General features: G+C 31.6%; 60 protein-coding genes (2 of these 60 only partly in view). 38 read left to right on the plus strand and 22 right to left on the minus strand.

Translation table 11 applies throughout. The annotated features are described in order from the left end of the window. From ACEWL1_RS08655 to ACEWL1_RS08665, 3 genes are all read left to right on the plus strand, one after another. Positions 1-472: the 3' end of a Gfo/Idh/MocA family protein gene (locus ACEWL1_RS08655; protein WP_409232899.1), read on the plus strand. It extends 488 nt beyond the left edge of the window; 472 of the gene's 960 nt are visible here — the last part of the coding sequence; its start codon lies off the left edge, out of view; its stop codon occupies positions 470-472. Between the two features lie 300 nt (positions 473-772). Further along, positions 773-1660, plus strand: coding sequence for a 3-hydroxyacyl-CoA dehydrogenase family protein (locus ACEWL1_RS08660; protein WP_409232900.1), 888 nt, complete (start codon positions 773-775; stop codon positions 1658-1660). Positions 1661-1725: 65 nt separating this feature from the next. Continuing rightward, positions 1726-2478 carry an acyloxyacyl hydrolase gene (locus tag ACEWL1_RS08665; RefSeq protein ID WP_409232901.1) on the plus strand — a complete coding sequence of 251 codons (753 nt, stop codon included), beginning with the start codon at positions 1726-1728 and terminating at the stop codon, positions 2476-2478. 54 nt (positions 2479-2532) lie between these two features. On the opposite strand, the gene ACEWL1_RS08670 is transcribed toward ACEWL1_RS08665, so the two are convergent. From ACEWL1_RS08670 to ACEWL1_RS08685, 4 genes are read right to left on the minus strand one after another with little or no spacing between them, the layout of a single operon-like run. Next, entirely contained in the window at positions 2533-3645 is a 1113-nt protein-coding gene (locus ACEWL1_RS08670; RefSeq protein ID WP_409232902.1) for an efflux RND transporter periplasmic adaptor subunit, read from the minus strand. 13 nt (positions 3646-3658) lie between these two features. Next, the gene (locus tag ACEWL1_RS08675; RefSeq protein WP_409232903.1) at positions 3659-4903 is read right to left on the minus strand and encodes an ABC transporter permease; all 1245 of its coding nucleotides are present in this window, start codon (positions 4901-4903) and stop codon (positions 3659-3661) included. A 1-nt stretch (position 4904) separates the two neighbouring features. Further along, complete coding sequence (locus ACEWL1_RS08680; protein ID WP_409232904.1) at positions 4905-6137, minus strand: ABC transporter permease; 1233 nt, start codon at positions 6135-6137, stop codon at positions 4905-4907. A gap of 1 nt (position 6138) precedes the next feature. Then, positions 6139-6831 carry an ABC transporter ATP-binding protein gene (locus ACEWL1_RS08685; RefSeq protein ID WP_409232905.1) on the minus strand — a complete coding sequence of 231 codons (693 nt, stop codon included), beginning with the start codon at positions 6829-6831 and terminating at the stop codon, positions 6139-6141. Between the two features lie 204 nt (positions 6832-7035). Between ACEWL1_RS08685 and ACEWL1_RS08690 the strand changes: the two genes are divergently transcribed. The 6 genes from ACEWL1_RS08690 to arsB all read left to right on the plus strand — a co-directional run bounded on the left by ACEWL1_RS08690 (position 7036) and on the right by arsB (position 10697). Further along, on the plus strand, positions 7036-7464 hold the full coding sequence (locus ACEWL1_RS08690; RefSeq protein WP_409232906.1) for a thiol-disulfide oxidoreductase DCC family protein: 429 nt from the start codon (positions 7036-7038) through the stop codon (positions 7462-7464). Then, the gene (locus ACEWL1_RS08695) at positions 7461-8108 is read left to right on the plus strand and encodes an HAD family hydrolase (RefSeq protein ID WP_409232907.1); all 648 of its coding nucleotides are present in this window, start codon (positions 7461-7463) and stop codon (positions 8106-8108) included. The genes ACEWL1_RS08690 and ACEWL1_RS08695 overlap by 4 nt, the downstream gene beginning before the upstream one ends. Positions 8109-8185: 77 nt before the next feature. Continuing rightward, a complete protein-coding gene (locus ACEWL1_RS08700) occupies positions 8186-8518 on the plus strand; it encodes an ArsR/SmtB family transcription factor (RefSeq protein WP_409232908.1) in 333 nt (110 codons plus the stop codon). Positions 8519-8556: 38 nt separating this feature from the next. Beyond that, positions 8557-9024, plus strand: a complete 468-nt coding sequence (locus ACEWL1_RS08705; RefSeq protein ID WP_409232909.1) for a DUF6428 family protein — start codon at positions 8557-8559, stop codon at positions 9022-9024. A 16-nt stretch (positions 9025-9040) separates the two neighbouring features. Then, positions 9041-9658 (plus strand): low molecular weight phosphatase family protein, encoded by a 618-nt coding sequence (locus ACEWL1_RS08710; RefSeq protein ID WP_409232910.1) that lies wholly within the window; start codon positions 9041-9043, stop codon positions 9656-9658. A 4-nt stretch (positions 9659-9662) separates the two neighbouring features. Then, positions 9663-10697: an ACR3 family arsenite efflux transporter gene (gene arsB, locus ACEWL1_RS08715; protein WP_409232911.1), complete on the plus strand. Its 1035-nt coding sequence runs from the start codon at positions 9663-9665 to the stop codon at positions 10695-10697. On the opposite strand, the gene ACEWL1_RS08720 is transcribed toward arsB, so the two are convergent. The 5 genes from ACEWL1_RS08720 to ACEWL1_RS08740 are packed head-to-tail and all read right to left on the minus strand — an operon-like array spanning position 10698 to position 15955. Continuing rightward, positions 10698-11858, minus strand: a complete 1161-nt coding sequence (locus ACEWL1_RS08720) for a flavohemoglobin expression-modulating QEGLA motif protein (RefSeq protein ID WP_409232912.1) — start codon at positions 11856-11858, stop codon at positions 10698-10700. It abuts the gene before it with no gap. Positions 11859-11887: 29 nt separating this feature from the next. Continuing rightward, positions 11888-12718 (minus strand): N-formylglutamate amidohydrolase, encoded by an 831-nt coding sequence (locus ACEWL1_RS08725; protein WP_409232913.1) that lies wholly within the window; start codon positions 12716-12718, stop codon positions 11888-11890. Positions 12719-12722: 4 nt separating this feature from the next. Next, positions 12723-13574 carry a sulfurtransferase gene (locus ACEWL1_RS08730; protein WP_409232914.1) on the minus strand — a complete coding sequence of 284 codons (852 nt, stop codon included), beginning with the start codon at positions 13572-13574 and terminating at the stop codon, positions 12723-12725. A gap of 12 nt (positions 13575-13586) precedes the next feature. After that, complete coding sequence (gene gshB, locus ACEWL1_RS08735) at positions 13587-14621, minus strand: glutathione synthase (protein WP_409232915.1); 1035 nt, start codon at positions 14619-14621, stop codon at positions 13587-13589. 26 nt (positions 14622-14647) lie between these two features. Beyond that, the gene (locus ACEWL1_RS08740) at positions 14648-15955 is read right to left on the minus strand and encodes a dicarboxylate/amino acid:cation symporter (RefSeq protein WP_409232916.1); all 1308 of its coding nucleotides are present in this window, start codon (positions 15953-15955) and stop codon (positions 14648-14650) included. A 142-nt stretch (positions 15956-16097) separates the two neighbouring features. On the opposite strand from ACEWL1_RS08740, the gene ACEWL1_RS08745 reads away from it, so the two are divergent. The 3 genes from ACEWL1_RS08745 to ACEWL1_RS08755 all read left to right on the plus strand — a co-directional run bounded on the left by ACEWL1_RS08745 (position 16098) and on the right by ACEWL1_RS08755 (position 17909). Then, a complete protein-coding gene (locus tag ACEWL1_RS08745; protein ID WP_409232917.1) occupies positions 16098-16403 on the plus strand; it encodes a DUF6787 family protein in 306 nt (101 codons plus the stop codon). Between the two features lie 8 nt (positions 16404-16411). Next, positions 16412-17038: an NUDIX hydrolase gene (locus ACEWL1_RS08750; protein ID WP_409232918.1), complete on the plus strand. Its 627-nt coding sequence runs from the start codon at positions 16412-16414 to the stop codon at positions 17036-17038. Between the two features lie 64 nt (positions 17039-17102). Then, positions 17103-17909, plus strand: coding sequence for a lysophospholipid acyltransferase family protein (locus ACEWL1_RS08755; RefSeq protein WP_409232919.1), 807 nt, complete (start codon positions 17103-17105; stop codon positions 17907-17909). 71 nt (positions 17910-17980) lie between these two features. On the opposite strand, the gene ACEWL1_RS08760 is transcribed toward ACEWL1_RS08755, so the two are convergent. Further along, a complete protein-coding gene (locus ACEWL1_RS08760; protein WP_409232920.1) occupies positions 17981-18454 on the minus strand; it encodes a Dps family protein in 474 nt (157 codons plus the stop codon). 105 nt (positions 18455-18559) lie between these two features. On the opposite strand from ACEWL1_RS08760, the gene ACEWL1_RS08765 reads away from it, so the two are divergent. Then, positions 18560-19501 (plus strand): hydrogen peroxide-inducible genes activator, encoded by a 942-nt coding sequence (locus ACEWL1_RS08765; protein WP_409232921.1) that lies wholly within the window; start codon positions 18560-18562, stop codon positions 19499-19501. A 118-nt stretch (positions 19502-19619) separates the two neighbouring features. Here ACEWL1_RS08765 and ACEWL1_RS08770 read toward each other — a convergent pair whose 3' ends face one another. Then, the gene (locus tag ACEWL1_RS08770) at positions 19620-21239 is read right to left on the minus strand and encodes an ABC-F family ATP-binding cassette domain-containing protein (protein WP_409232922.1); all 1620 of its coding nucleotides are present in this window, start codon (positions 21237-21239) and stop codon (positions 19620-19622) included. Between the two features lie 216 nt (positions 21240-21455). On the opposite strand from ACEWL1_RS08770, the gene ACEWL1_RS08775 reads away from it, so the two are divergent. The 4 genes from ACEWL1_RS08775 to ACEWL1_RS08790 all read left to right on the plus strand — a co-directional run bounded on the left by ACEWL1_RS08775 (position 21456) and on the right by ACEWL1_RS08790 (position 26725). Next, complete coding sequence (locus tag ACEWL1_RS08775; protein ID WP_409232923.1) at positions 21456-22844, plus strand: TlpA family protein disulfide reductase; 1389 nt, start codon at positions 21456-21458, stop codon at positions 22842-22844. 169 nt (positions 22845-23013) lie between these two features. Continuing rightward, on the plus strand, positions 23014-24858 hold the full coding sequence (locus ACEWL1_RS08780; protein WP_409232924.1) for a DEAD/DEAH box helicase: 1845 nt from the start codon (positions 23014-23016) through the stop codon (positions 24856-24858). A gap of 186 nt (positions 24859-25044) precedes the next feature. Next, on the plus strand, positions 25045-26001 hold the full coding sequence (locus ACEWL1_RS08785) for a hypothetical protein (RefSeq protein WP_409232925.1): 957 nt from the start codon (positions 25045-25047) through the stop codon (positions 25999-26001). A gap of 142 nt (positions 26002-26143) precedes the next feature. Then, entirely contained in the window at positions 26144-26725 is a 582-nt protein-coding gene (locus ACEWL1_RS08790; protein WP_409232926.1) for an SEC-C metal-binding domain-containing protein, read from the plus strand. Between the two features lie 131 nt (positions 26726-26856). On the opposite strand, the gene ACEWL1_RS08795 is transcribed toward ACEWL1_RS08790, so the two are convergent. The 5 genes from ACEWL1_RS08795 to ACEWL1_RS08815 all read right to left on the minus strand — a co-directional run bounded on the left by ACEWL1_RS08795 (position 26857) and on the right by ACEWL1_RS08815 (position 33455). Beyond that, positions 26857-27831: a hypothetical protein gene (locus ACEWL1_RS08795; RefSeq protein ID WP_409232927.1), complete on the minus strand. Its 975-nt coding sequence runs from the start codon at positions 27829-27831 to the stop codon at positions 26857-26859. 32 nt (positions 27832-27863) lie between these two features. Continuing rightward, the gene (locus tag ACEWL1_RS08800) at positions 27864-28874 is read right to left on the minus strand and encodes a lipoate--protein ligase (RefSeq protein WP_409232928.1); all 1011 of its coding nucleotides are present in this window, start codon (positions 28872-28874) and stop codon (positions 27864-27866) included. Between the two features lie 148 nt (positions 28875-29022). Then, positions 29023-30276: an aminotransferase class I/II-fold pyridoxal phosphate-dependent enzyme gene (locus ACEWL1_RS08805; RefSeq protein ID WP_409232929.1), complete on the minus strand. Its 1254-nt coding sequence runs from the start codon at positions 30274-30276 to the stop codon at positions 29023-29025. An 84-nt stretch (positions 30277-30360) separates the two neighbouring features. Next, entirely contained in the window at positions 30361-31359 is a 999-nt protein-coding gene (locus ACEWL1_RS08810) for a PLP-dependent cysteine synthase family protein (protein WP_409232930.1), read from the minus strand. Next, positions 31359-33455: a S9 family peptidase gene (locus ACEWL1_RS08815; RefSeq protein ID WP_409232931.1), complete on the minus strand. Its 2097-nt coding sequence runs from the start codon at positions 33453-33455 to the stop codon at positions 31359-31361. Before ACEWL1_RS08815 ends, ACEWL1_RS08810 begins: the two co-directional genes overlap by 1 nt. Positions 33456-33588: 133 nt before the next feature. Here ACEWL1_RS08815 and ACEWL1_RS08820 point away from each other — a divergent pair, with 133 nt between their 5' ends. From ACEWL1_RS08820 to ACEWL1_RS08835, 4 genes are all read left to right on the plus strand, one after another. Beyond that, positions 33589-33912, plus strand: coding sequence for a YbaB/EbfC family nucleoid-associated protein (locus ACEWL1_RS08820; protein ID WP_409232932.1), 324 nt, complete (start codon positions 33589-33591; stop codon positions 33910-33912). A 67-nt stretch (positions 33913-33979) separates the two neighbouring features. Further along, positions 33980-36490 carry an AsmA-like C-terminal region-containing protein gene (locus tag ACEWL1_RS08825; RefSeq protein WP_409232933.1) on the plus strand — a complete coding sequence of 837 codons (2511 nt, stop codon included), beginning with the start codon at positions 33980-33982 and terminating at the stop codon, positions 36488-36490. A 4-nt stretch (positions 36491-36494) separates the two neighbouring features. Beyond that, positions 36495-36800: a DUF2752 domain-containing protein gene (locus ACEWL1_RS08830; protein WP_409232934.1), complete on the plus strand. Its 306-nt coding sequence runs from the start codon at positions 36495-36497 to the stop codon at positions 36798-36800. Positions 36801-36814: 14 nt separating this feature from the next. Further along, entirely contained in the window at positions 36815-37138 is a 324-nt protein-coding gene (locus ACEWL1_RS08835) for a CCC motif membrane protein (RefSeq protein WP_409232935.1), read from the plus strand. 55 nt (positions 37139-37193) lie between these two features. Here the strand turns inward: ACEWL1_RS08835 and rocD are convergent, their stop codons facing one another. The 3 genes from rocD to ACEWL1_RS08850 all read right to left on the minus strand — a co-directional run bounded on the left by rocD (position 37194) and on the right by ACEWL1_RS08850 (position 39576). Beyond that, entirely contained in the window at positions 37194-38432 is a 1239-nt protein-coding gene (gene rocD, locus ACEWL1_RS08840) for an ornithine--oxo-acid transaminase (RefSeq protein WP_409232936.1), read from the minus strand. A gap of 213 nt (positions 38433-38645) precedes the next feature. Then, complete coding sequence (locus ACEWL1_RS08845; RefSeq protein WP_409232937.1) at positions 38646-39023, minus strand: DUF6768 family protein; 378 nt, start codon at positions 39021-39023, stop codon at positions 38646-38648. Next, a complete protein-coding gene (locus ACEWL1_RS08850; RefSeq protein WP_409232938.1) occupies positions 39013-39576 on the minus strand; it encodes an RNA polymerase sigma factor in 564 nt (187 codons plus the stop codon). Before ACEWL1_RS08850 ends, ACEWL1_RS08845 begins: the two co-directional genes overlap by 11 nt. Before the next feature lie 142 nt (positions 39577-39718). Here ACEWL1_RS08850 and rlmD point away from each other — a divergent pair, with 142 nt between their 5' ends. The 11 genes from rlmD to ACEWL1_RS08905 all read left to right on the plus strand — a co-directional run bounded on the left by rlmD (position 39719) and on the right by ACEWL1_RS08905 (position 47037). Further along, entirely contained in the window at positions 39719-41173 is a 1455-nt protein-coding gene (gene rlmD, locus ACEWL1_RS08855) for a 23S rRNA (uracil(1939)-C(5))-methyltransferase RlmD (RefSeq protein WP_409232939.1), read from the plus strand. Between the two features lie 84 nt (positions 41174-41257). Further along, positions 41258-41371, plus strand: a complete 114-nt coding sequence (locus ACEWL1_RS08860) for a four helix bundle protein (RefSeq protein ID WP_409233046.1) — start codon at positions 41258-41260, stop codon at positions 41369-41371. A gap of 40 nt (positions 41372-41411) precedes the next feature. After that, complete coding sequence (locus tag ACEWL1_RS08865; RefSeq protein ID WP_409232940.1) at positions 41412-41549, plus strand: four helix bundle protein; 138 nt, start codon at positions 41412-41414, stop codon at positions 41547-41549. 28 nt (positions 41550-41577) lie between these two features. Continuing rightward, positions 41578-42060 (plus strand): DUF6452 family protein, encoded by a 483-nt coding sequence (locus tag ACEWL1_RS08870; protein ID WP_409232941.1) that lies wholly within the window; start codon positions 41578-41580, stop codon positions 42058-42060. Next, the gene (locus tag ACEWL1_RS08875; protein ID WP_409232942.1) at positions 42041-42727 is read left to right on the plus strand and encodes a DUF6048 family protein; all 687 of its coding nucleotides are present in this window, start codon (positions 42041-42043) and stop codon (positions 42725-42727) included. Before ACEWL1_RS08870 ends, ACEWL1_RS08875 begins: the two co-directional genes overlap by 20 nt. 58 nt (positions 42728-42785) lie before the next feature. Beyond that, the gene (locus ACEWL1_RS08880) at positions 42786-43733 is read left to right on the plus strand and encodes an isopenicillin N synthase family dioxygenase (protein ID WP_409232943.1); all 948 of its coding nucleotides are present in this window, start codon (positions 42786-42788) and stop codon (positions 43731-43733) included. A 62-nt stretch (positions 43734-43795) separates the two neighbouring features. Further along, positions 43796-44119: a translation initiation factor gene (locus ACEWL1_RS08885; protein WP_409232944.1), complete on the plus strand. Its 324-nt coding sequence runs from the start codon at positions 43796-43798 to the stop codon at positions 44117-44119. Between the two features lie 60 nt (positions 44120-44179). Next, entirely contained in the window at positions 44180-45127 is a 948-nt protein-coding gene (locus ACEWL1_RS08890; RefSeq protein WP_409232945.1) for a DUF1835 domain-containing protein, read from the plus strand. After that, positions 45124-45990 carry a nucleoside phosphorylase gene (locus tag ACEWL1_RS08895; RefSeq protein ID WP_409232946.1) on the plus strand — a complete coding sequence of 289 codons (867 nt, stop codon included), beginning with the start codon at positions 45124-45126 and terminating at the stop codon, positions 45988-45990. Before ACEWL1_RS08890 ends, ACEWL1_RS08895 begins: the two co-directional genes overlap by 4 nt. Beyond that, positions 45991-46851: a substrate-binding domain-containing protein gene (locus tag ACEWL1_RS08900; protein WP_409232947.1), complete on the plus strand. Its 861-nt coding sequence runs from the start codon at positions 45991-45993 to the stop codon at positions 46849-46851. A gap of 21 nt (positions 46852-46872) precedes the next feature. Continuing rightward, positions 46873-47037 carry a hypothetical protein gene (locus ACEWL1_RS08905; protein WP_409232948.1) on the plus strand — a complete coding sequence of 55 codons (165 nt, stop codon included), beginning with the start codon at positions 46873-46875 and terminating at the stop codon, positions 47035-47037. Positions 47038-47327: 290 nt separating this feature from the next. On the opposite strand, the gene ACEWL1_RS08910 is transcribed toward ACEWL1_RS08905, so the two are convergent. Then, positions 47328-47993, minus strand: a complete 666-nt coding sequence (locus ACEWL1_RS08910) for a uracil-DNA glycosylase (RefSeq protein ID WP_409232949.1) — start codon at positions 47991-47993, stop codon at positions 47328-47330. 100 nt (positions 47994-48093) lie between these two features. On the opposite strand from ACEWL1_RS08910, the gene ACEWL1_RS08915 reads away from it, so the two are divergent. The 3 genes from ACEWL1_RS08915 (at position 48094) to ACEWL1_RS08925 (ending at position 52438) form a co-directional block, all read left to right on the plus strand. Continuing rightward, the gene (locus tag ACEWL1_RS08915; protein WP_409232950.1) at positions 48094-50325 is read left to right on the plus strand and encodes an endonuclease MutS2; all 2232 of its coding nucleotides are present in this window, start codon (positions 48094-48096) and stop codon (positions 50323-50325) included. A gap of 54 nt (positions 50326-50379) precedes the next feature. Beyond that, a complete protein-coding gene (locus tag ACEWL1_RS08920; RefSeq protein ID WP_409232951.1) occupies positions 50380-51885 on the plus strand; it encodes a sodium/proline symporter in 1506 nt (501 codons plus the stop codon). 106 nt (positions 51886-51991) lie between these two features. After that, on the plus strand, positions 51992-52438 hold the full coding sequence (locus ACEWL1_RS08925; protein ID WP_409232952.1) for a KTSC domain-containing protein: 447 nt from the start codon (positions 51992-51994) through the stop codon (positions 52436-52438). A 43-nt stretch (positions 52439-52481) separates the two neighbouring features. On the opposite strand, the gene ACEWL1_RS08930 is transcribed toward ACEWL1_RS08925, so the two are convergent. Both ACEWL1_RS08930 and ACEWL1_RS08935 read right to left on the minus strand, forming a co-directional pair. Beyond that, complete coding sequence (locus ACEWL1_RS08930; protein ID WP_409232953.1) at positions 52482-52706, minus strand: hypothetical protein; 225 nt, start codon at positions 52704-52706, stop codon at positions 52482-52484. Positions 52707-52836: 130 nt separating this feature from the next. Then, a complete protein-coding gene (locus tag ACEWL1_RS08935) occupies positions 52837-54216 on the minus strand; it encodes an MATE family efflux transporter (protein ID WP_409232954.1) in 1380 nt (459 codons plus the stop codon). A gap of 120 nt (positions 54217-54336) precedes the next feature. Here ACEWL1_RS08935 and tpx point away from each other — a divergent pair, with 120 nt between their 5' ends. The 3 genes in view from tpx to ACEWL1_RS08950 are tightly spaced (at most 42 nt apart) and all read left to right on the plus strand, a layout consistent with a single transcriptional unit that may run on beyond the window. Next, complete coding sequence (gene tpx, locus ACEWL1_RS08940; RefSeq protein WP_409232955.1) at positions 54337-54834, plus strand: thiol peroxidase; 498 nt, start codon at positions 54337-54339, stop codon at positions 54832-54834. Positions 54835-54836: 2 nt separating this feature from the next. Beyond that, entirely contained in the window at positions 54837-55217 is a 381-nt protein-coding gene (locus ACEWL1_RS08945; protein WP_409232956.1) for a diacylglycerol kinase family protein, read from the plus strand. A gap of 42 nt (positions 55218-55259) precedes the next feature. Further along, on the plus strand, positions 55260-57671 hold the 5' portion of the coding sequence (locus tag ACEWL1_RS08950) for an FtsK/SpoIIIE family DNA translocase (RefSeq protein ID WP_409232957.1). It continues 21 nt past the right edge of the window; the window shows 2412 of its 2433 coding nt (coding positions 1-2412); its start codon is at positions 55260-55262; its stop codon lies off the right edge, out of view.

Here is a 57671-nt window from a genome sequence, read left to right on the forward strand (position 1 = left end):
CGATATTGATATTATTTTAAGTGTTGTAAAATCACCTGTAAAAAATGTACACGCAAGTGGTGTTTCTGTGATTAGTGAAACGCCAGATATTGCCAATGCAAGAATCGAATTTGAAAATGGTTGTGTTGCTAATTTAACGGCAAGTAGAATATCAATGAAGAATATGCGTAAATCGAGATTCTTTCAAAAGGACGCTTATATTTCTGTAGATTTTTTAGAAAAAAAATCAGAAGTAGTTCGCATGAAAGATGTTCCCGAACATCAAGATGAGTTTGCCATGATTTTACAAAATGCTGAAGGCGTTAAAAAACAAATTTATTTTGACAATCCGGAAGTAAAAGAAAACAACGCCATTTTAGACGAATTAGAATCGTTTGCTGATGCCATTAATAATGATACAACTCCGGTTGTTTCTTTGTCACAAGGAACAGAAGCTTTGCGAATTGCTCAACGAATTATTGATTGTTTTTAATAATAGTTGCAAAGTTTGAAAGTGACTAAGTTGCAAAGCTAAAGACAAAGTTTATCGTTTTTGTAAATCATAAAATAAACAAGTGCGTTAGGGATTGAGCGGGTTGTTTGAGCTCTTTTTTAGTTGTTAGTTTGAGTGAATTTATGAAGAATGAATAAATTTGTATAAAGAACAAAGCTAAAAAAAGCGAGTAGCGAAAGCCCGTTAAAACGCCCAAAAAAATATTAGAATAATTAAAAGATTGAAAAATTGAAAGCGCATTCTTAATCTTTGAGTAACAAATTTTTAAATAATACATACATGAAAAACATCGCTGTAATCGGATCAGGAACAATGGGAAATGGAATTGCGCATACTTTTGCTCAATTTGGATTTCAAGTGCAATTAATAGATATTTCTGAAACTGCTTTGGCAAAAGGAATTGCAACTATTACCAAGAATTTAGATAGAATGGTTGCTAAAGAAAAAATTTCTGAAGCTGATAAAAACAATACATTAAATAATATTACCACCTACACTTCTATCAAAGCTGGTGTGCAGTATGCAAGTTTGGTTGTGGAAGCTGCAACAGAAAATGTAGCTTTAAAACTTAATATTTTTAGAGAATTGGATGAAGTTTGTCCAGAAGATACCATTTTAGCGACAAATACTTCTTCAATTTCAATTACTCAAATTGCTGCGGGAACAAAAAGACCAGCACAAGTAATTGGAATGCATTTTATGAATCCTGTGCCAATTATGAAATTGGTGGAAATTATTAGAGGTTATAATACTTCTGATGAAGTGATGAAATTTACGGTTGATTTGGCAAAAAAAATCAATAAAATTCCGGTTGAAGTAAATGATTATCCTGGTTTTGTTGCCAACAGAATTTTAATGCCAATGATTAACGAATCTATTGAAACGTTGTACAACGATGTTGCCGGCGTTAAAGAAATTGACACGGTAATGATGTTGGGAATGGCGCATCCGATGGGACCTTTGCAATTGGCAGATTTTATTGGATTGGATGTTTGTTTGTCAATCTTAAATGTATTGTACGACGGATTTAAAAATCCAAAATACGCACCTTGTCCGTTATTAGTAAATATGGTTAGGGCAGGAAAATTAGGTGTTAAATCTGGCGAAGGTTTTTATGATTATTCTGAGAACAGACGTGCGGAAAAAGTAGCAAAGCAATTTGCATAAACTACAATCAAAAAATTAATAAAATTTGTCTGAAATGACACTTTTAACTTGAAAACAAAAACGAAATGTCATTTCGAAATGAGCGTTTTTTAGCGATTGCGGAATCTCATAAAATTCAAAACAATTTTTGTGAGATTCCTCTTCGTACCTCATTCGGAATGACAGCTTGTTTTTATAAAAAAATAATAAGTTTTACTTTCGTTTTTGTTTGTTTGATTGCTACATCTTACGCACAAAAATCAGACAAGAGTTTCTTTACCGTAGCTAAATACGGCATACAATTATCGCAAGGAAACGAAAACAATTTTTTGTTTGATGATGCCGATTATTTCTATAGAACAAACACTGTAAAAGGGCAATTCTATTTTCCGATAACAAAACTCAAAACGATGGAGGTTTCTTTGATTCTAGAGCCTCAAATTCAATTTGTAAAACACCAATTGTATAATGAGCAATTTGTACGACCAGAAGAAGACAATTATATAGAGAAACGACAACGCTTTACACGGTTAAAGAATCTTTCTATTACTGCAGTAGAATTCACTTTAGAAGCAAAGCAACAACTCTGTAAAAACCTAAGCATCTTTTTACAAGCCGGTTTAGGATTCAGTTATATTGATACAGAAACAGAGCGTTTGGCTAAAGGTTTTACTTTTATAGAAAACGGAAATATAGGGTTGGATTTGCAGTTAAATAATAAAATTTCTATTCAACTTTTTGGTGGAGTTGGACATGTTTCTAATTTTAATTTTCAAATGCCAAATAGCGGCTATAATATTTTTAGTACTGGATTTGGAGTTCAATATGCAATAAAATAAAAAGAGAAAATTCTAATTAGAATTTTCTCTTTTTATTCTTACTAATTTCAAGAATTAGTTATTCTTATTTTCATCTTTTTTAGAAGCTTTGTTCCAAATCTTGATTTGATCTTCTTTAGTAACACCAGAAAGTACTTCAACATTTACGCCATCAGAAGTTCCTAGTTTTACAGTTCTTTTTTCGAACTTATCTCCTACTTTTACCTCAACATAAGGTTCTTCTGTTTTTTTATCGAAACGCAATAAAGCTTCTTTAATCGCTAAAATATTCTCTTTCTTTTCTAAAACAATATCAGCATTTGCACTGTAACCAGCTCTAATAAAATTGTTTTTATCTAAGGTAACATCTGCTTTAATTTTAAACTGTACTGCTCCGCCTTCTTCTGTTCCTTTTGGTGCAACAAAATTTAATACTGCAGGAAATTTCTTTCCTTCAATCGCTCCTAAAGAAACCTCTATTTTTGTTCCAACAATTAGTTTACTAACTTCAGACTCATCAACCTTTCCTTCAAAAATCATTTTTGTCATGTCTGCAATACTAGCAATTGTAGTACCTGCATTAAAGTCGTTTGTTTGCGTTACTTGATATCCTTTTTTAACAGGAATCTCCAAAATCATACCTGATGCTGTAGCTCTAATGTTTGTGTTTGTCGTTTTTCCTAATCCAGAAGTAGAACCTTTTCTAATAATTTCTAAATCAGACTCAGCATTCGCTAAATTTAACTTTGCATTGTTATAACTCAATTCAGTAGCTTCAAATTCTTGACGAGAAATGACACCTTTATTCAATAAGTTTTTATTTCTATCGTAAGAAACTTTTGCGTTGTTATAACTTAATTTTGCAGATTTTACTCTACCTGTTGCGCTGTTTAAAGAGGCGATGTTTGGTACAACTCTAACTGTTGCAATTAGGTCTCCTGTTTTAACAATTGCTCCCTCTAACACAAAAACTTCGTCAATAATTCCTGTAATTTGAGGTTTAATTTCTACTTCTTCTAACGGTACAACTTTACCAGTTGCTACAGTTTTTTTAACAATTGTTGTAGTGAAAGCTGTTTCAGTTTCAAATTCTATAATATTTGTTTTGTTCTTTTTACCGAACCAAATAAGTGCAGCAATAAAACATACTGCTATAATTGCTAAAATAATTTTTGCTCTTTTACTCATAATTGTTTCTTGTTTATTCTTCTCTTAATGCTTCTATTGGTTTCACTATTGTTGCCATGTAGGCGGGTATCAATCCTATTAAAGATCCTAATACGGTTAATGTTAAAAATGCTATTAAAATAATTGGAATGTTTACTGTTGGGTTTATCAATACGGCATCATCTCCGCTTCCAACCATTTTATCAATTCCAAACAACACTAATGCTCCGAAGACAATGCCTAACATTCCTGCAACTGTTGTTAAGAATACAGATTCTAAAACAATTTGTCTTCTTATACTAATTGGTGTTGCTCCAAGTGCACGTCTAATTCCGATTTCTTTTGTACGTTCTTTTACTGTAATTAATAAGATGTTACCAATTGCAAAAACTCCTGCAATTAATGTTGCAATACCAACAAACCATGTTAGAAATTGCATTCCAGTTAAAAAGCCTGTTACTTTCCCTATTTCTACTCCAAGGTTTACACTACCAAATGCTCTTTTATCTTCTGGATGTACTTTGTGTAGGTTTTTTAAGGTTAATAGAACATCTGTCTCCATTTGCTCAATATCAATTCCTTCATTGGCAGTAATCATCATCCAATCAATTTTATTCCCGGTATTGTATACTTTTTGAAAAGTTGTAAATGGAATGTAAGCAGAATCGCCATCAAAACTAATTCCGTTAGACCGTTTATAAACACCAACTACTTTATAATTGATACTATTTATCTTAACAAGTTGACCAATTGGAAACTCATTTTTCTCAAACAACTGTTTGTACATTTCTTCAGAAATCACACATACCTTTGCATAAGATAGAATGTCGTTGTCATTTAAAAAACGTCCATATAGTAACTCTTTCTTCTGAATTTTATCTAAAACAGGGTAATCTCCACTAACCTGAAAAGTACCCGTTTTAAAGCCTTTAATAATTAAATTAGAAGTTTGGTTTCTTGGAGCCAATAATTTAATTTCATTACGATACTCGCTTTTTAAAATTTCAACATCTCTTAAGGTTAAACTAAATCTTCTATTCTTTTGAAACCCTTTAAATGGTGTGTCAGTAGCTTGTGTCCAAACAAAAACACTGTTTGTAGCAAAGCTCCCAAATATTTTATTAAAATTATTTTCTATACCTCTTGCCGCTCCTAATAAAACAACCAACAAGAAAATTCCCCACAATACACCAATAATAGTAATTGCTGTTCGCATTTTGTTTTTACGGATACTTCCGTAAATTTCTTGCCATGTATCTGAATCAAATAAAAATTTCATCTTAGTCTGCTCTTAATGCTACTATTGGTTTAATACTTGCTGCTCTTTTTGCTGGAACATATCCTGCAATTAATCCTGACAAAATCAGAACAATAGTTGCTCCTATGACAATTCCGGGACTTACACTTGGGTCTTTAATAAAGTAATCCTTTTCTAAACTATCACCTATGAATGTTAAAATATAGGTTCCGAGTGATAAACCTAAATATCCTGCAATTGTTGTAATTAAAACAGATTCTTGCACCACCATACCTACAATTGATGCTGGTTTTGCTCCTAAAGCTTTTCGAATTCCAAATTCTTTGGTGCGTTCTTTAATTACAAAAATCATAATATTACTAATTCCAATGATTCCTGCAATTAGAGTTCCGGATCCAATAAAAATGACAATAAAGTACAATGCAATAACAAAGACACCAACACCTTGGTTTGCTTCTGCCATGTTATTAATAGATAAAGCACTTTGGTCATCTGGATGAATGTCTAATTGTTTTCTTAAATCACGTTCCATTTTATTTCCAAAAGCAATGGCTTCATCTAAACTTAAATCTGGATTGTATCCAATAACAATCTGGCTAATATGATCATTATTACCATAAATCATTTGTGCAGTTGTAACAGGCATAAAAGTTTTACGCTCCTCATTATCTCCACCTTCATCAGAAAAAACACCGATAATTTGATATGATATTCCGCTAACATTTATACGTTTACCCAAAGCAGGTTTTTCTCCAAATAAATCTTCTTTAACCAAACGTCCAATAACAATAACTTTTGCTCTTTCTCTTAAATCTCTTTGGTTAATGTATCTACCTTCCTCAATAATTGTTTTTTCTAAAAACTGATGATCAGGATGTACTGCTTGTAAACTATAATTATCTTGTTTATTTTTATACGAAATATTTACATTTCTATTAACTCTTGCTGTTAAGTGTTCAATTTTAGAATCGTATTCGTCTTTAACAAAATTTAAGTCTTTATTTTTTAATTGAATTCTTCTACCGGTTTGTAATCCTTTAAAAGGTTTGGTTGTTTTCCAAACTCTTACAGACATAAAGTTAGCTGCATCATCGGCAAATGCATCCTTAAAAGTATTACTCAGTCCGCTTACAATACCAAATAATAAGGTAAAAAGTAAAATTGCAAAAGCTACTGTAAAACCAGACATTACAGAACGTAACTTGTTTTTATTGATGCTTTGAAAAATTTCTCTCCAACGATCTAAATCGAACATATTATACGGCTTTGGCTTGATTCGTTAACTCGTCACTAATAATAACACCATCTTTTAACCTAACAACTCTTTTGGTTTGCGCAGCAACTTCTTCTTCGTGCGTAATTACAAAAACGGTCATTCCTTCATTATTAATATCTCTTAGCAAATCCATCACATTATCTGTAGTGGTAGAATCTAACGCTCCTGTTGGTTCATCAGCCAAAACAACTTTTGGTTGTGTTACCAAGGCTCTTGCAATGGCAACACGTTGTTTTTGTCCACCCGATAATTCATTTGGTAAATGATTTGCCCAATCTTTTAATTCTACTTTATCTAAATATTCCATTGCCGTTTTTAATCGTTCTTTTCTAGGAATTCCTTTATAATATAATGGCAATGCTACGTTTTCTAATGCAGTTTTGTAGGAAATTAAATTAAATGATTGAAAGACAAATCCTAGAAATTTATTTCTTAAAATTGCTGCTTTCTTTTCGTTTAAGTTTTTTATTAACTGACCATTTAAAAAATATTCTCCTTCATCGTGTTCATCTAAAAGACCAACAATGTTTAATAATGTAGATTTCCCAGATCCAGAAGACCCCATAATTGAAACAAATTCACCTTCTTTAATATGTAAATCAATTCCTTTTAAAACATGTAAAGAATCTTTTCCGATTGGATAAGATTTGTGTAGTTTTTTTATTTCTATCATATGAATTAGTTCATTTTTAACAAAAGCAATTACCCAACTTTTGTAAAAGCTATTAATGTTATGTGTAAGCTAAACTTCAACAAACATTTTTATTTATTTAATTACTTCTGTGTATCTGACGTCTTAAAACAAAAATTGTTACATGAAAGTCATAAAATTTATGGAAATTTGTAGAATATTATTTTTAATTATATTCTTTTCCTGATGGATCTATTTGATAAACTCCTTAAAAATAAGCAACTAGTACTTTTTGACGGGGTTTGTAATTTTTGCAGCGCTTCTGTTTTAAAAATTATTAAAAAAGACACTCAAAATTTATTTGTATTTGCTTCTCTACAATCTGAAATCGGAAAAGAAATTACACATCATTTTAAGATTGATACAAAAAAAACAGATTCTATTATTTTGGTTACTTCTAAAAACAACTATTATAGTAAATCTTCAGCAGCTTTAAAAATTGCAAAACACTTTGGCGGATTTTGGATGCTTTTTCAAATCTTCTGGGTTTTACCAAAAGGATTTAGAGATTTTTTTTACGATTATATTGCAAAAAATCGCTACAAATGGTTCGGTAAAAAAGAAAGCTGCATGCTACCAACACCTGAATTAAAATCTAAATTTATAGACTCATGAACAACATACAATGTGTAATTTTTGATATGGATGGCGTAATTATCGACTCAGAATTACTCCATAAAAAAGCCTATTACGAAACCTTTATCTCTTTAGGATTAGAAGTTTCAGAAGAATTATACAAGACTTTAACCGGTTCTTCTACCATCAATGCATTTCAGAGATTGATTGCTCATTTTAATTTAGAGGAAGACCCAAATGATTTGGTTTTGCAAAAAAGAAAACGTTATGTAAATTTCTTTGAAAACGATCCAACGTTGCATTTGGTAAAAGGCGTAGAAGACATTATTAAGTATTTTTATGAGAAAGAAATCACATTGATTTTAGCTTCTTCTTCTGCCATGGTAAATATAGATCGTGTTTTTAACCGTTTTGATTTAAACCAATATTTTACTGCTAAAATAAGCGGAGCAGATTTAAAGGAGTCAAAACCACATCCAGAAATTTTTGAAAAAGCGGCAGTTTTAGGAAATACTCCAAAAGAAAACTGCATTGTAATTGAAGATTCCGATAATGGTGTAAAAGCGGCAAATGATGCTGGTATTTTTGTCTTTGGTTATAAAAATCCGTTAGCTGCTGATCAAACCTTAGAAAATGCTGATAAAGTTATTACTGACTTTAGTGAGTTGAAGAAATTCATTTAATTTTTTAAAAATAATAAAAAAATGTTTGTTGGTTTTGTTATTAATCGTAATATTGCAATGAAACAATTAATGTGCCAATGGGAATCACAAAAGCAGAAATATTTACAGATCAACAAAACGAAATTGCATTGTTTGCCAAAGTATTTGGACATCCAGCAAGAGTAGCCATTTTACAACATTTATTTAAAATTGATGCGTGTGTTTGTGGCGATTTAGTAAACGAAATAAAATTGGCGCAACCCACAATCTCTCAGCATTTAAAAGAATTAAAAAATGCAGGATTGATTAAAGGAAATGTAGAAGGCACAAGTGTTTGTTATTGTATTCATGCTGGAAATTGGACAAAAATGAAAGAAGTGATGTTTCAATTTTTGAATCAAGATAGTACCGAAAAAGAAAAGTGTTGCTAAAAAATTATAGAAATAATCAGCTTTAAATATTTAACATTATGAAATTATCAGAAATAAAATCAGCTCTAAATACATTAGAAACCATTGCTTTTCAATTGCCAAACGGAGAATTAGTTCCCAATCATTTTCATGTAACTGAAGTTGGAAAAATCACAAAACATTTTATTGATTGTGGCGGAACTGTAAGAAACGAAGAAGTGATTAATTTTCAACTTTGGAATGCCAACGATTATGACCACAGGTTGCATCCAGAGAAATTAATACACATTATTAACCTTTCTGAAAAAGTATTGGGAATTGAAGATTTAGATATCGAAGTAGAATATCAAGCAGAAACCATTGGTAAGTTTGGTTTAGACTTTGATGGTCAACATTTTTTACTAACCACCAAACAAACAGATTGTTTAGCTAGAGAAAAATGTGAAATTCCTTCAGAAAAACCAAACGTAAAAATTTCAGAACTTCAATCTGCAAATTCTTGTTCGCCAAACAGTGGTTGTTGTTAATTAAAAAAAGACCATAATGCATATTTTTAAAACTATTGAGGCAGTTATTTCAACTTTACATGTTGATACAATTACTAACGAACGTAAAGAAATTTTATACCCATTAATTGATTTTATCAATACAAAAGTTGATGACAATAAAGAAATTCGGTTAAATTTTATTTGTACACACAATTCGCGTAGAAGTCATTTATCACAAGTTTGGGCACAAACCATGGCGCATTATTTCAATATCAAAAACGTGTTTTCCTATTCTGGTGGAACAGAGGCAACTGCCCTTTTTCCAATGATTGTTGAAACCTTACAACATTCAGGTTTTGAAATCACAAAAGAATCTGAAAGTAAAAACCCTGTTTACAACATTTCATTTTCAAAAGAAGCAGTACCAATCATCGGATTTTCAAAGAAATTTGATGATCATTTCAATCCAAAATCAGCATTTGCAGCTATTATGACCTGTGACTCTGCTAATGAAGCTTGCCCATTTGTTCCAGGTGCAGAAAAACGGATCCCTATCACTTTTGAAGACCCAAAAGCATTTGACAACACACCACAACAAGCAGAAAAATATACCGAAAAAAGTATCCAAATTGCAACTGAAATGTACTATGTTTTTTCTCAAATAAATTCTTAAAACAATGGCAACAAAAAAATTAAGTTTTCTAGACAATTATTTAACGCTTTGGATAGGTATCGCAATGATTATTGGAGTTAGCTTAGGATATTTTATTCCTACATTTCCAAACATCATCAACTCACTTAATAGCGGAACTACAAATATTCCGATTGCAATTGGATTGGTATTAATGATGTATCCGCCTTTGGCGAAAGTAAATTATGCCTTACTACCTAAAGTTTTTAGAAATACAAAAATCTTATCTATTTCTCTGATTTTAAACTGGATCATTGGTCCAATTTTAATGTTTGTATTGGCAATTACATTTTTAAGAGATTATCCAGAATACATGGTCGGACTTATTTTAATTGGATTAGCAAGATGTATTGCAATGGTCTTGGTCTGGAATGATTTAGCTGAAGGAAGTAGCGAATATGGTGCTGGTTTGGTGGCACTGAATAGTGTTTTTCAAGTATTTGCTTATTCTTTTTATGCTTGGATTTTTATCACAGTGCTTCCTCCTTATTTCGGATTTGATGGTGCAATTGTTGATATTTCTATTGCAACAATTGCAGAAAGTGTTGCAATTTATTTGGGAATTCCGTTTGCATTGGGAATTTTAAGTCGGTTGATTTTAGTAAAATTGAAAGGCGAAAAATGGTATACAGAAAAGTTTATTCCAACGATTTCGCCAATGACATTAATTGCATTGTTATTTACTATTGTGGTGATGTTTTCTTTAAAAGGAGAATTGATTGTAGAAATTCCAATGGATGTCGTCATTATAGCAATTCCGTTATTGATCTATTTTACCTTGATGTTTATCATTGGTTTTTTTGTGACCAAAGCAACTGGAGCAACGTATGACAAAACGGCTTCGGTAGCATTTACAGCAGCAGGAAACAATTTTGAATTGGCAATTGCGGTTGCTATTGCTGTTTTTGGTTTGAATTCTGGACAAGCATTTGCAGGTGTTATTGGACCTTTGGTAGAAGTTCCTGCTTTAATTTTACTAGTTCGAGTTTCGTTTTGGTTGAAAGAAAAGTACTATAAATAATTACTTTAAACTCTCTAAAATAAAGTCAACTGTTTTACTTGTATTTTTATTTTTCAAATACGAATCTGTAAAGTGTTTTGATTTCACAGCGTAACCGTTATCAATCATATATTGAATGGCATCAACATATTCTAAAGATACTTTACCGGTTAACAATAAGCTTAAATCTTTATCATTTTTATGATAATTATAAATCTTTTTTAAGCCAGTTAAATACAAGTAATCTTTTGTAAATCCTCCGCCTCTATGTGCTCTTATAGCTATATAAAAAGCTTCTTCTCTTCCTAAATCGTAATCGTTATGCAACATTCTAAACGTTCTAGAAAAAGAATATCCTTTTGCTAAACTGTCAACAGCTAATACCCTGTATGCCAATTCTTTTAAACGTTTTACCGTTAAATTTCCAGACATATATTCACTAAAAACAGCCAAACCTTCTTGCGTTTCTTCGTTGTTAGGTAATCCGTGTGAAAATATTTTTAACGGATGCAATAAACCATTCATGGTTGTTACCATATGCACCCCAATTTCATGATTGGTTAACACGTTTATTTCATTCTCAGAGAAAACATGATTATCATTCAAAACCAACGCTTTTATACTATTAGAAACCATTGCAATTGCTCCCATTGTGGATGAGTTTTTTATCTCATAGGTAAAGTCGTATTTCTTAGAATATGCTCTAAAAAAATGTGCTGATTCTTTGGCGGTATATTTGGGTTTAAAAATATCAGAATTGATGTCCTCACTATCAAAATGAAGAATAAATTTTGCGTTTTCTACGTCTTGTTCAGTTGGCGTTCCGAAAGAATGCAAACTATTGTAATAAAACTTTTTACCTTTTCCTATCGTTTCTATACACTGAATTAAACCAGAATAAAAATAGATAATATCTTCATACAAATCTCTTAAACGATCGTCTTCAATTTTATGGATCGACTGCGCAAAAAACTCTTTGTGCAACTTAAATTTATCAAAATCTCTTTTCGGATATGTAAACTTTGGATCTGTTAAGTATTTTGAATTGAAGAACTTTTCTTTTTCAGATTCTATATTGGTCGGATTCACATAATTTAAGAGCTCAATTTTTTTTACAAGAGCATCAATATGATTATCAATCTCAAAAAGTATTTTGTTTTTTACTTGTGCAGCATTCATCATAACTCAATATCTAAAAAGAAACAACAAATTTACAATTTATGCGCTTTATAAAAAGTTTCTGCGTGGTTTTTTAATTCGGATTTTAAATAATTTTCTACGGCAGCAACTACTTCTGGATACATAACTTGCTCTAATTCATCACAATAAATTTTAGCTATTTCTGTTGCCAACACTAATGTATTATCAAAATTCTGAGTAATGTATTTTAAGAAATACCCATTTCCTTGAAACGTATCATTAATTTTTGATGTTGATATAATTCCGTTCGGAAACGGCGTTTTTTCTAAAATAGATCTCCAAGATTCAATCTCTTTTACAAAACGCAGATTATCTATATTTCCAGTTCCTAAATTCCATGTGGGTACTTCTCTACTCCAGCGTTTCCAATTATACGAATGCATATCATACACAATACAAACTCCAAATTTTTCTTCTAATTTAGAGATTAAAGCGTCCACAACTTTGTAAAAATTTGCATGTTTTTGCAAACTCTTTTTACGCATATTTTCTGGTAACGGACTTTTCCATAATTGTTTCCCCCAAGCATCCTCATAAATTGCTGTATCTGGAGCGCGATTTAAATCGTATTCGAATCGAGAATCCATTCCGGCAATTACAATAGGATGCGATTGCACCATTTGTTTAGTTGCAGGATCTTCTTCAAACCAACGTTCGTATGCTGTGTGCAAACAGTTACTCCACAATTCTTTCCTAAATTGATGTCCGTCATGAACAGCGCCACATGCATAATGAACATATGCATCAATTTTGATGGTAAATGAATAATCATCTGAAACGGCTTCAAATATTTCTTCTTGCTTAATTTTACATATGATTTCTTCAATAGATAATTTTAACATCTCTTTATGTTTCAATTGGTAAATGTGCTAAACTACCCCATTCTGTCCAAGAGCCATCATACACAGAAACTTCTTTAAAACCTGCAATTTCTGCCCCTAAAGCCAATACACAAGCTGTAATTCCAGAGCCACAAGAAAAGATCATTTGCTTATTTTTAAGATTTACTTTTTGAAATTCTTGCTTTAATTCTTCTTGATTTTTTAATTCCAAATTATTTAAAAGTGATGCAAATGGTAAGTTTGTAGAAGTTGGAATATGACCGTTTCTTACTTCTTTTCTAGGTTCTAATTCCGTTGCATTAAATCTTCCTGCTGAACGTGCATCAACAATTTGTTTATTTCCATTAGAAATTGATGTTAGAATTGCATTAGAATCAATCATTTTTTCTGGTTGATACCTTGCTTCAAAATTGCCCAATGCAACCATGTGTTTTCGTTTCTTTTCTACTGGATAGTTTGCTTTCTTCCAAGCAGGAAATCCGCCATCTAAAACAGCTATATTATTAAAACCCATCGACTTAAACAACCACCAAACTCTTGGCGAAGAATAAATTCCGTGCTCATCATAAACCACAATACAAGAATTTTTATTGATGCCTAGTTTTCGAGCTTCTCTTTCAAAGTCTTTTGGCTTTAAAGCTGTATTTGGAAAAGCTGCTCCTTGAATTGAAAATACTTTTTTGAGGTCAAAAAAACGAGTATTCGGAATTTGATTTTTTTCAACCGTACTTTTCATATTCTCCTGAGAAACTTTAGGAATAGTACCTTCTAAAACTATTAAATTGGTTGCATCTTTATGTTGATACAACCAATTTACAGAAACCAATGGTTTTTCTATTTGTAATAAAGGACCCATTGTAGTTGGATATTATGCTTGTTCAACTTTCTTTTTTAAGTCTGTCATTCTTCTAAAAGCGGCATTTTTTTCTAAAATTTTACTTTCTAAAAAATCAACTACTTTTTCTTGAAGCTTTAATTTATACACTTTATTAATATAAGTGATTCCACCTGGACTCATTACATTTACCTCAACCAACTTACCGCCAATCACATCAATGCCAACAAAAAACAACCCATCCTTTACCAGTTTTGGTCCAATTTTTTCGCATAATATTTTTTCTTGTTTGGTCAATTTGTGTTTTTGAACACTTCCTCCGGCAGAAACATTAGAACGATGATCTTTATCGCCTGGAACTCTTCTCATTGCTCCTATTGGCAAACCGTTTAGCAATAAAATTCTTACATCGCCTTGTTCTGCTCCTTCAATATATTCTTGTAAGATTACATAATCTGATGTTCCATCTCCTTTATTGATGTAAAAATCTAATAAAGAATTGATGTTTCCCATTGCTGTTTTTTCTATCAAAATAACTCCAGAACCACCAAATCCGTTTAAAGGTTTTAATATCATCTTATCAGAACTAGATTCTTCAATCATTTTAATTAAATAATCTTTGTTTTTAGAAACATGAGTTACAGGAATTATTTCATTATTTGGATCTTCAAAAACAGCTGTATATAGTTTGTTATTTGCTTCTCGCATTCCTTGTACAGAATTGATAACAACCACATCATCTTTAACAGAGTCTAAAAAGTTTAACATTAAAGGATCTAAAGGTGGTTCTGCTCTCATAAAAATAGCATCAAAACCAGCCAAAGGTAACATTTCTTCTCTTGTTGTAGATTTGTTATAAAACGACTTTAGATTGGCAGGAACCTTCTCCATTCTATTTAAAATAGTACAAAAAGCATTTGTAACACTATTTCTAATTGTTAAATTAGCAGGAGTACAAATAGCAACACCATGGCCTCTTTTTGCACATTCGTGAATGATTGCTAATGAGGTGTCATTCTCGGGAGATTTAATATCTTCCCAAGGGTACATTAAGAAACAAATATTCATTTTTATTAAAATTAGTTTGTTTTTACTTATTTAACAGCGTCGTAATTATCGTCCCAATTTTGAACATGAGGTTCTCCTAATTTACCAACAGATTTTGCAACCAACATCGATACTGCTGCATCTCCGGTTACATTAACGATTGTTCTACACATATCCAACGGTCTATCGACTGCAAAGATTAATGCCAAACCAGCTTCCGGAATACCAGCATAGCCTAAAACTCCGACTAACATAACCATTCCTGCTCCTGGCACAGCAGCAGAACCAATAGATGCTAATGTTGCCGTAGCAATAATTCCTAATTGAGTTGAAAACTCTAATTCCATTCCAAATGCTTGTGCAATAAAGACCGCTGCAACCGCTTGGTATAAGCTTGTACCGTCCATATTTATAGTTGCACCAATTGGCAACACAAAACTTGCTACTTCTTCTTCTACTCCTATATGCTCTGTTACTCTTTCCATAGTAACAGGTAGCGTAGCTGCACTAGAACTAGTTGAAAATGCTAGTAATTGTGCTGGAGCTAATGCTTTCATAAAAAAGCTTGGAGATTTTTTCGTAAAAACAACAACCAAAATATTATAAACAACAATCATCAATATTAAACCTCCAACAACAGTTATTGCATACCAACCTAATGCTTTAAATAAATCTAAACTTGGCGACTCTACAACCAATGCTGCTAACAAAGCAAATACCCCGTATGGAGCTGCTAACATTATTAAGTCAACCATTTTTAGTATGACTTCATTAAATCCGTCAAAAAATTTCTTTACTGTTTCTCCTTTTTCTTCTGGAATTAATATCAACCCAATTCCAAAAAACATTGCAAAAAAGATAACTTGTAGCATATTTCTGTTACTCGTTGCAGCAGCAAAAATATTTTCTGGTACTAAGTCAACTAAAGCTTGTAGAGGTCCGTCTTGCTTTTGCTTTGCAGCTTCATCTTTATATTTTGTAGTATCTGTACTATAACTTTCTACCATTTCTGTTCTAGTAGATTCGGTGATTTGTTTGCCTGGTTTTATAATATTTACCAATACCAAACCGATAGAAACAGCAATAACAGTAGTCACAATATAAATACCAATTGTTCTACCTCCCATTTTAGAAAGTTTAGAAATATCTTTTAAATCTGAAACTCCTTTAATTAATGCTGCTAAAATAAGCGGTATTGCAATTAATTTTAATGAATTGATAAAAATGGTACCAAAAGGTTTTATCCAATCTTTTATAAAGTCTTTTCCAAAATCAAAATTTGTCATAATCAGAGCAAAAACAACTCCTAACAACATTCCTAATAGTATTCTCCAGTGTAATGCTAATTTTTTCATTTAATAAGATTATAATTATAGTTTTGAAAGGTAAAAAAAATAAAATCCATCCTCCAAATTTCTTGGCGTTATTTTAAAAATCTAGTTGATTAAATTTTTACTAACTAGAATCAAATTGTATTTTTGCGCTATATTAGTAAAAATGGAAAAATTAAAAAAACGTTGGGGGCTAACTTCCAATGTACAAGTCTTTATTATTTTATTGGTGTTTTCAATTACTGGTTTTAGTGCTTTATTTATCGCAAAACCAATTTTAAATTTTATAGGTCTAGACCAAGCAACCACAAATCCTTGGATATATAGACCTTTAAGAATCTTATTAGTTTTCCCTTTTTATCAAGTTTTAATTGTTTTTTATGGATGGCTTTTCGGTCAGTTTACCTTTTTTTGGAATTTTGAAAAGAAGATGTTAAGTAGAATTGGATTTAAAAGATGCTTTAAAAATTAAGATAACTAGTGAAATTTACTTCATTTATTAATACAATAAACCATTTACAAACTGCACAAATTGGCGGATTAGAATCTCAGTTCCGATTGGCTCCAAAAATGCGATTACAATATAATGCAGAAAAAATTGCCGCTAGCAATCCAAAAAAAGCAGCTGTTTTAGCTTTATTTTATCCAAATAATGAAGGTGAAACTTGTTTTTTACTTACACAAAGAGCAAGTTATAATGGAACTCATTCTGCACAAATTAGTTTTCCTGGCGGAAAAATAGAAAAATCGGATAAGAACCTTCAAGAAACCGCTTTAAGAGAAGCTTTCGAAGAAGTTGGCGTGTTAAAAGAAAGTATTACTGTGATTAGAGAAATTACTGATGTTTACATTCCTCCAAGTAATTTTTTAGCAACTCCTTTTATCGCTTTTACTGAAAAAAAACCGCTTTTTAAAACAAACCACGAAGTAGCACACGTTTTTGATGTTTTACTAAAAGAGCTTCTAGATGATGCTAATATTTCATCCATAAACATAACAACTTCATATGCTAAAAATATTGACGTACCATGCTTTAAATTAAATAATTACATCGTATGGGGCGCAACTGCTATGATTCTTAATGAAATTAAAGAATTATTAAAATAGGGTGATGTTATATTCTTTTGTATTTTAGCAATCAACTAACTAGTAAAATAAAAACCAACTATTAATGCCTCTATTCAAAAGAAATCCTTTTGGACATATTCTGTTTGTAAAAAAATGGATTATTCGAATTTTTGCAGCTGTTTCTCATGGTAGATATAGACGCTTTAACAATTTACAAATTGAAGGCTCTGAAGTAATCAGAAATTTACCTGAAAGCAATGTGCTTTTTATCTCCAATCATCAAACATATTTTGCAGATGTAACAGCAATGTTTCATGTATTTAATGCTGCCTTAAAAGGTAGAGATAACAATATTAAAAATATTGGCTATATATGGCAACCAAAACTAAACCTTTACTATGTTGCTGCCGGCGAAACTATGCGCTCTGGATTATTACCTAAAATTTTTGCATACGCAGGTTCTGTTTCTATTGAAAGAACATGGAGAAGTAATGGGAAAAATGTAACCAGACAAGTAAAAAATTCTGACATTTCTAATATTGGTAAAGCCCTTAAAGATGGTTGGGTAATAACATTCCCTCAAGGAACAACTACCCCATTTAAACCCATTAGAAGAGGAACTGCTCACATTATTAAAACCTACAAACCTGTAGTTGTACCTGTAGTTATTGATGGCTTTAGACGCTCATTCGATAAAAAAGGGTTGGCCATAAAAAAACGAAATGTGTTGCAATCTATGGTTATTAAAGAACCATTAGAAATAGATTACGAAAATGAATCTGTTGCAGAAATTGTTAGTAAAATTGAATTTGCCATTGAGCAACATCCTTCATTTTTAAAAGTATTAACACCAGAAGAATACGCAAAACAAGAAGAAGAATTAAACAAGAAACGTGAGTTTTGGAGTTAAAAACTTGCAAAATTAGAGCATAAAAAAAGAGCAACAATTGTTGCTCTTTTTTTTATTAAAAATCACTGTTATTATTTGCCTAACCAAGAATTCATCATCCAAATAGTTTTTTCTTGTTCTGCAATAAAATCACTCATCATTGCATTGGTTCCTTCATCATTTGCTTCTCCAGAATTTAATAAAATTTCTCTTTCTATTGATAACAATTCTGAAAGTGAATTTACAACAACTTCTACTGCTTCTACATCATTAGAAATATCTTTCGCTACCGGAACTGTTGCCAATGAAGTGTACTCGCTAAAAGTATGCAATGGCTTTCCTTGCAAGGTTAAAATTCGTTCTGCAATCATATCAATTTTTATTTGAGAATCGTCATACAACTCCTCAAACTTTACATGCAACTCGAAAAAATTTTTCCCTTTAATATTCCAGTGCAAACCTCTTAAACTTTGATAATATACTTGAAAATTTGCCAACAAAACATTTAATTCATTCACTAAATCTTTCGTTTCTTTTTTGTCTAATCCTAATACTGTTTTGTTCATCTTTAGTGTGTTTTTTATGTTCACTTCAAAGTTACAATAAGATTTCAGCTAAAAAGCATAAGTTTAATTGATAGTTTTAATATCTTTATCAAAAATATTGATGAAATGACCATAACACAATTAAAATACGTGCTTTCTGTAGCAGAATATCAGAATTTTACAATCGCTGCTGAACATAGTTTTGTGACGCAACCAACTTTGAGCATGCAAATACAAAAATTAGAAGACGAATTAAGTGCTAAAATATTTAATCGTTCTACAAAACCTATTGAATTGACAGACATTGGAAAGAAAATTGTAGAACAAGCTAAAATTATTGTGGATGAAAGCAATAGAATTACAGATATTGTACATCAACAAAAAGGATTTATTGGAGGCGAATTTAAATTGGGTATAATTCCTACAGTGATGCCAACATTATTACCGATGTTCTTAAATAATTTTACTAAAAAATATCCGAAAGTAAAATTGATTATTGAAGAATTAACCACAGAAGAAATTATACGAAAATTAACAGACGGACATATTGATGCAGCGATTGCTGCCACTCCGTTAGAAAATGAAGCCATTAAAGAACGTCCGTTGTATTACGAACCTTTTGTGGGTTTAATTCCAGAGAATCATCGTCTTTTTAAAGAAAAAGTAATCAATACAGATGAATTAGAAATGGACGATATTTTGTTGTTAGAAGACGGACATTGCTTTAAAGAAAGTGTTATTAACCTGTGTAGAACATTTAAAACAGACAATAAGAAATCGTTTCAATTGGCAAGTGGAAGTTTTGATACGCTTATCAAATTAACAAAAGAAGGTTTGGGAATGACATTGTTGCCCTATTTACACACCTTAGATTTAAACGACGTAGATAAAAGTCATTTGCGCGAATTTACCAATCCGCCACCAGCAAGAGAAGTGAGTTTGATTTATCATAAATCGCAATTAAAAATGCAATTGATTGAAGCGCTAAAAACAACGATTGATGGAGTTGTAAGAGGTGCCATTTCTTTTTCTGATGTAAAGATTATTAGTCCGTTGCAGAAAAAATAAATCTATAAGTTTATTCAAGCGAACTCGAGAACTCATACAACCTCTCGACTCCGATCGAGGTGGCATTTAAAAAATTAGTATAAAAAAAAGGAAGCGAATTCGCTTCCTTTTTTTTGTTTTATGAATACATTTTTTCTCGTTGTTCTTTAATCTTCGGATCAGATAAATAATCATCAAAAGTAGCATATCTATCAATCACTCCTTTTGGAGTAATTTCTATAATTCTATTTGCAACTGTTTGTGCAAACTCATGATCGTGTGTAGAAAACAACACGGTTCCTTTAAAATTAATTAACGAGTTGTTTAAAGCCTGAATCGATTCTAAATCTAAGTGGTTTGTTGGTTCGTCTAGCATTAAAATATTTGCTCTTGTCATCATCATTTTAGACAACATACAACGTACTTTTTCTCCACCAGACAACACATTACATTTTTTCAATGCTTCTTCTCCACTAAAAATCATTTTTCCTAAAAATCCTCTTAAGAACACTTCTTCTCTTTCTTCTTCTGTTTGTGCATATTGACGTAACCAATCTACCAAATCTAATTCTGCATTTGTAAAATATTCAGCATTTTCTAAGGGCAAATAAGATTGTGTTGTTGTAACGCCCCAGTCAAAAGAACCAGCATCTGCTTTTTCTTTTCCGTTTAAAATTTGATAAAAAGCAGTAACAGCTCTAGAATTTTTAGAAATAATAGCCACTTTATCTCCTTTATTTAAGTTGATATGAACATCGCTAAACAAATATTCTCCTTCAAACTTTTTAGCCAATCCTTCTACATTTAAAATCTGATCTCCAGCTTCACGTTCGCTTTTAAAAATAATTGCAGGATAACGTCTGCTTGATGGTTTGATATCATCAACATTTAATTTTTCAATCATTTTTTTACGCGAAGTTGCTTGTTTGGATTTTGCAACATTGGCAGAAAAACGACGAATAAACTCTTCTAATTCCTTCTTTTTATCTTCTGCTTTTTTGTTTTGTTGTGCGCGTTGTTTTGCAGCTAACTGACTCGATTCGTACCAAAAAGTATAGTTTCCAGAATAGTTATTGATTTTACCAAAATCAATATCAGAAATATGAGTACAAACCGCATCTAAAAAGTGTCTATCATGCGAAACTACAATTACTGTATTGTCGTAATTTGCTAAGAAATTTTCTAACCAATTGATGGTTTCAAAATCCAAGTCGTTTGTTGGCTCATCCATAATTAATACATCTGGATTTCCAAAAATTGCTTGTGCCAATAACACACGTACTTTTTGTTTTCCGTCCAAATCTTTCATCAATGTATAATGTAAATCTTCCTTAATACCTAAGTTAGACAACATAGCAGCAGCATCAGAATCTGCATTCCAACCATTCATTTCTTCAAATCGCACTTGTAATTCGCCAATTTTTTCAGCATTTTCATCTGTATAATCAGCATACAAAGCGTCCATTTCTTTTTTAATAGCAAACAATTCTTTGTTTCCCATAATTACAGTTTCTAACACCGGAATTTCATCAAATGCAAAGTGATTCTGAGACAAAACCGACATTCTTTTTCCGGGCTCTAAATGTACATGTCCAGAAGTTGGTTCTTGTTCGCCAGATATGATTTTAAGAAAAGTAGATTTCCCTGCACCGTTTGCTCCAATAATTCCGTAACAATTACCTTGAACAAACTTTGTGTTTACTTCATCAAATAATATTCTTTTACCAAACTGTACTGATAAATTTGAAACTGAAAGCATTTTCTATAATTTTAAATTTTTGCAAAAGTATAAAATTTATAGGGAGTTTTGGCTGTTTTTAGCTTTAAAAATAGAATCTTTGCCTTTTATAAAACATTACAATATAGAAGTAAAAAAATCATTTTAAAGAGACGCTTTTTTTTAATACTTTAACAGCGTATTAACAAGTTATTGAAAGATGTATATGTAATTTTGCTTGTAGTTTAAAATGAATAAATGAATCGATTTATAAAATATTGTTTTTCTCTTGCAGCACTAGTCTTAATAGGAAGTTGCACAACTTCTAACAAAGAAAATCTTACGTATTTTGGAGGTAAAATTATACACCCAAAAACAGATTTTGTGTTGTTGTATCAAAATGAGAAACTAATAGATAGCTTATTTTTAGACAAAGAAGATAAATTTATAGGGTCTTACAAAGATTTTAATGAAGGTTTTTACTACTTTATTCACGGTAACGAAAATCAATATATTTACATTCAACCAAAAGACAGTATTTCTATTCGATTAAATACTTGGGATTTTGATGAATCTTTAGTTTTCAGTGGAATTGGAGCCGAGAAAAACAACATCCTTATCGACTGTTTTTTAGAAAACGAAAAAGAGCGCTACAACCATACTATTTATTCTTTTTATGGCTTAGAGCCAACCTTTTTTAAAGCCAAATTAGATTCTATCTTAAGTTTAAGACAGAAAAAAATTGATGATTTTAAATTAAGACAAACCAATTTACCTGAAAATTATTCAGAAATTTTAGAAATTGTTGCTAAATACCCTGTTTATAACCGATTCGAAAGATATCCTGCTAAATATAAAGACATTAATAAAACAGCTGATTTTCCGAAATTAGACGCAAATTTTTACACCTATAGAAATACTATCGATTTAAATAATAGCGACTTAATGTATTTAAGATCGTACACACAATACATTGTTAATAGGTTTTACAATACTGTGTATGCTAAAGGTTTTTTAAGTAAATCAAACGAATTTACAGTTGCTTTATTAAATACAATTGATGAAAGCATTGCTAGCGAAAAACTAAAAAATACTTTTTTAAGACAAATGGTTGTAAATGATTTTATTGACAAATCTACTTGCAACATCAATAAAGAAGCCTTTTTTACCTACTTTAAATTAAGTACAGACATAGAAGACAAAAAAGAAATTCAGCGTTTGATAAACGATGTAAAAAGATTAAACAAAGGAATTCAATTGCCTGCTTTTGATGTATTAGATTTTAACAACACCAAACACAACATAAAAAGATTGACTAAAGGTAAAAATAGTGTTATTTACCTTTGGAATCCTAATTATATAAGTGGTGCATATTTAGATTCTAGAATTAATTATTTATCAAAAGAGTTTCCAAAACTTAATTTTATTGGTGTAAAAATTTCTTCTTCAACTGTGCATTCGCCTATCAAAGGAATTGATATTAAACAGCAATTTTTTATCGACTCAGAAAGTAAGGCTAATGAGTTTTTAACGAGTCAATTACCAAGAACTTTATTAATTAATAAGCAAGGTAAAATTGTAAATGGTTTTGCTTCTATTAATAGCTCTAGAATTCACAAACAATTAAAGACTTTACAGAAAGACTAAATCTTGTTAGGTCAATTCATTTTTTTTAACGTACCTTTGCACGCTCTTAATTATAAGAATTAAGGAGAATTAGATAGTTGTTACCCAGTTTAATAAGTAACAGATTCTAAAGCGTTTATAAACCGAGTTTACAGATACTGGCATCTGTGAATTCACAATTGTTCACAGCATGTCAACATTTTTAGAGTTGGGGCTTAGAGAAGAAATCTCTAAAGCGCTAACAGATTTGGGTTATGAAAACCCTACAGTAATTCAAGAAAAAGCAATTCCACAAGTAATTGCATCATCACAAGACTTAAAAGCTTTTGCACAAACCGGAACTGGTAAAACAGCCGCGTTTAGTTTGCCTATTTTACAACAATTAGATGTAAATAGTAAAGACACACAAGCAATTATTTTATCTCCAACTAGAGAACTAGCAGTTCAAATTGGAAAAAACATCGAAGAGTTTGCAAAATATATAAAAGGTGTAAGAACTACAACCGTTTATGGTGGAGCAAACATAGAAGAACAAATTCGTTCATTAAAAAAAGGTTCTCAAATAGTTGTTGGAACTCCTGGTAGAACAGTAGATTTAATTAAACGTAGAGCTTTAAAATTAGGAAGCATTCGTTGGATCGTTTTAGACGAAGCCGATGAAATGTTAAACATGGGTTTTAAAGACGAATTGGATAAAGTTTTAGAAGCAACTCCAGCTGAAAAACAAACCTTGTTATTTTCTGCAACTTTTCCAAGAGAAGTTGAAGCAATTGCAAAAAACTACATGCACAAGCCGATAGAAATTACTTCTGGGCAAAAGAACGAAGGTTCTGATGACGTAAGTCACGAATATTATGTAGTTAACGAACGTACACGTTACGAAGCATTAAAAAGAATTGCAGATGTAAATACAGATATTTACGCAATTGTTTTTTGTAGAACTCGTAGAGAAACACAAGAAGTTGCAAATAACTTAATAAAAGATGGTTATAGCGCAGATGCGTTGCACGGAGATTTATCGCAAGGACAACGTGATGGCGTGATGGATAAATTCAGAAAGAAAAGTATTCAGATTTTAGTGGCAACAGATGTTGCAGCGCGTGGTTTGGATGTTACTGAATTAACACACGTAATCAACCATAAATTACCAGACCAAATAGAAAACTACACACACAGATCTGGTAGAACTGGTAGAGCTGGTAAAAAAGGAATTTCGGTTGTATTGGTCAACGGAAAAGAAAAAGGAAAATTACGCTCTATAGAAAGAATCATTAAGAAGAAATTTGAACAAGCAAATGTTCCTAGCGGAAAAGAAATTTGCCAAAATCAATTAATGCATTTAATTGACAAAGTTCAAAATGTAGAAGTAAATACAAAACAAATTGAAGAATTCTTACCAAGCATTTATGAGAAATTAGATGGCTTAGATAGAGAAGAGTTGATTCAAAAATTTGTTTCGCTAGAGTTTAACAACTTTTTAGCATACTACGAAAACGCAAAAGATTTAAACGATTTAGCAGCATCTAGAGGAGATTCTAGAGATTCTGGCGGAAGAGGAAGACCAAGAGACGAAAACATGACGCGTTTCTTTATCAACTTAGGTAGAAAAGACGATTTAAATCCTGCACGATTGATTGGTTTAATTAACGACCAACGTATTACAGACAATATAGAAATTGGTGCAATTGATATTTTAGATACTTTTTCATTCTTTGAATTGGATAAAAACTTTGAAGGACAAACATTGAGTGCTTTTGAAGAAAACGACCCAGAATTTAACGGACGTGGTGTAAATATAGAAATTACAAAGAAAGAACGTTCTGGCGGCGGAAGAGGCCGTGGAGGAGATAGAAGCGGAAGAAGATCGCCAAAATCTGATGGCGGTGGATTTGGAAGAAAACGTAGCGACAGAAGTTCTTCTCCAAGAAGAAGCGGTTCTTCTGACAGAAAGCCAAGAGCTGGCGGAGACAGACCTGATAGAGGTTCTGCAGACAGACAATCTGGCGGTTTCGGAAGAAGACGTAGAGAAAGATAAAATAGTATAAACGATACAACAAAAGCGCCTCCATGATGGAGGCGCTTTTTTTATGCCTTTATTTTGTTATATTTGAGTTGCTAAACAAAAAGGCAACTTGTATTATCCGTAATATAAAAATCGATAATGAGAACTTTAATTACCTTATAACGAGTTAGCTACTATAACTTCAGAAAAATATTTCATATGAAACTTTTTGACAGAATTCAAGACTCCAAAAGAAATATTAAGGAATCACAAAAATTTAATGTGACGTCTGAAGTACTTAAATTTATAGACAAAATTAAAGATAGGAAAAATGACAAAATATTTTTAATGTCAATTCCCACCAGTTTAGTCGCTTCAAATGAAAGTTATTTTAAGGATATATTCTCAAATTTGATTGATTACGACAAAAAGTTTCTTGATAATTCTAAGAAATTAATGCAGAGAAATAAGGTTGATATTGATGATATTTTCCACATTTCAAAATTATCATTTTCAATAGGCGACTTGGTTGCTTATTCATTAAAGTACTCTTCAATAGAAACCATATTAAACACATTTAAAGAAATTTCTGAGATTGATGTTTTTAAAGAAATTAATGGATTAAGAGAAATTCTACTCGATTACGGAGTTGAAGAATGGATATTAAATCGTAGAGAGTTAAATATTGGTAGCATTTTGAAAAATCTTAAAGAGTTATATGAAATGAGAAATATGATTTGTCACGATTTCCTTTCTGCAACTCATAAATTAGAAATTGATTCAGAATTAATTATAGATTATATATTAGATACAGTTCTTTTACAATATTCAGTTGATATTCTTTGTTCAGAGAAAATATATGAAAAACTGATTCCGAATGAATATAAAGAGCGAAAAAACCACTTTGAAAGTATCATAAATGAAAAAGAGGAATATTTAAATAAGCTTTATAATGAGCTAAAAAATTCATTTACATCAAAACAGCAAATTCAAAATCTTGTGGAAAATATCAAAATTTTTCAAAAATATCTTGAAAATGATTGTGAAAACGTTCATTCCTTTTGGCTTGACAAATTTGATGATGAATTCTTATTTATTGATACAAGCGTAAGACACAAAATAAACTTACTAGACCAAAGAATAAAAAACATCGAACAACAAATTTACAGTAGCTAACAACTCATAAAATTTATGCTTAAATTTGAACTAATACAAACGTCAAACATTCAACTAACGATTTGCTACGTCCGAAAAATCTCAGATTTTCCAGTCGCACAAATCTTATAAAAACTCGTTGTGTTTAATTTAAAAGAAAATTATGCCAAGTATACCAGCTTTTTGCGATAAATGTGGACTTATTTTTAATTCTGGATTTTCATTTGAAGGAAATAATCAAAATATTCAAATGACTGGAAATGCTAGTCAATGTCGAAATTGTGGCAATATGGCGACTATCCCTGATGGACTTTATAACATTACAAATAATACAATAGAACTTCTAAAAGGACCAGATATTAGCGTCCAACGATTAAAAACTCTAAAGCGATTTGTAACTGATTTGCAAAATAAAGAGTTCACTAAAGAAGAATTAAGTAAAACTATATCTAAAGAAGCACCTGAATTGTCATCAATTGTAGATGCTTTACCGAAAACAAGAAATGAATTATATGCTTTTTTAGCTATTCTCATTTCTATTATTACAATTTTAATAGGAACTCTTTCAAAAGATGAAAAGCCAAATATTACTGTAAATAATGTTTTTAATAATTATAATCAAGAGTTTGTTGACCAAAGAAAAGAAGTAAAACAAATTACTACTTCTAAAAAACAGGGACGAAATGAAAAGTGTAATTGTGGTAGTGGATTGAAATATAAAAAATGCTGTGGTAAACCAAACTAAACACAACAACATGTATAAAAAATTGCTACATTAGTGCTTAATCAAGGGTCGTTGTATTTTTGTTACATCTGATTTTCCTGCGGAAAATCCTCGCACACAAAAATGCAACTAACCATACACAAACACGTTTCTTAAAAAGGCAAACTAATCGTTTCTGGTTGTATAAAATCTTTAGAATACGGGTTTTCTAGAAAACTTACTGGCGGCTTTTGAAACTGAATAATATCTTCTTTTTCTATTCCGTACACTTGCCAATAATTAGAAAGCAATTGGGCAAATATTTGCTCATCCCAAAAACCAAAAATAGGTTGCACTCCGTTGTTTTTAATTGCTATGCTAATGTGTTCGTCTAAGCTTTCAATATTGTATGCTGGTTGGTGTTGTAAGATATAATCTGAATAATGAAAACGGGCATACAATTCTTCAAACTGCACAGGATGCAACACGTGTCCTTTCATTTTATCGAGAATTTCTTTGTGCTTTTCTCCGAGAATTCCGTTGTCTTGCAAACAGGCAATAAAACCAAAACCATTTACTCCAAACGAAAACATTAAATTGATAGGATCGTCGCGATAGCTAAAAATATCTGTAGAATATTTAAGCGGAAAAACAGCAATGCTCCACGGTTTTTGCCCAACAAAAGAAATTGGTTTTACAACAGATTGCAACATCAAATGGAAATTCCCAAAACGCTCTTTAAGAACATCGGCAACGGCAAATTCTTTGTCTTGCGCAAGTTGTGTATCCCTTTCGTAAATCATTTCGTAATACAACAAGCCATACACCATTCTACCTGTCCATTGAAAAAGTAGTTCTTCATCCAAAGCGTCCATTCCTTCAAAACCTTTTTTATATGCGGCCTTAATCTTAACATCTAGTGCTTCGAAAGCATTTTTTACTTCAACAGAACACGGCAATCTAAGATCTTCATAATGATATGATTTCGCTTTGTCCATCATCTCAATTTTTTCATTACCAAATTTAAAATGATCCATCAACCATTTCGGAAAAACGGTCATGCTTTCGGTTGTTAAAACTCCTGTTAGAAAACAGAAATGTTCGTCGAAAATCAATTCTTTAAAAGGGTTATAAAGTGATTGGGACATAATTATTTGGATTTATTTTTTTGCAAAGATACTTATTCTTTTACCTCATCAGTGCCATATAACAACTCAATAAATTCTGATTTTGTAATATTACCAAAATAGTCTTCTAGGTTGATGTTGGCTAACTTTTTTGTAATTTCTTCCTTGTCGTACGCAACGCCAATTAAAAGATTTTCTATAGTTTCTAATGGTTCTTTTCCGAAGAAATCTCCAAAAATTTTAAGTTCTGTTAAATATCCTTTCTCTACAAACATTCTTACATCAATTTCTCCCACAGGAAAACGTTTGCTTCGCTGAATGTTAAACTTTGGAGAACGCCCATAGTTCCAATCCCAAGAATCGTATTTTTCTTCTTTTAATTGATGGACAGCTTTCCATTCTTCTTCCGTTAAATGGTAGGTTTCAAAAGCTTCTCTTTCTGCATACAAACCTTCTAATAAAAGTGCTCTAAATTCTTCTATTTTCATCGGATTGTTAAGATATTCGCTAATATTTGCAACTCTGCTACGCACAGATTTGTGTCCTTTAGAAATGATTTTACTCATCTTTACTTGAAGCGCATTGCCAACTTCATTAAGATCTGTATCAAACAAAAGAGTTCCGTGACTCACCATTCTTTTTCCTGTTGAAAACTGAGCGGTTCCAGAAATTTTTTTATCATCTACAAGAATGTCATTTCTACCTTTCAGCTCTGCTTCTACTCCAATTTTTGAAAGCGAACTGATGACCGGTTCTGTAAATTTTTTAAAATTGTTTAAGCTTTTAACATCGTGATTGGTGATAAAACTAAAATTAAGGTTTCCATTATCGTGATAAACTGCTCCGCCTCCAGAAATTCTACGCACCACATGAAGATTATTTTTCTCTACATATTCGTGATTAATTTCTTCTAAGGTATTTTGACTTCTACCAATAATGATAGAAGGTTCGTTGATATAAAACAATAAATAATCAGCTTGTTTATCAAAGTTTCGGAGTACATATTCTTCTAAAGCAAGATTTAATCTTGGATTGGTATTTCCTTCATTTTCTATAAATATCATGTGTAGAAAAGTTTAAATTTAAAGGAACAAAGTTAAGAATTATTTAACGGACAAATTAGTCCTTTTTAAAAAAAATCAATGCAAAATTCAAAGAGAAACATGGTTTTACTCATCAATTTAACGTATTAAAAAAGCGCTGTAAATAGAGCTACTCTTCCATAATAGAAGCAGCAATCTTTTTGTAAGTTCCGTTTTCTAATTTGGTTCTAATTCCAGAAAATGCTGCAATGGTTTCATCAATGTCATCTTGTGTATGGGTAGCAGTCGGAATCAATCTTAAGATGATCAACCCTTTAGGAATAACTGGATACACAACGATAGAACAAAAGATTCCGTAATTTTCACGTAAATCATTTACCATTGCCATTGCTTCAGGAATTTCTCCTTTTAAAAACACTGGTGTTATACAGGTTTGTGTAGTTCCTAAATCAAAACCAGCATTTCTTAAACCACTTTGTAAAGCATTGGTGTTTTCCCAAAGTTTTGTTTTTAACTCTGGCATTGTACGCAACATATCTAAACGTTTTAATGCTCCTTTAACCATTGCCATTGGTAATGATTTTGCAAACATTTGAGAACGCATATTGTATTGTAAATACTGTATAATATCTTTATCGGCCGCAAAGAAAGCTCCGATTCCCGCCATCGATTTTGCAAAAGTGGCAAAATAAACGTCAATTCCGTCTTGCACACCTTGCTCAAATCCAGTTCCTTTACCGTCTTTCCCTAAAGTACCAAAACCATGAGCATCATCAACTAACAAACGGAAGTTGTATTTTTCTTTTAAAGCAACAATTTCTTTTAAACGCCCTTGTTCTCCACGCATTCCAAAAACACCTTCAGAAATCACTAAAATTCCGCCTCCATTTGTATCAGCCATTTTAGTTGCACGTTGTAAGTTTTTTTCAAAACTTGCCATATCGTTGTGTTTGTACACAAAGCGTTTTCCTGCATGCAAACGAACACCGTCAATAATACAAGCGTGCGTATCCATATCGTATACAATGATATCGTTTTTAGTAACCAATGCATCAATTGCAGAAACCATTCCTTGATATCCAAAGTTTACCAAATAAGCAGCTTCTTTCTCAACAAATTCTGCACATTCTTTTTCTAATTGCTCATGAAAAACAGTATGACCAGACATCATTCTTGCGCCCATCGGATACGCCATTCCGTATTCTCTAGCCGCTTCTCCATCCACTTTTAACACTTCTGGGTGATTTGCCAATCCTAAGTAATCGTTAATACTCCACGTAATAACTTTCTTTCCGTTAAATGACATTCTGTTCGAAATAGGTCCTTCTAACTTAGGAAAAACATAATACCCTTCCGCTTTATCAGCCCATTTTCCTAATGGTCCTTTATCACCTTTTATTCTTTCAAATAAATCTTTCGTCATGTGTTTTTATCTTCAAAATTGAGAGTGCAAATTAACCGCTTTTTTGGCAGTAAATCAAATTAATATGCATCTATATAACTACAACTACTCTAAAAATCCTTGTTGCTGCATCCAAGAATCACTGTAAATTTTATTCATATATCTAGATCCGTGATCTGGAAAAACCAATACCACAACACTGTTATTTGCAAACATATTTTTATCGTTGTACTGAATTGCAGCTTGCATTACAGCGCCACTAGTATAGCCCGAAAAAATACCTTCTTTAATGATAATTTCTCTTGCTTTAAGTGCAGCTTCTTTGTCTGTTACTTTTTCGTAGTCATCTATAATATCAAAATCGGTTGCAGTCGGAATTAAATTTTTACCCAAACCTTCTATTCTGTATGGATAAATATCATCTTCGTCTATTTCTCCAGTTTCGTGAAATCCTTTTAAAATTGATCCATAAGCATCAACTCCTAAAACTTTAATAGCCGTATTTTGTTCTTTTAAATACCGTCCTATTCCAGAGATGGTTCCTCCTGTTCCGCTTGCAACAACAACATGCGTTACTTTTCCTTCGGTTTGTTTCCAAATTTCTGGACCTGTAGAATGGTAATGTGCTTCGCTATTTAATTCGTTAAAATATTGGTTGATGTAAATTGAATTCGGAGTTTCTTTATGGATTCTTTTTGCGACTTCATAATACGAACGAGGATCGTCTGCAGCAACATTTGCAGGACATAAATGCACTTCTGCTCCCATTATTTTTAACATGTCTATTTTATCTTGTGATGTTTTAGAACTTACTGCCAAAATACATTTGTAGCCTTTTACCATAGAAATCATTGCCAACGAAAAACCAGTGTTACCAGAAGTTGTTTCTACAATAGTGTTTCCTGGTTTTAGAATCCCTTTTTTCTCTGCATTTTCTATAATATACGTTGCTATTCGGTCTTTTGCAGAATGGCCAGGATTGAACGATTCTAATTTTGCAAAATAAGAACCTTTTAAGTGATTTGTAATGTTGTTTAACTGAACCATTGGCGTTTGCCCAACGAGTTCTAAGATATTTTTATTTGTTTCTTGATTCCTTGTCATTATTCAATTTTATTCTCTAAATCTAACATAAACGCATATTCTTTGGCAACTTCTTTTAAAGCATTAAATCTTCCTGATGCTCCGCCATGACCAGCCTCCATATTTGTATGTAATAACAGAATGTTATCATCTGTTTTGTATTCTCTTAATTTTGCAACCCATTTTGCAGGTTCCCAATACTGCACTTGACTATCCCAATACCCTGTTGTAATTAACATGTTTGGATATGCTTTTGCTTTTACTTGATCGTAAGGCGAGTAACTTTTTATGTACTCGTAATATTCTTTATCCTTCGGATTTCCCCATTCGTCAAATTCACCGGTTGTTAACGGAATACTTTCATCTAACATTGTAGAAATTACATCTACAAAAGGAACTTGCGCTATAATTCCGTTGTACAATTCTGGGTTCATATTTACAATTGCTCCCATTAACAATCCGCCAGCAGATCCGCCCATTGCGTATAAGTGTTTTGCTGATGTATAGTTGTTTTCTATTAAGAATTTAGAACAATCTACAAAATCGTTAAACGTGTTTTTCTTGTGTAATAACTTTCCGTCTTCGTACCAATTTCTACCTAAATATTCGCTTCCTCTAATATGCGCTAAAGCGTACACAAATCCTCTGTCTAACAAACTTAATCGCACTGTGCTAAATCCGTCTGGAACCGTTGCGCCGTAAGAACCATAGGCATATAATAACAACGGAGTGTCTTCATTTAGTTTTGTATCTTTTCTGTACACCAAAGAAACAGCTACTTTTTTACCATCTCTTGTTGGCACCCAAATACGTTTGCTTGTATAATTTTTTTTATCAAATGTACCACCAAGAACTTCCTGTTCTTTTTTGATTTCTTTTGATTTGTCATCCATGTTAAAATCAATCACCGAACTAGGCGTTGTCATTGAATTGTATGAATAACGAATTGTATTGGTATCAAAATCTGGATTTGCATAAACACCAACCGAATACGTTTCTTCATCAAAAGGTAAATAATAATCTTTGGTATTGTCCCAACGCATAATTCTTACATTGTTCAAACCATTTGTGCGTTCTTCTAAAACCAAATATTCTTTATAAATAGACATGTCTTCTAGCAAAGTATCTTCTCTGTGCGGAATTACATCTATCCAATTTTCTTGTGATGTTTTTGTAACCGGAGTTTTCATCAACTTAAAGTTTGTTGCTCCGTCTTTATTAGTTCTTATGTAAAAATGATTCTTATAATGTGCAATATCGTATTCTAAATTACGCTCTCTTTTCTGAATGATTTGAGGCGTATCATTTGGTGTGTCTGCATCTAAAAATTGATACTCAGAAGAAACCGTACTATACGAACTAATAATGATGTATTTGTTTGATTTTGATTTGGTTACAAAAGTGCTAAAAGTATCATCGCTTTCATGAAAAATCTCTACATCTTCAGATGCATCAGTTCCTAAAACATGTTTATAAATTTTATAACTTCTTAAAGAAACAGGATCTTTTTTGGTATAAAACAAGGTTTTATTATCGTTTGCCCAAACCGATCCACCATTTGTATTGGTAATTGCATCTTTATAGATTTCTCCAGTTTTTAAATTTTTAACATGAATTACATATTGTCTTCTGCTAACTGTGTCAACAGAAAAAGCTGCCAACTCGTTATTTGGGCTTATGTTTAATCCGCCTAATTGAAAATATTCGTGTCCTTTTGCCAATTCATTTACATCAAATAACAATTCTTCTTTGGCGTCTAAAGATCCTTTTTTACGAGTATAAACTGGGTATTGTTGACCTATTTCAAATTTTGTGATGTAAAAATAGCCGTTCTTTTTATACGGAACAGATTCGTCATCTTCTTTAATTCGAGCTTTCATTTCTTCGAATAAAGATGCCTGAAAGTTATTTGTATGAGACGTTATTTGGTCGTAATAATGGTTTTCTGCGTTTAAATAATCGAGAACTTTAGTAGTTTGTTCGTCTTTTATTTTAGCGTTTTTTTGCTGATCAGACAAACGCATCCAAAAATAATTGTCAATTCTAATATCACCGTGCATTTCAATTTCTGTAGGAATCTTATCTGCAATTGGTGGTGTAATATCTTTCGTATTCATGGAGTCGTTTTTACAAGCGCTTGCAAAAATAAGGCTAAATGCTGTAGTGTAAAACAATATCTTTCTCATTTTTATAAATTTTTTTCTTGCTGTTAAAGTAGTAAATTTGTGGTAAATATTAAATTAGAGAATTATGTTTGGAGATATGTCTAGTATGATGAGTAAATTAAAAGAAGCGCAACAAAAAGTGGAAGAAACAAAAACACGCTTACATCATGTGTTGATTGACGAAACCTCATCAAACGGAAAAATACAAGTTACAATTACAGCAAATAGAGAACTAAAAGCGATTAAAATTGATGATAGTTTACTCAACGATGCTGAAGAATTAGAAGACTATTTAATTGTTACATTAAATAGCGCCATTAAAAAAGCAACCGAAATAAACGAACAAGAATTAGCTGTTGCCGCTAAAAGCGGAATGCCAAACATTCCTGGAATGGATTTATTTAAATAGTTGTATTATATAAGAATAATAATTTTACTTTTTCGTTTGAAAATTGTAAAGTCATCAATATAAAAACATGAATAAAGAAAAAACGAAATCGACATCTGTCATTAAAAAAATTGCAACGTGGTTTTTTGGAGTTGTCTTTTTTCTAATCCTTTTATTAGCAACTGCTCCGTATTTATTTAAAGACAAAATAAACGCAATGATTACGAAAAGCATTAACGAAAAAGTAAATGCAACTGTATCATTTGAAGATGTAAATCTAAGTTTATTAAGAAGTTTTCCGCTTGCAAATTTATCTATTTCTAAATTGCATATTTTAAACAATGCTCCGTTTAAAGGCGACACACTTTTTTATGCATCCGAAATTCATTTAAAAATGAGTATTGGAGAATTATTTAAAGATGCTTCTGAAGCTATGGATATCAAAAGTTTTTATCTTGATAACAGTTTTTTAAACATTGTTTTTGATGAAAACGGAAACAAAAATTTTGATATTGTAAAAGAAGCTACAACAGCAACTCCCACAACAAAAAGCGAACCTTTTTCTTTAAATATTGAGGAATATGCTATTGACAATTTAGAGGTGAATTATAGTGATAAAGCTTCCAATTCTAAGATTAGAATTAGCAATATTGTGCACTCTGGAAAAGGTAATTTTAACAAAGACATTTTAGATTTAAAAACAACTTCGAGAGCAAATCTTTCTGCGGATGTAAACGGAACAAATTACTTGAATGCAATTGCGATTTCTTTAGATGCCGTATTAGGAATCAATTTAAAAAACTATACATTTACCTTTAAAGAAAATAAAGGTTTTATCAATCAATTGCCTTTAGAATTCGACGGATCTATTCAGTTAGTAGAAACGGGGCAGTTGTACGATATCAATTTTAAAACGCCAACTTCTTCGTTTAAAAATATGCTGGGTTTAATTCCTGCTCAATATGCTGGAAACTTAGATGCTGTAAAAACGGAAGGTGATTTTGATATCAACGGGATTTTAAAAGGAACGTATTCTGAAAATACAATTCCGACTTTTGATATTTCATTCAATTCAAAAAATGCATTATTCAAATATGATAATTTACCAAAAACGGTAAAAAACATCAATATAAATGCTACAATTAGTAATAAAACTGGTACTATAAACGATACCTATATTACTGTAAATGATTTGTCGTTTCGAATAGATGAAGATGTTTTTAATGCAAAAGGAAACGTAAAAAACATCCATAAAAATCCAAAAATTAGCTTAACTGCAAAAGGAACAATCAATTTAGAAAATATTGCAAAAGCCTATCCCATAAAGTTAGAAAAACAACTTTCAGGAATTTTAAAAGCCAATGTTACCACAGTTTTTGACATGAATTCTGTTGAAAAAGGAAATTATCAAAATATCAAAAACTCAGGAAATATGAGTCTTAGTAATTTTAAATATGAAGGTAAAGAAGTTGCCAAACCATTTTTAATTAACAAAGCAACCATTGCTTTTACAACGAGCAAAATACAATTGAATCAGTTTGATGCTACAACAGGAAAATCTGATCTTCAAATTAAAGGAGCCTTAGATAATTTTTATGGATTTTTATTTCAGAACCAAGTATTAAAAGGCGCATTTAATTTGGAATCTAATTATATAGCAATTTCAGATTTTTTATCGCCAACAGCTGTTGTTACTAAAGAAAAGAAGACCATTGAAGCAATTAAAATTCCGTCTTTTTTAGATTGCACCATCAATGCCAAAGCAAAAGAAGTTCGCTACGACAATTTAACTTTGTCTGATGTAACAGGCAATTTGATTGTGAAAGATGAAAAAGTAAATCTTGACCAGCTAAAAATGAATCTTTTTGGTGGAAATATTCTTTTATCAGGAACTGTTTCTACAAAAGAAAACACACCAACTTTTAAGATGAATTTAGGTTTGGATCAATTAAATATTTCGAATTCATTTTCTCAAATTGAAATGCTTTCTGCTATCGCTCCGATTGCCAACACTATTGATGGAAAATTAAACGCAACGATCGAATTGTCTGGTTTTTTAAAGAACAATATGACGCCAGATTTGTCTAAATTAACAGGAAATTTATTTGGACAATTAATTGATAGTAAAATCAATGCCGATAAATCAAAACTATTATCGAGTTTAAATGCGCAAGCAAATTTTTTAGATTTTGAAAAGCTGAGTTTAGATGATGTAAAAACCTACATCGCTTTTAAAGACAGTAAAGTTACCATAAAGCCATTTCAGTTAAAACACAAAGACATTGTGTATTCTATTTCTGGAACGCATGGTTTTGATCAAACAATGAACTATGATGTCAAAGCAGAAATTCCTGCTAAATACTTAGGGAAAGAAGTTGTTGGTTATTTGAGTAAGTTGTCTGATAAAGACGCTAAAGAAATAAAAAACGTTCCTGTTAACATTGATGTTACAGGTAGCTTTAAAAATCCTGCTATAAAAACTGATTTAAAACAAGCAACCAAAAAACTAGTTGACAATTTGATAGAACAACAAAAAAACAACTTAATTAACAAAGGAAAAGGTTTGTTAAATAATTTATTAAAAAACAATAAAAACTAACCATTTGTTACCTAAACTTATACTTCAAATAGAAGATTATATGCTTCCTTGCTTAAACAAAAAACTCTTCGGAGTAGATTGTTTGGGTTGTGGTTTTCAACGTGCTTTTTTACATTTAATAAAAGGTGATTTTATTGAAGCTTTTAAAATGTATCCTGCTATTTATACACTTCTAATTCTTGCCATTTTTGCAATAGTACATTGGAAATATAAATTCAAAAACGGTAGAAAAATTATGATTACTTTAGCTTCATTAAACATTTTAATCATTGTGATTAGCTATTTTATAAAAATGAATCAACTATTTTAACCAATTACTATTTTATGGAAAAACAAAAATTACCAAATGCAACAACTTCGCTTATTTTAGGAATCGTATCTATTGTAACTTGCTGTTGTTATGGAATCATAGGATTGCCTTTAGGAATTGCAGCAGTAGTTCTAGCAAATAAAGCTAAAAAAATATATTTAGAAGCTCCAGAAAATTACACAGGATATTCTAATGCAAATACTGGTAAAATTTTAGGAATTATTGGTATTATTCTAAATGCATTATATTTAATAATGATTATCATTCTTATTTCTGCTTTTGGATGGGCTGCATTGCAAGACCCGCAATTATTCCAAGAAAGAATGTTAGAACTTTAATATAAAAAAAGCCTGCAAAATGCAGGCTTTTTTATTTTAACTTGAGTACCATTTGCTAAAACTCAGAAATAGTTTTCTTAATAATAGCAATACAATCTCTTAATTGTTCTTCATTCATTACCAATGGTGGCGCAAAACGAATAATGTTTCCATGTGTTGGTTTTGCTAACAATCCGTTGTCTCTTAATTTGATACAAATATCCCAAGCAGTAGAGCTATCCTCGGTGTCGTTAATTAAAATAGCATTCAGTAAGCCTTTTCCTCTTGCCGATTTTACCAAATTATTTTGATTTGCAAATTCTGACATTTCAGCTCTAAAAATTTGTCCTAAACGTTCAGCGTTTTCTGCTAAATTTTCTTCTCTTACAACTTCTAACGCAGCAATTGCTACAGCAGCTGCAACCGGATTTCCACCAAAAGTAGAACCGTGATTTCCTGGTTTGATAACATTCATAATACTATCATTTGCTAATACTGCTGAAACAGGATACGCTCCGCCAGAAAGTGCTTTTCCAAGAATTAAAATATCTGGCTTTACATTTTCGTGATCTACCGCTAACATTTTACCTGTTCGTGCAATTCCTGTTTGTACTTCATCAGCAATAAATAATACATTGTGTTTTGCACACAATGCTTTTGCTTTGGTTAAATATCCTTCAGAAGGAACATAAACGCCTGCTTCACCTTGAATTGGTTCAACTAAAAATGCTGCAATATTATTGCTAGCATTTAAAACTTCTTCTAAAGCTTGTAAATTATCATATTCTATTTTGATAAATCCATCAGTATATGGACCGAAATTTTTACGTGCTACAGGATCGTTTGAAAAAGAAATAATTGTTGTAGTTCTTCCGTGAAAATTATTTTCACACACAATAATTTGTGCTTCATTTTCTGCAATTCCTTTTACTTCGTACGCCCATTTTCTAGAGATTTTCAACGCTGTTTCTACAGCTTCTGCTCCAGTGTTCATTGGTAATAACTTGTCAAAACCAAACAATTCTGTTGCGAATTTCTCGTACTTTCCAAGCATGTCATTATAAAATGCTCTAGAAGTTAATGTTAATGTTTGTGCTTGTTGCACCATTGCGCCAACAATTTTTGGATGACAATGTCCTTGGTTTACTGCAGAATATGCTGATAAAAAATCATAATATTTTTTACCTTCTACATCCCAAACATACACGCCTTCTCCTCTACTCAACACTACAGGAAGTGGATGATAATTGTGCGCTCCGTACTTGTTTTCTAATTCGATCGCTTGTTGCGAAGTTAATGTGTTTAAAACAGCCATTTTTAATACTTTTAAATTTATATAATAACCATTCCTTATCTACCTTTATCCTTTCGAAGAGTTCGAAAATTCAGCGTGGGAAAGAAATCATCCCCGAAGTTTTACAAAAGTAGTAAAATTATATTTTGAAATAAACATTATTAAGAAAAACGAAACACAATTTAAAACCTCACCGATTTTAGAAATCTGAGGTTTTTAAAAAAACGGAATATTCTATTTTGTTGAAGCAGAAGTAATCAATAGCTCTAATCGTTTTAGTTCTCTTAAAATTGCATTCTTATCCATTTGCATCCAAGCAAAAATCTTTAACATGCTAACTCCGAATAAGAAGATCAATCCGCCAATTCCCCATTTAATAAGTTCATTTATTTCTGTTGTATTAAAAAACTGAACGACACAATACACAAACATTCCGAAGAAAATTAAGGTCATAAAATTCATTAGAAACATGACCCATTTATTTTTTCCTTGAAACAATCCAATTACCATTTCAAAAATAGTTTGTGGTTCTAATTCATCATAAAATTTTGCTTCTTCTTGCGATAATGTTTCTTTTATTAATTTGTCTATTTCTTCTGTGTTATTCTTCATAATTTCTATGTTTTAATGATCTTTTTAATTTTTCTCTTGCGTGAAACAATCTCGATTTTGCGGTACCAACTGAAATTTTTAAGGCTTCACTTATTTGTTGCAACGAATAGCTTTCTGTGTAAAATAATTTGATAATCATTTTTTGATTGGTTGGTAATTCGTCAATTTCAACTTTTAAAATGGATAACTGTTTTGTTTTATCATCTTCAGATTCATCAATCTGAATACTTTTATCTTTTTCGTCATAAAATATATTCAGTTTATTGTTTTCTCTTTTATTTGCTCTAAGCCAATCAATTGCTTTTCTGTTTACAATGCTAATACTCCAGCTTTTAAATTGCTTCGGGTTTTTTAATGTGTCTAGTTTTTTAAAAATAATCACCCAACTTTCTTGTGCAATATCCTTCGCAACATCAGCATCTTTTACATACCAATAAGCAAGTTTACAAAACGGAACATGCCATTTTTTAACCAAACCAGAAAGTGCTGCTGTATTTCCTGATTGATATGCCAATACCAATTCACAATCTGACAAAATAGTTGTATCCTTCATACTTATTTACATCTTATAGACGTACAATTTGAGAAAAGGTTCATTTTTTATTTAAAAGTACGGATATATTCTAATTTATATCCGCTTTTCATCATTTGAAACCATAACTTTTCCTAATTTTGCGAACCATAAAACACTTAGCATGCCACGTAGAGAACGAAATAAATTTGTGAAGAGAAATCAGGTTTTAGAATTAAAAATCGAAGATTATGCCTTTGGAGGAAAAGGAATTGCAAGAATAAAATCTGAAGAAGGAAGTTTTGTTGTTTTTGTTCCGAACACCTTACCCGGACAATTGGTAAAAGTTCAGATTCAGAAATCGAGCAAAAAATACGCTGAAGCTAAATTGATAGATGTTTTAGAACCTTCAGAAAACGAAGTTGAAGTTCCGTTTCAAGATATTCCTGGTGCGCCTTACATCAAATTACCAATAGAATTACAGCATCAATATAAAAAAGATAGCACCTTATCTTTATTTAAACGAATCGGAAAAGTAGAAACAATTGAAGATTTATTTGACGAGTTTATTACGTCGCCAAATGTGTTTCATTACAGAAATAAAATGGAATACGGTTTTTCTGCCATTGGTTATGATAGAGTTGCAAAACACGATAAAGACGAGTTTACTTTAGGTTTTAAAAGACGTGGTGTTTGGTGGATGGGAGACAATTTAGAGAAAGATTCTGGGTTGTTTGACAAACAAGTTGAAGTCAATCTAAAAAACATCAGAAAATATTGTGAAGAAACAGGTTTACAACCTTGGCATGGACCAAAAAGAGAAGGTTTCTTTCGTTATTTTGTAGTAAGAAAATCTTTTAAAACAGATGAATTATTATTCAATTTAGTAACAACTTCACCAGAATTGTTTAAGTTCGATTTACAAAAATTTGCAGCATTTTTAGTTGAATTATTTGGCGATAGAGTTGCTGGATTATTACATACCATAAACGACGAAACTGGCGACAGAACTATTGCAACTTCTGGTAGTTTAGAATTGGTGTACGGAAAAGACAAAATTGTAGAAGAATTACTAGGATTGAACTTTGAAATCAGCATGAAAAGCTTTTTTCAAACCAACCCGAAATGTGCAGAAAAATTGTACAGCAAAGTGGTAGAATATGTATTAGAAGACAAATCAAAAGTTGACAATACTGTGGTAATGGACTTGTTTTGTGGAACCGGAACCATCGGACAAATTGTAGCTTCTAAAAGTGATAATGCAAAAATTGTTGGTGTAGATATTGTGGCTTCTGCCATTGAAGATGCAAAAGAAAATGCCAAGAGAAATAACATTAATGGATTGCAATTTTATGCTGCAGATGTTGGTAAGTTTTTAACTGCGCACCCAGCATATAAAGGAAAAATAAAAACCATTATTTTAGATCCTGCAAGAGCGGGAATTGCACCTAAAACATTACAAAAAATCATCAACTTAAATGCAGACAGAATGGTGTATGTTTCATGTAATCCGGCAACACAAGCAAGAGATACAGAATTGTTAAGCGAAGCTGGTTATCAAATTAAAAAAATTAGTTTGGTAGATCAATTTCCACATACTTCTCATATTGAAACGGTTGTTTTGTTTGAGAAAAAATAGTTTATTTGTTTAAAAAAACGCTACGAATTTGAAAAATTAATTGTCTGGCAAGAATCAAAAAATCTAATAATCGATATCTATAAAATCACAAAAGGTTTTCCGTCTAATGAAAAATTTGGATACATTAGTCAATTAAGAAGAGCATCTGTATCTATTGCTTCAAATTTAGCAGAAGGAACATCAAGAAAAACAAATTAAAGACAAAGCTCATTTTACAACAATTGCATTTAGTTCTGCAATGGAAGTGTTAAATCAAAACATAATTTCTAAAGAATTGAACTTTATTTTTGAAAAAGATTATATTTTAGTCCGAGGAAAATTACAGAAAATTACAAACATGCTAAATGGCTTAAGAAAAACGCAACTAAACAAATAAACGTATAAACGAATACACTCATAATTAAATGAAAAAACCCTTTTTATACATCCTCTTTTTATCCTTATTGTTTTCCGCTTGCGAAAAAGATGATATTTGTTTATTGCCAACAACTCCAAAATTAGTATTGCGTTTTTACGATGCTGCAAATCCAACTACAGTAAAAAATGTAGCACGTTTATCTATTTGGGCTGATGGAAAAGACACCATTTCAAACTATAAAAGTGCTTCTCTAGATTCTGTTGCAATACCGTTAAACGTCAATGCAACTCAAACTATTTATCATTTAAAGACAAATTCTGTCGATGGAAATAAAGCAAATAACATCACCGATACTTTCACTATAAATTACACAACAACAGAAGAATACGTTTCACGTTCTTGTGGTTTTAAAACCATTTTTAACAATGTAACAATAACTTCTACTAATGGTTGGGTTCAATCTTTTACTCCAACCTCTTTAACAACAATTGAAACTCAAACAAGCGCGCATGTTCAAATATTTCATTAGTTTTTGTTTGATACTTACTTCACTAAGTAATTTTGCTCAAGAAAAAGAAGCCAGCGATTCTATTTCTACTAAAACTGCTTATGGTTTGCGTTTAGGAATTGACATCAGCAAACCAATTACGGGAATGATTGATTCAAATTCTAGCGGATTAGAATTTGTTGCAGATTATAGAATTTCTAAAAATTGGTACATTGCAACTGAATTTGGAACTCAAGAAGAAATTACGGTTGAAGACTATACAAATTCAACCTCAAAAGGATCGTTTTATAAAATCGGAGTTAATTATAATGCATATGACAATTGGTTGGATATGAACAACGAAATCTTTGTTGGATTTAGATATGCAACAAGTACTTTTGAACAAACCTTAAACAGTTATAACTCTAACACAGGAAGCGATTATTTTGCTGGAAATACAATTTCGACGCCAATAACCACAAAAGGTTTACATGCGCATTGGACAGAGTTTGTTATGGGAATAAAAGTAGAAACCCTTAACAATTTATTTTTAGGGTTTAGTTTCTCGTATAAAATTATGTTGAGTTTAGAGCATCCAACAAATTTCAAAACCCTCTATGTTCCAGGATTTAACAGAGTTTTTGAAACAGAAACTGGCTTTGGATTTAATTACACTATTTCTTATACAATTCCATTTATTAGCAAGTAATGCTATTTTTATTACTTGTTTTTAGTAACTTTATCTTCCTTTATTAAAATTTATTAAAATGAATAACATACCTAGCGTTAATTTAGCCGATTTTTTATCGGATGATCCTCAAAGAAAACAACAGTTTATAAAAGAAATTGGACATGCTTACGAAAACATTGGTTTTGTTGCATTAAAAGGTCATTTTTTAGACGATAAATTAGTTGATGATTTATATACTGAAATTAAAAACTTTTTTGATTTACCTACTGAAGTAAAAGAGAAATACGAAATCCCAGGAATTGGTGGTCAGCGTGGTTATGTTTCTTTTGGTAAAGAATCTGCAAAAGGAAAAAAAGAGGGCGATTTAAAAGAGTTTTGGCATTTTGGTCAGTATGTAGATAGAGATTCAAAATACGCAAAAGAATACCCAGCTAATGTAACTGTAGAAGAATTACCAAAATTTAATGAAGTTGGTAAACAAACCTATCAAATGTTAGAGAAAACAGCAAAATACGTCTTGCGTTCTTTGTCTTTACATTTAGGTTTAGAAGAAACCTATTTTGATAAGTACATCAAAAACGGAAATAGTATTTTACGACCAATTCATTATCCGCCAATAAAAACAGAACCAAAAGGCGCAGAAAGGGCTGCAGCACATGGAGACATTAATTTAATCACCTTATTAATGGGCGCCCAAGGAAAAGGATTACAAGTTCAAAATCATAAGGGAGATTGGATTGATGCTGTTGCAGAACCAGATGAATTAATGATTAACGTTGGCGATATGTTATCTAGACATTCTAATAACAAACTAAAATCTACTATTCACCGCGTTACAAATCCGCCAAAAGAAATGTGGGGAACTTCTCGTTATTCGATTCCGTTTTTTATGCATCCCGTTTCTGACATGAAACTAGATGTGTTAGAAAGTTGTATTGATGCAGAAAACCCAAAACAGTTTGATGATATTACTGCTGGCGAATTTTTAGATGAACGATTAAGAGAATTAGGACTTAAAAAATAATACAATTATCAATAAACAATTATCAATTGATAATTGTTTATTGATAATTGACAATTGAAATAATGGATTTAAAAGATCAACTTAAAAACTTATTTCCTGAACACGAAGAAGTTCCTGAAAAGGTTGAAAAAAAATCAGCTATTTGGTTACAAGACGAACCAATCATTTGTAAATATGAAAAACGAAAAGGAAAACCTATTACTATTTTAGAAGGCTATACAGGAGCAACATCAGACTTCAAAATATTAGCTAAAGAAATTAAAACAACACTTTCTGTAGGTGGAAGTTTTAAAGATGATAAAATCATTATCCAAGGTGATTATAGAGATCGAATAATGACGATGTTAAAGGATAAAGGTTTTAAAGTAAAACGCGTTGGTGGTTAACACAAAACGTTAAAGTATAGCAACTTAAAAATAAATAAAAATTAGCATCGTTTTTTAATTATGAAAACTTCAATTTTACACATCACCAATGGCGATAGCACTACCAATTATTTAAAAAAAATAAACATTAAAGGTGATTTTATTACATGGAGAGAAATGTTGTGTGAAGGTAAAACGAATGTACATGTTGGTAGTGAACCTTTTTGGAAAGCTAGATTCGAATTCTTAAAACAATCGTATAAAGTTACCAAAAAGCAATTCATCGATTTAACGCTAAAAGAATATCGAAATTTATGCAATCAGAAATCGCAAGAAGAAATTGTGTTGTGGTTTGAGTATGATTTGTTTTGTCAAATAAATATGATTGCTGTGATCAGCTGGTTAAAAAAATACAGAAAAGGCAGAAAAATTTCGTTGGTTTGTAGTGGAAAAGTTAAAGGAAGCAACAAATTACTTGGCTTATCAGAACTATCAGAAAAGCAACTTAAAGTACATTATAAAAACAAAATAGAATTAACAATTGATGACATTGCCTATGCAGATTATGTGTGGCAATTGTACTGTTCCAACGACCCAATTAAATTACAAAACGTATATCAATATCAACAAAACACCACTTTTACTTATCTAATTGATAGCTTATTAGCGCATTTACAACGCTTTCCTTCTATTAGAAACGGACTGAACAAAACAGAAAACAGTATTCTTGACATTGCTGTTAATTCTAAATTAAATTCAGAAGAAGAATTAATTAGCGCCGTTTTACACCATGAAAATCAATATGGTTTTGGAGACCTACAATACAAAAAACAAATTGCGGATTTAAAAGGTTACTTTTCCTCTTTTGCTCCAGTAAAACTGAATAAAACGGGTGTAAAAGTCCAACAACAAGTACTAAACACCTACGCAAATATGCGAGATGATTTCTCGTTTTTAGGTGGCGCAAAAAAATACAATTTCTTATACGATAACTCAACACAAAAGTTATTGAAAATTACCTCTTTATGATACAAGAATCAGAACTGATTTTAAACCCAAATGGAAGCGTTTATCATTTAAATTTACTTCCAGAAAACATTGCTACAGATATTATTTTTGTTGGCGATCAAGATCGCGTAGATAAAATTACGAACCATTTTGATTCTGTAGAATTTACGACTCAAAAACGAGAATTTAAAACGTCAACTGGCTTGTATAAAGGCAAACGTATTTCGGTTATTTCAACCGGAATCGGTCCTGATAATATTGATATTGTGATCAATGAATTAGATGCTTTGGTAAATATTGATTTAGCAACCAGAACCATAAAACCAACTCACACTGCTTTAAATATTGTTAGAGTTGGCACTTCTGGCTCTTTACAAAACGACATTCCTGTTGATAGCTTTTTAATGAGCACTTTTAGCTTAGATTTAAATGGAATGTTACTTTCTTATCAAGTTGATGAAATTTCTCATCCAGCAATAGAAAATGCTTTTGTGAAACACACCAACTGGAGCGCTAAAAAATGCCATCCAATTATTGTTAAAAATAGCAAAGAACTAGAAGCTAAAATTTCTTCAGAAAAAATTTTTAAAGGAATGACAGCAACAGCTGGAGGATTTTATGGGCCGCAAGGACGTGTGTTGCGTTTGGCGCTACAAGATGCTGATTTAAATTCTAAAATTGATAGTTTTAATTATAACGGAATACGGGTTACCAATTTAGAAATGGAAACGTCTGCAATTTATGGATTGTCTAAGTTATTAGGACATCACGCTTGTTCAATGAATGCAATTATTGCTAACAGAGCAAACGGAACTTTTAGTAAAGATTATGCAAAAGTTGTTGATGATTTGATTTTGTATACGTTGGATAAATTGGCTGAATAGATGATAAACCTAACAATTGGCGGTGTTCCAGAGCATTTTAATTATCCTTGGTACTTAACGCTTAAAAACAAAGAATTCGCAAAACACAACATCAATTTACGTTGGAAAGATTTTCCTGGCGGAACAGGAGAAATGAATGCTGCACTTCGGAATTCTGAAATAGATATTGCCATTATTTTAACTGAAGGAATCATCAAAGATATCGGAGAAGGAAATCCTTCTAAAATTGTACAAACTTTTGTTAAAAGCCCATTAGTTTGGGGAATTCATGTGGCAAACAATTCTTCTTTTCAGCAAATTTCTGATTTAGAACATGCTACCATTGCTATCAGTCGCTTTGGATCTGGTTCGCATTTAATGGCAATTGTTAACGCATATAATAATGGTTGGAACATCAATAGGTTACAATTTAAAGTTGTTGGCGATTTAGAAGGCGGAATTGAGGCTCTTAAAAACGGAAAAGCAGATTATTTTATGTGGGAACATTTTACAACAAAGCCTTTAGTTGATGATGCTACTTTCAGAAGAATAGGAGACTGCCCTACTCCATGGCCTTGTTTTGTAATTGCTGTTAGAAATGAAGTTCTAGAAAATCACCCAGAAGAAATTAAAGAGATTTTAAATCTAATCAATAGCAAAACAGTTGCTTTTAAAGAGATAGAAAATATAGACGCCATCCTTTCTAAACGCTATCAACAAAAGTTAGAAGATATCCAAAAATGGTTATCGATTACTGAATGGGAAAGTAAAAAACCAATTTCGGCAGAATTAATTAATGAGATTCAAAATAAAATGATTGCATTTAACGTTATAGACTCGAAGACAGATGCTAAAAAGTTCATTAAAAATATGTACATTTAGACTTTTAAATTTGAGATTAAAATGAAAAAAGTAGTATTTATTGCAATTTGTACATTAGGAGTTTTGAGTATCACTTCATGTCGAAGTACTTCAGCTAGCTGTGGTTTAGCTAAAAACACATCAACGAAACAAACTCAACAAAACTTTCAACAAACAACCCTTGTTGCAAAAGCAACGGTTAAGTAGTTGACTGTCTTATTCAAATTCAATAAATCCGCTTTTATAGCGGATTTTTTTTTGCCTTTAACATGCTTTGGTCACAAAAAAAAGACTCACCATTTTAAGGTAAGTCTTTTTTAAATAAATTAATTCGAGGGTGAATTATTAGACATTTAGGGGATGTCTATAATTCAAATATACATCACTTTATTCTAAAATCTATTAACATATGTTAATAAGTTTATATTATTTTTATTCGTTAGGCACAAAATATCGAGATTATCTGGTGTTCTTCAACAAATAATTGGCAAAATAAATTACCAATCAATTTTTGATTCTCCTAGCTTATTTAAGATTTCATTTGTTGTAGAAAAGTGTTTGTTACCAAACCAGTAACCACGATTTGCGCTTAATGGCGACGGATGTCCTGTTGTTAATATATGATGTTTTATTGCATCAATTTTCTTTCCTTTTTTGTGTGCAAATCCGCCCCAAAGTAAAAAAACAACATTTTCTTTTTCTTCGGATATTTTTGAAATTACAGCATCTGTAAATGTTTCCCAACCTTGTTTTTGATGACTTCCTGCTTCGTGTGCTCTAACTGTTAACGTTGCATTTAACAATAAAACTCCTTGTGTTGCCCAACGAGATAAATCTCCTGAAACCGGAATTGGAATTTGTAAATCTGCTTCTAATTCTTTAAAAATATTTTGTAATGAAGGTGGATGTTTTATTCCATCATGAACAGAAAAACACAAACCATTTGCTTGTCCGATTCCATGATATGGATCCTGTCCAATTATCACCAGTTTTAAAGCATCAAAGGAGCACGCATTAAAAGCCGCAAAAATGTCTTTTTTATCCGGAAAACAAGCCGAATTTTGATATTCTGATTTTACAAAATCGATTAAATTTTTAAAATAATGTTTCTCAAATTCTGATTGTAAAATATTTTTCCAAGAATCCGATATATTTAGATGCATACTTTCTTATTTTTGCTATCGCTGTTTGTACATTTAATTAAATGTCATCTAGAGCAGAGTCGAGAGATCTGTATTCTAAGATTCCTCTATTTCAGTCGGAATGACAGCGAAAATCAAAGATACTAGTTTGGCTAAGAATATTTCAGAAAAAACATTGCAAGATTTAGAGTTCCCTACAGTTTTAGAACATGTAGCAGAATATTGTATTTCTGAATTAGGAAAATCCGAAGTTCTAAACATCAAACCAATTGAAGATGTAGAATTATTGCAGCAAGAATTAAATTTGGTAAACGAATATTTATCTTCATTTATTAGTGAGAATAAAATTCCGAATCATGGATTTGAAGATATTTCTAAAGAAATATTTACACTAAATATTGAGAATAGTTTTTTAGAAGCAAGTGCTTTTTTAAAAATTGCCACTGTTTCTGAAACGGTAAACGAATTGCTAAAATTCTTTACAAAATTCGAAACTTATTTTCCTACCATACAACGTATTAGTCAAGAAATTGAATATACGCCAGCAATTATAAGCGCAATCAATAAGATTATTACTTCTTACGGAGAAGTTGCCAATACTGCATCGCCACAATTAAAAGAAATTAGAAAAGAGATTGCTAAAATTCGCGGTAAAATTGGCGAAAGTTTTACAAGAGATTTAAGCAAATATGCTGCTGCTGGCTTTTTAGATGATATTAGAGAATCTGTTGTTGATAATCATAGAGTTTTAGCAGTGTTAGCAATGCACAGACGCAAAGTAAAAGGAAACTTTTTAGGGTCTTCTAAATCTGGTAACATCGTTTATATTGCGCCACAAGCTACTTTAAATTACGATAGAGAGTTACAAAATTTAACTTACGAAGAAAAACAAGAAGTTACCAAAATACTTAAAGAATTAGCGGCAGAAATTAAACCTTTTGTGCCGTTATTACATTTGTATTTACAGTATTTAACACATTTAGATATTATTGCTGCAAAAGCAAAATATGGCAAAAGTTTAGATGCAATTTTACCAAAAATAACCTCTGAAAAGAAAATCGATTTTAAAAAAGCATATCATCCAATTCTTTGGAAAAAGAATCAAGAAAAAAAGATTGAAACCGTTCCGCAGTCCATTATTTTAAATGAAAAACAGCAAATAATTGTTATTTCTGGACCAAATGCTGGCGGAAAAAGCATCACGCTAAAAACCATTGGTTTGTTGCAAGTAATGTTGCAAAGTGGTTTGTTAATTCCGGTTGATGAACGCAGCGAAACCTATATTTTCAATACAATTCTCACCGATATTGGCGATAATCAATCCATAGAAAATCAACTAAGCACCTATAGTTATCGCCTAAAAAACATGCGTTATTTTTTACGGAAATGTAATAAAAACACGTTGTTTTTAATTGATGAGTTTGGTACAGGTTCTGATCCTGAATTAGGTGGCGCTTTGGCAGAAATTTTCTTGGAAGAATTTTACAGTAAAAAAGCATTCGGAATTATTACCACACATTATTCTAATTTAAAAGTGTTGGCAAACGAATTAGAAAATGTTACCAACGCAAATATGCAGTTTAACGAACGTACTTTAGAACCTTTGTATAAATTGTTTGTTGGACAAGCAGGAAGCTCTTTTACCTTTGAGGTTGCTCAAAAAAATGGTATTCCGTTTAGTTTAATCAACCAAGCAAAAAAACGAGTTGAGACAGAGAAAATCCGATTAGATAAAACCATTTCTAAACTACAAAAAGAGCGTAATCGCTTGCAAAAAAATTCTGACAACTTAGAAAAACAAGTTTCTAAAGGAAAAGAACATGTTGAGAGTTTACAAGAAAAAGAACAAAAAGTGCAAGATAAACTAGCTGATTTTCAAGAGTTGTACGATAGCAATCAAAAAATGCTAACCATTGGTAGAAAAGTAAACGAGTTGTTAAATCATTACTTACAAACCAACAATAAAAAGCAATTCAATGCCGAGTTGCAAAAATGGATTGCTGCTGAGAAAACAAAATACTTAAAGAAAAATCCAGCGAAACCCAAGACCAAAACAGAAAAGAAAACTGCAAAAGTAGTGGCACAAAAAAAGCAAGAAACCATTAAAAAAGTCGAAAAAGAAGTCTTGCAAAAAGTAGTTGAAGTCCGAAAAGAAAAGAAAATTGAGGCTACAAAAATTGCCAAAGAAAAAGCGGCTTATGTCTTTAAAGTTAACGACCGAGTTCGTTTGGTTGATGGAAATGCTGTTGGCACAGTTGATAAAATTGAAAAAAACAACATCTTTATCAATTATGGAATTTTTACTACCAAAGCAAAAGTGGAGCAATTAGAATTAGTAGAGAAAGCGAAGTAATCTACCTTCTATTGGAAAAAGAGTACCTTCAACGAGTTAATTAAAAAAAACTCAATGGTTACAAAACTTATCATCTTAGCAATTTACGTTTCAATTTTATTTTTTATCGGAATTTTAGCTTCTCGGAGAGTCAAAAGCATGAGCGATTATTATGTAGGCGGAAAAAAAATGGGCTTTTGGGCGGTTGCTTTTTCTGCAAGAGCAACAGGAGAATCTGGTTGGCTATTAATCGGTTTAACAGGAATGGGCGCAATGGCAGGTTATTCTGGTTATTGGGTTGTACTAGGAGAATTACTCGGTGTTTTTATTTCTTGGCAGTTTATGGCAAAACGCTTTAAAATAAGATCCGATAAGTTTAAAGCAATTACAATTCCAGATTATTTACAAAGTCATTTTAAATCATCCACAAATACATTACGAATAATTTCAGCTTCGGTATTGGTTGTTTTTGTTGTTATTTATGTGGCTTCACAAATGGATGTAACCGGAATTGCTTTCGAATCGATGCTTGATATTGATTATCGAATTGGTGCACTTATTGGTTTTTGTATTGTTCTAATTTATATTTTTGTTGGTGGATTCGTTGCTGCTGTTTGGTCAGATATGTTTCAAGGAATTTTAATGTTCTTCGGATTGGTTTTATTGCCAATTGTTGTTTGGTTTTCTATGGATCACGGAGCAGGAATTACAGTTGGATTGAACGCAATTGATCCAACATTAACACAAATAATGGGAAGAAGCGACGATTGGTTAATGAACCTTTTTACCATTCTTGGGTTTTCAATGATAGGATTAGGTTTCTTAGGATCTCCACAGGTCTATGTTCGTTTTATGTCAATTGATAGCGTAAAAGAAATAGACAAAGGAAAATGGATTGCACTACTTTTTACCTTGTTGACAGATGCTGCGGCTGTAACCATTGGAATATTAGCTCGAATTTATTTTACCTCTGAAGGTCAAGATCCAGAAGCAATATTAGGAAACGGTGGTGAAGATGTGTTAAGCATGATTACAAACGAATTTTTACCAACAATTCTCGTTGCCATTTTTATAGCAATTGTACTTTCCGCAATTATGTCAACAATAGATTCTTTGTTGATTCTTGCTTCAAGTGCGATTACACGTGATTTTTATCAAAAAATATTTAGACCAGACTTAAAAGATGAAGACTTAACAAAGTTTTCGAGAATGGTTACTGTTGCTATGGCGTTAGTTGCACTTGGAATTGCAATTCTCTTATACAATTTGTATCCTGATAGACAGATTTTTTGGATCATGATTTTTGGTTGGTCTGGAATTGCAGCTACTTTTTGTCCTGTAATTATTCTCTCTCTTTTCTGGAAAGGCTATTCAGAAAAAGGAGCAATTGCATCAATGATAACTGGATTTTTATCAGTAATACTATTCAAGTTTGTGATTTCAAATCTTGAAAGTGTTGGTGCGTATTTTGTAGAATTAGATGTGCTGGCACCTTCTTTTGCGTTGGCTATGATTGTTGGATATGTCGTTTCTAAAATATATCCGCCTAAAAACAATCCTAAAGAAGAAATACCTACTTAAAAATCATTATTTTATCTTAAAAAATGAGTAGGTAAAAAAGGCAGAATAATTCGCTTTTAATCCATTAAATGTGAGTACTTTTGCACTCCAATTTGAAAACACAAGAATGAAACGTATCAGCCAATATAAAAAGTTATTTAATGTTGAAGGAGCTATCGATTTAAAAGAGCTAAAAACCACCTACAGAAGTTTGGTAAAACAATGGCATCCTGATAAATTTTTAGAAGAAGACAAAAAAGAAATTGCAGAAATAGAAAGTACTAAAATTATTGATGGGTATCATTTTTTAGTGAGCATTGCTCCAGAAACGAAAGCAGCAAATTTAGAAGATTACAAAACTACAATTACAGAATTTCAAGTAGCAGATTGGCATCATAAAAGCATGTTGTTAGAAGTAACTTTTACAGATGGAAATACTTACGAATACTTTGGTGTGAGTCGTATTCTTTTTGGGAAATTTGTAAATGCAAAATCTATGAATAACTTCGGAAAAAGAAATATTTTCAATTCTTTTATTTACAGAAAATCAAAGAAAGCAGCTGTAATGGCTTAAACATTTAATTTGGTGGACTTTCTTAAAAGTCCACCAAATTAAATTACTCAAATTGCTTCATTTCAGTATCGTAAAATTCGCCAGCTTTATCCATTAAATCTGCCAATTCTGTAGCAATATCTTCTTCATTTTCTCCAGACAAATCTTCAAACCATTCTACATCATCGTCTTTTAAGTTGATTAAAAAACGAGGATATTCTGTGTGTAATACAAAAATATCATCCGGAAAATTGCTGTTGTCTGCTAATAAAAATTTTGGTAAATCCATGTTTTCTTTTTTTCTTTTATGTTGTACTGTCGGTTCGAGTGATTTTCTGTCAATTCGAGCGGAGTCGAGAACAAGAAAATTGTATCGATAACTACGAACCTAAAACCTCTCGATTGCGCTCGAAGAGGCACTAATTTTCTTTCTCTCTAATGAGTTTTAAAGTTAAATAATTAAAACGAATATATAATAAAACGGCTGCGGTTGATAATCCTGCTAATAAACCGAGCCAAATTCCGAAACTTCCTAATTGCTCTTCTTTTCCGAAATAAAAACTCACCGGAAACCCAATCAACCAATACGAAATAAAGGTAATAATTGTAGGAATCTTTACATCTTGTAAACCACGTAAAGCACCTAAAACCACCACTTGAATTCCGTCTGAAATTTGAAAAATTGCCGCAGCAATTAATAATTGCGATGCAATAGAAACAACTTCCATATTGTCAACAAAATTAGCTGGATCATCAAAATCTACATAAATTCTTGGTAAATATTGATGGAATAAAAAGAAGATGATTGCAAAGAGAACTGATAATAATATTGCCATTAAAAAGATAGAAAATGCGATTCTTCTTAGTTCTTTATAATTGTGTAACCCTTTTTGATTTCCAACTCTAATCATCGATGCAACACTTAATCCCATGGCAACCATAAAGGTCATAGAAGATAAGTTTAAAGCTATTTGATTTGCAGCTTGCGGATTCTTCCCCAACAAACCACTCAACCAAATTGCTGCTGTAAAAATTGCTACTTCAAAAAACATTTGCATGGCACTTGGCGTTCCCAAACTAATTAGTTTTTTAATCATTAATTTGTCTAACACGAAGAATTTAATGTTGGTTACCAAACGTTTTGAACGTTCTTTATGCGCCAACAACCACCATAAATAAACAACCATTACAACACGAGAAAGTAAGGTTCCGTAGGCTGCTCCAACCATTCCCATTTCTGGAAAACCAAACTTTCCAAAAATCAACAAATAGTTTAATACAACATTTAAAATATTGGCAATTAAAGTAGCATACATTGGATATTTTGTCATTGACATTCCGTCACTAAATTGTTTTAAAGCCTGAAAAATAACTAACGGAATTAACGAAAAAGCAACTAAATCTAAATACGGAATTGCCAACTCAACCACTTCTGTTGGTTGTTTCATCAAATACATTAATGGCTTTGCAAAGAACACCAATAAGAACAAAGCAACACCTAATGCAGAACATAAAAATAAGCCGTGTTTAAAAGTAGATTTTGCTTTGTCAAAATTATTTGCCGAGTCTGCTTCTGCAATCAAAGGTGTAATTGCAGTAGAAAAACCAATTCCTAAAGACATCGCAATAAACATAAAGCTGTTTCCTAAAGAAACCGCTGCTAATTCGGCCGTTCCTAATTGCCCAACCATTATATTATCTACAAAACTTACAAAAGTGTGCCCCAACATTCCTAACATTACAGGCGCTGCAAGTTTCCAATTGTATTTAAATTCTGATGTGTATAATGATAAATTCACGCTAGGAAAATAGTTTTCAAGCTGCGAAGATATTCATAATTTTAGCAATTATTTACAAATTCTCAAGACAATTTATTCGCTAAAAAAATGTATTTTTGAAGATTCAAAAATCAATTTATTATGACTTTAATTACCTTAAAAGGAAATAAAATAAACACCATCGGAGATTTACCAAAAGCAGGAACCAAAGCTCCAAATTTTAGTTTAACAACAGTAGATTTAGCTACTAAAAACTTGTCAGATTTTTCTGGCAAAAAAGTAATTTTAAATATTTTTCCGAGTATAGATACAGGAACCTGTGCTGCATCTGTTAGAGAATTCAATAAAAAAGCAGCTAGTTTAGAAAACACGGTTGTTGCTTGTATTTCTAGAGACTTACCATTTGCACAAGCACGTTTCTGTGGTGCAGAAGGCATCGAAAATGTAATAATGTTATCAGATTTTGCAACTGGAAAATTCGGAAAAGACTATCAATTAGAACTAACTGACGGTCCTTTAGCGAACTTACACTCTAGAGCAATTGTTATTGTTAATGAAAGCGGAAATGTAGTGTATACAGAACAAGTTCCAGAAATTGTTGACGAACCTAATTATGAAGCAGCATTAAAAGCACTTTAAAAATGAAAAATCCAAACGATGGTTTTTTTAAAGGAAGGCTACGAAGTATGAAGTTTGCCTTAAAAGGAATGTGGTTATTATTAACTACTGAAGATAGTATTAAAGCACAATTTTCTCTTGGAGTTATTTCATGTGTTATTGGTTTTTATTTTGATATTTCTGCAACAGAATGGATGTTACAATTAATTGTAGTCGCTTTAGTTTTAGTTGCAGAAGCATGTAATACTGCAGTAGAAAAAATGGCTGATTTTGTGCACCCAGAGTTTCATAAAAAAATAGGTTTTATTAAAGATATTGCTGCCGGAGCGCCCAGTTTTGCAGCCATATTTGCGCTAATAGTTGTCGGAATTATATACGTTCCTAAAATACTAGAGTTATTCTAAGCAAATACTTATATTTACACTTTTACAATCTACAGATAATTAATGGCTAAAAAAGCAAAAACAACAAAGCAAAAAACAGCGAGAAAACCTAGGTTTCAAAAAACAAAAGCGTTTTTTAACAATAGACAAACTCACACTGTTTTTGGATTGTTTTTAGCATTGTTTGCGCTCTTTTTAATCATTGCTTTTTTCTCATTTTTCTTTTCTTGGCAAGCAGACCAAAGTACACTAAATCAATTTGCTGATAAAACGGTTGAAACAAAAAACCTTTTAGGTAAAGTTGGTGCTAACTTAAGTCACTTTTTTATTTATGACGGATTCGGAATTGCAGCGTTTATCATTCCGATATTACTTTTTGTAAGTGGTTTGTATTGGTTGTTTAAAATGCCTTTTAGAAGAGTTGTTAAAACTTGGAATATAGGTTTACTAATTATGCTTTGGTTTTCAATTACCTTAGGATTTGTTTCAGATAAATTTGTTGTTTTAGCCGGAATCATCGGTGTAGAAATCAACGAATATTTACAAACATTTCTAGGGAAAACTGGATTGATAATTGTGTTAGGTTTTTTATTCTTAACCTATATCGTTATCCGTTTTAAAGTAACTCCAGAAAGTGTTTTATCTAAATTTAGATCAAAGAAGAAAGAAAAAACAGAAGAAGATACCATTAACAAACCGATTGAAGAACCTGTTATTGAAAACGAGTTTGAATTAGAAAACACAATCGAAAAGAAATCTGAATTCGAAAAATCTGTAACCAATTTACAACCTACAATTAGTCGTTTTTCTGATGTAAACACCTCAAATGATAAAGAAGAAAATGACGATCGTTTATTGGATGTAGTTCTGCAAAACGAACCCAAGGAAGAAGAAAAAGTTACAGAAAAAGAAGTTCAAATTGATATTGATAAAATTGAAGAAGAAGAACATTCTACTGAAAATTTATCAGAAAAATTAGTCAAAGATTTTGGAGAATTTGATCCAACGTTAGAGCTAGGAAATTATAAATTCCCAACATTTAACTTATTAAAACAATACAACGAAAGCATTTCTATTGATCCAGAAGAATTGGAGGCAAATAAAAATAGAATTTTAGAAACGCTAAAAAATTATAAAATCGGAATTGCAAAAATTAAAGCAACCGTTGGACCAACAATTACGTTGTATGAAATTGTTCCGGAAGCAGGTGTTCGTATTTCAAAAATTAAAAATTTAGAAGACGATATTGCCTTGTCTTTATCGGCATTAGGAATTCGTATCATCGCCCCTATTCCAGGAAAAGGAACTATCGGAATTGAGGTTCCCAATAAAAAAGCAACCATTGTTTCGATGCATTCTGTTATTTCTTCCAAGAAATTTCAAGAATCTCCAATGGAATTACCAATTGCTTTAGGTAAAACAATTTCTAACGAAACCTTTGTCATTGATTTAGCAAAAATGCCGCACTTATTAATGGCTGGAGCAACAGGACAAGGAAAATCTGTTGGATTAAATGCTGTTTTAACATCATTATTATACAAGAAACATCCTGCGGAAGTAAAGTTTGTTTTGGTGGATCCGAAGAAAGTAGAATTAACGTTATTTAATAAAATTGAACGTCATTATTTAGCGAAATTACCAGACAGTGAAGAAGCAATTATTACCGATACCACGAAAGTAATTAATACATTAAATTCTTTGTGTATAGAAATGGACAATCGGTACGACTTGCTTAAAACAGCCATGGTTCGTAACATAAAAGAATACAATGTAAAGTTTAAAGCACGTAAATTAAATCCGAATGAAGGACATCAATTTTTGCCGTACATTGTTTTGGTAATTGATGAATTTGCTGATTTAATAATGACTGCTGGTAAAGAAGTAGAAACACCAATTGCTCGTTTAGCACAATTAGCACGTGCCATCGGAATTCATTTAATTGTGGCAACTCAACGTCCGTCTGTAAACGTAATTACAGGAATTATCAAAGCAAATTTCCCAGCAAGAATTGCGTTTAGAGTAACCTCAAAAATTGATTCTAGAACTATTTTAGATGCTGGTGGTGCAGATCAATTAATTGGTCGTGGAGATTTATTATACACCGCAGGAAACGAAATAAACAGAATTCAGTGTGCCTTTGTCGACACTCCAGAAGTTGAAAAAATTACGGACTTTATTGGTTCTCAAAGAGCATATCCAGAAGCGCATTTATTACCAGAATATGTTGGCGAAGAAGCTGGCACAGCTCTTGATGTAGACATTGCAGACAGAGATAAATTATTTAGAGATGCCGCAGAAATAATTGTTACCGCACAACAAGGTTCTGCATCATTATTACAGCGAAAATTAAAATTAGGATACAATAGAGCTGGTAGATTGATTGACCAACTAGAAGCTGCAGGAATTGTTGGCGGATTTGAAGGCAGTAAAGCTAGACAAGTTTTAGTGCCAGATTTAGTTGCTTTAGATCAATTA

The sequence above is a fragment of the Polaribacter gochangensis genome, from assembly GCF_046224025.1.
In the GTDB taxonomy this organism is placed as follows: domain Bacteria; phylum Bacteroidota; class Bacteroidia; order Flavobacteriales; family Flavobacteriaceae; genus Polaribacter; species Polaribacter gochangensis.

Bases quoted from the DNA above. Each gene is read 5' to 3' on its own strand.
- ACEWL1_RS08680 (WP_409232904.1), bottom strand. From the start codon at position 6,137: ATGTTCGATTTAGATCGTTGGAGAGAAATTTTTCAAAGCATCAATAAA.
- ACEWL1_RS08900 (WP_409232947.1), top strand. From the start codon at position 45,991: ATGATAAACCTAACAATTGGCGGTGTTCCAGAGCATTTTAATTATCCT.
- ACEWL1_RS08755 (WP_409232919.1), top strand. From the start codon at position 17,103: ATGCCTCTATTCAAAAGAAATCCTTTTGGACATATTCTGTTTGTAAAA.
- ACEWL1_RS08820 (WP_409232932.1), top strand. From the start codon at position 33,589: ATGTTTGGAGATATGTCTAGTATGATGAGTAAATTAAAAGAAGCGCAA.
- arsB (WP_409232911.1), top strand. From the start codon at position 9,663: ATGGCAACAAAAAAATTAAGTTTTCTAGACAATTATTTAACGCTTTGG.
- ACEWL1_RS08675 (WP_409232903.1), bottom strand. From the start codon at position 4,903: ATGAAATTTTTATTTGATTCAGATACATGGCAAGAAATTTACGGAAGT.
- ACEWL1_RS08780 (WP_409232924.1), top strand. From the start codon at position 23,014: ATGTCAACATTTTTAGAGTTGGGGCTTAGAGAAGAAATCTCTAAAGCG.
- ACEWL1_RS08895 (WP_409232946.1), top strand. From the start codon at position 45,124: ATGATACAAGAATCAGAACTGATTTTAAACCCAAATGGAAGCGTTTAT.
- ACEWL1_RS08835 (WP_409232935.1), top strand. From the start codon at position 36,815: ATGGAAAAACAAAAATTACCAAATGCAACAACTTCGCTTATTTTAGGA.
- ACEWL1_RS08695 (WP_409232907.1), top strand. From the start codon at position 7,461: ATGAACAACATACAATGTGTAATTTTTGATATGGATGGCGTAATTATC.
- ACEWL1_RS08665 (WP_409232901.1), top strand. From the start codon at position 1,726: ATGTCATTTCGAAATGAGCGTTTTTTAGCGATTGCGGAATCTCATAAA.
- ACEWL1_RS08685 (WP_409232905.1), bottom strand. From the start codon at position 6,831: ATGATAGAAATAAAAAAACTACACAAATCTTATCCAATCGGAAAAGAT.
- ACEWL1_RS08790 (WP_409232926.1), top strand. From the start codon at position 26,144: ATGCCAAGTATACCAGCTTTTTGCGATAAATGTGGACTTATTTTTAAT.
- ACEWL1_RS08925 (WP_409232952.1), top strand. From the start codon at position 51,992: ATGAAACGTATCAGCCAATATAAAAAGTTATTTAATGTTGAAGGAGCT.
- ACEWL1_RS08710 (WP_409232910.1), top strand. From the start codon at position 9,041: ATGCATATTTTTAAAACTATTGAGGCAGTTATTTCAACTTTACATGTT.
- tpx (WP_409232955.1), top strand. From the start codon at position 54,337: ATGACTTTAATTACCTTAAAAGGAAATAAAATAAACACCATCGGAGAT.
- ACEWL1_RS08760 (WP_409232920.1), bottom strand. From the start codon at position 18,454: ATGAACAAAACAGTATTAGGATTAGACAAAAAAGAAACGAAAGATTTA.
- ACEWL1_RS08865 (WP_409232940.1), top strand. From the start codon at position 41,412: ATGGAAGTGTTAAATCAAAACATAATTTCTAAAGAATTGAACTTTATT.
- ACEWL1_RS08905 (WP_409232948.1), top strand. From the start codon at position 46,873: ATGAAAAAAGTAGTATTTATTGCAATTTGTACATTAGGAGTTTTGAGT.
- ACEWL1_RS08770 (WP_409232922.1), bottom strand. From the start codon at position 21,239: ATGCTTTCAGTTTCAAATTTATCAGTACAGTTTGGTAAAAGAATATTA.
- ACEWL1_RS08805 (WP_409232929.1), bottom strand. From the start codon at position 30,276: ATGACGAAAGATTTATTTGAAAGAATAAAAGGTGATAAAGGACCATTA.
- ACEWL1_RS08845 (WP_409232937.1), bottom strand. From the start codon at position 39,023: ATGAAGAATAACACAGAAGAAATAGACAAATTAATAAAAGAAACATTA.
- ACEWL1_RS08880 (WP_409232943.1), top strand. From the start codon at position 42,786: ATGAATAACATACCTAGCGTTAATTTAGCCGATTTTTTATCGGATGAT.
- ACEWL1_RS08870 (WP_409232941.1), top strand. From the start codon at position 41,578: ATGAAAAAACCCTTTTTATACATCCTCTTTTTATCCTTATTGTTTTCC.
- ACEWL1_RS08690 (WP_409232906.1), top strand. From the start codon at position 7,036: ATGGATCTATTTGATAAACTCCTTAAAAATAAGCAACTAGTACTTTTT.
- ACEWL1_RS08930 (WP_409232953.1), bottom strand. From the start codon at position 52,706: ATGGATTTACCAAAATTTTTATTAGCAGACAACAGCAATTTTCCGGAT.
- ACEWL1_RS08670 (WP_409232902.1), bottom strand. From the start codon at position 3,645: ATGAGTAAAAGAGCAAAAATTATTTTAGCAATTATAGCAGTATGTTTT.
- ACEWL1_RS08815 (WP_409232931.1), bottom strand. From the start codon at position 33,455: ATGAATACGAAAGATATTACACCACCAATTGCAGATAAGATTCCTACA.
- ACEWL1_RS08775 (WP_409232923.1), top strand. From the start codon at position 21,456: ATGAATCGATTTATAAAATATTGTTTTTCTCTTGCAGCACTAGTCTTA.
- ACEWL1_RS08785 (WP_409232925.1), top strand. From the start codon at position 25,045: ATGAAACTTTTTGACAGAATTCAAGACTCCAAAAGAAATATTAAGGAA.
- ACEWL1_RS08700 (WP_409232908.1), top strand. From the start codon at position 8,186: ATGGGAATCACAAAAGCAGAAATATTTACAGATCAACAAAACGAAATT.
- ACEWL1_RS08890 (WP_409232945.1), top strand. From the start codon at position 44,180: ATGAAAACTTCAATTTTACACATCACCAATGGCGATAGCACTACCAAT.
- ACEWL1_RS08745 (WP_409232917.1), top strand. From the start codon at position 16,098: ATGGAAAAATTAAAAAAACGTTGGGGGCTAACTTCCAATGTACAAGTC.
- ACEWL1_RS08945 (WP_409232956.1), top strand. From the start codon at position 54,837: ATGAAAAATCCAAACGATGGTTTTTTTAAAGGAAGGCTACGAAGTATG.
- ACEWL1_RS08915 (WP_409232950.1), top strand. From the start codon at position 48,094: ATGACAGCGAAAATCAAAGATACTAGTTTGGCTAAGAATATTTCAGAA.
- rlmD (WP_409232939.1), top strand. From the start codon at position 39,719: ATGCCACGTAGAGAACGAAATAAATTTGTGAAGAGAAATCAGGTTTTA.
- ACEWL1_RS08725 (WP_409232913.1), bottom strand. From the start codon at position 12,718: ATGTTAAAATTATCTATTGAAGAAATCATATGTAAAATTAAGCAAGAA.
- ACEWL1_RS08910 (WP_409232949.1), bottom strand. From the start codon at position 47,993: ATGCATCTAAATATATCGGATTCTTGGAAAAATATTTTACAATCAGAA.
- ACEWL1_RS08740 (WP_409232916.1), bottom strand. From the start codon at position 15,955: ATGAAAAAATTAGCATTACACTGGAGAATACTATTAGGAATGTTGTTA.
- ACEWL1_RS08660 (WP_409232900.1), top strand. From the start codon at position 773: ATGAAAAACATCGCTGTAATCGGATCAGGAACAATGGGAAATGGAATT.
- ACEWL1_RS08765 (WP_409232921.1), top strand. From the start codon at position 18,560: ATGACCATAACACAATTAAAATACGTGCTTTCTGTAGCAGAATATCAG.
- ACEWL1_RS08730 (WP_409232914.1), bottom strand. From the start codon at position 13,574: ATGGGTCCTTTATTACAAATAGAAAAACCATTGGTTTCTGTAAATTGG.
- ACEWL1_RS08920 (WP_409232951.1), top strand. From the start codon at position 50,380: ATGGTTACAAAACTTATCATCTTAGCAATTTACGTTTCAATTTTATTT.
- ACEWL1_RS08810 (WP_409232930.1), bottom strand. From the start codon at position 31,359: ATGACAAGGAATCAAGAAACAAATAAAAATATCTTAGAACTCGTTGGG.
- rocD (WP_409232936.1), bottom strand. From the start codon at position 38,432: ATGGCTGTTTTAAACACATTAACTTCGCAACAAGCGATCGAATTAGAA.
- ACEWL1_RS08875 (WP_409232942.1), top strand. From the start codon at position 42,041: ATGTTCAAATATTTCATTAGTTTTTGTTTGATACTTACTTCACTAAGT.
- ACEWL1_RS08850 (WP_409232938.1), bottom strand. From the start codon at position 39,576: ATGAAGGATACAACTATTTTGTCAGATTGTGAATTGGTATTGGCATAT.
- gshB (WP_409232915.1), bottom strand. From the start codon at position 14,621: ATGAATATTTGTTTCTTAATGTACCCTTGGGAAGATATTAAATCTCCC.
- ACEWL1_RS08885 (WP_409232944.1), top strand. From the start codon at position 43,796: ATGGATTTAAAAGATCAACTTAAAAACTTATTTCCTGAACACGAAGAA.
- ACEWL1_RS08705 (WP_409232909.1), top strand. From the start codon at position 8,557: ATGAAATTATCAGAAATAAAATCAGCTCTAAATACATTAGAAACCATT.
- ACEWL1_RS08795 (WP_409232927.1), bottom strand. From the start codon at position 27,831: ATGTCCCAATCACTTTATAACCCTTTTAAAGAATTGATTTTCGACGAA.
- ACEWL1_RS08800 (WP_409232928.1), bottom strand. From the start codon at position 28,874: ATGATATTTATAGAAAATGAAGGAAATACCAATCCAAGATTAAATCTT.
- ACEWL1_RS08825 (WP_409232933.1), top strand. From the start codon at position 33,980: ATGAATAAAGAAAAAACGAAATCGACATCTGTCATTAAAAAAATTGCA.
- ACEWL1_RS08720 (WP_409232912.1), bottom strand. From the start codon at position 11,858: ATGATGAATGCTGCACAAGTAAAAAACAAAATACTTTTTGAGATTGAT.